Source organism: Kitasatospora sp. NPDC096204, assembly GCF_044763205.1.
Taxonomy (GTDB): domain Bacteria; phylum Actinomycetota; class Actinomycetes; order Streptomycetales; family Streptomycetaceae; genus Kitasatospora.
Map to the genome: position 1 here is coordinate 1 of NZ_JBIWFT010000058.1, position 45,395 is coordinate 45,395.

Genomic DNA, 45,395 nt, shown 5'->3' on the forward strand with positions numbered 1-45,395 from the left:
CCGCGACCGCCGGCACGCTGAGCACCTTCTCCCCGGCCGGAGCCGTGGTCGGCGATGCGGCCGCCGACGGCTCCTACGCCTTCACCGCGCGCCTGACGATCGGCGACAACCTGCGGGCCTGCACCGGCGCGCTGGTGGACCGCTTCTGGGTGCTCACCGCCGCCTCCTGCTTCGCCGACGACCCGGCGCAGCCGCAGGCGCTGGCGGCGGGCGCGCCGAAGTGGAAGACCACCGTGACCGTCGGCGGGAAGTCGGCGGAGGTCTCCGGGCTGGTTCCGCGCACCGACCGTGACCTGGTGATGGCCCGTCTGGCCACGCCCGTCGACGGTGTCGCCACGCTGCCGGTCGCCACCGCTGCGCCGGTCGCCGGGCAGACGCTGCGGGTGCCCGCGTACGGGCGGACCAAGGACGAGTGGGTGCCGAACAAGCTCCACACCGGCACCTTCTCCCTCGACACCGTGACCACCACCGGCGTCGGCACCACCGGCACCGGCGGTGCGGCGATCTGCAAGGGCGACACCGGCGCCCCGGCCGTCCGTGAGGTCAACGGCAAGGCCGAGCTGGTCGCCGTCGCCTCCCGCTCCTGGCAGGGCGGCTGCCTCGGCGTGCCCGCCAGCGAGACCCGCACCGGCGCCGTCAACTCCCGTACCGACGACGTCGCCGGCTGGGTGCAGCAGGTCCGCGCGACGGCCGTGGGCTGGAAGACCCAGGCCCTGGTGCGCAGTGACGCGAACCTGTTCTTCGCGTCCCGGCTGTACGACGGGTCGTGGACCCCGTACGAGGATGTCCAGGCCGTGGCCGGGAACATCGGCGGTGTGCGCGCCGTTTCCACGGCCGGCATCAACGCCGACACCCATGTCATCGCGCTCGGCGGTGATGGGCACCTGCACTACGCCGTGCACAACCTCGACGGCGGCTGGGGGCAGAAGTTCGTCGACATCAACACCACGGTCTCGGACCTCGGCAACATCACCCAGGTCAGCATCGCGCCTATGGGCGGCGACCTGCACGTCGTGGTGGTCGCGGACGGTATCCTGTTCCACGCCGTGCGTTTCGCGAACGGCCAGTGGACCAGGTTCAACGTGGTCACCGACGCCACCGGGCCGCTGAACGGCATCACCTCCATCTCCGCGGCCGGTGCCGCTGGCGGTGACCTGCACATCGCCGCCGTGTCGGGCGGGAAGATCTACCACACCCGTCGCCTTGCCACTGGGAGCTGGGGTGCCTGGGGGTCGGTCGCCGACGCCGCCGGTGCCACCGCGCCGGTGACCGCCGCCACTATCGTCCGCCAGGGCAACGACCTCAACCTCGCCCTCATCGCGAGCGACGGCCAGTACCACACCATGCGTTATGCCAGCGGGAGTTGGCAGCCCGTCGCCTCTCTCGGCGGGGTGGTCGGGAACGTCACCGGCACCAGCATCAGCTCCGCCCCGGTCGACACCGACGCCCAGTTCGCCATCGCCACCGACGACAACAAGGTCCTCCTCACCGCCCGCCACGCCGACGGCACCTGGACTGCCCCTGAGACCCTCAACCTCACCTCGATCCCCGGGAACCACACCGGAACCGTGATCACCAGCTCCCTCTGATCACCGCACCACCAGGGATCCGGCGGGGAGGCATCGCACCTCCCCGCCGGCACGCGGACGTCGCGTACAGCTGGGCGCCCACAGCCTCGGTCCGCAGGCGTCCGCCCTGATCCAGCCCCTGGTCACCGCCATGAGCCTCGGCATCAACGTCCCTACCCTGGCCCGGAGCCCGTACTGGATCCACCCCTCCCTGACCGAGGTCGTCGCCAACGCCCTGCTCAACCTCGACCGGGCGCGGACCTCGCCCTGAGCGCCGTACCGGCCAAAACGCTGCGCGTGCTCGCCGTCGTCGGTCTCGACCTTCACCATCCACGCGGACAGCACCGGCGGCAGCTGAGCGGGCCGCCACCAGGCCGGCCCGCTCAATGGGACGGCCCCACGCCCGGCGGGTGGAAACAGGCGGTGACCGTCTTGCCGTTCTTCTGCCGGCGGGTGTGCCAGTGGTCGGCGAGCGCGTTAACCAGCTTCAGGCCCCGCCCGCCGACGGCGTCGGGGGCAGCCGATCGCTGACGGGGGAGCTGAGGGCTGTGGTCGTGGAGGCTCAGGTGCAGACAGCGTCCGTCCCACGTCAGCACCAGCTCCGCGTCACTGCCGGCGTGGACGTGGGCGTTGGTGGTCAGTTCGGACACGGCCAGCACCACCGCGTCCGCGACCGCCGGCGCGTCCCTGTTCCAGCCCAGGGCCTCCAGATGCGTCCGCGCCCACTCCCGGCCGGCCCGTACGCCCGCGCCGAGCGGAAGGCGTCGGGCCCACCCCACTCCGTGGATCCTGGCCATGCAGACCTCCCTCCAACCTTCGGATGCCTTCGAGAACCTCCGGATACGTGCGTCCAGCGCCTGCCCGCGGCCGGTGACCGCATGCGACGTACCTCACGGGGCCGTTGGCCGGCGCCCGGTCAGGCACACGGGCGTTCCCGCCAATCGGCCGGGAGCGCCGCAGGGCCCCGACCACCAGGTCGGGGCCCTGCGGGGTGCGCCGGTGAGAGGCGATCAGAAGACCCCGCCGTAGTACCCGCCGATCGCCCGGTGGTAGTCCGGGTCCGCGGTGTGCCGGTCCTTGTGGAACTCGGGTGAGTTCTTCACCTCGTCCTTCGTCCGGTTCACCCACACCGTCCGCTCGGTGGTGTCCACGCGCCGGATGGTGCCGGCGGGCAGCAGCACTTCACGGCCGAAGATCCACGGGCCGGTGTCGACCACGATGTGCGCGGAGTCCACGTCCTCGGTGTGTCGGTCGACCTTGCCGATGTGACCGTCCTCGGCCTCGACCCGGTAACCCGTCAGGTCGGTGCCCGGGGCGTAACCCTCGGCGTTGCCGTAGTCCCACAGTCCACTGGCCACAACTGCCTCCTCGTCGAACGGAGTTCCCGTCTTCCTGGTGCGGCTGCCGGTTTCCCCCGCCCCGGCGGAACATTCCCTATAACCCGCACTTTCCGTCGGGGACGGGGCGGACGGCTCGGGGGAGGGGTGGTGGCCGTGTCCGCTCCGCCTGCGCGGAGGCGGCCGCACCAACCAGCGATCGACCCCATGTCCGTTGGAATGGCTCCCGGGGAAAACGGTTGCGGCTCATGCTGCTCCGGCCTGCGGTAGAGCTGGGCGAGTCGGGTGCAGCAGGGTGGCTCCGGCCTGGGTGGCGCGGGCGGCAGCGAGCGCGGCCTGGTGCCGTTCCCACTGCTGGCGGGCGTGCTCAGCAGCGTCGGTGGCCGGGGTGTCCTCGACCGGGCGGCGGCGGTGGGCCTCCTCGGGCTCGCACAGCCGGTTGTAGTGCTGGCGCAGGATCGCTTCCCGTTCGGCGGCGGCCTCGTCGACCGCGACAAGCCGAATGAGAACCGCAAGGTCGCGATAACCACGTGCCGCGGCATCCGGGGTGACTACGCGAACTCGGCGCTGCAGTGTGACGAGTACCCGTTCTCGTCCACGTACGAAGGCGCGAACCGGAAAGACAGCGCAGGCAAGCTCGTGAACCGGTACTCCGCCCGCCTGATAGACGGAAAGGACAACGGAGACGGGGGGAACTTGATCAAGCATGTCCTCACCGTGAACCGGATCTTGGACAGCGACCCGTTCTACGTCACGATCGTCCCGTAAGCCGTACTCACCCAGGCCGGAGGACACCAGTGCCGATCCTTTTCGAATTCCGCGCCGAAGCCAGGCCCGACCACGGTCTCATCGAGGTGTACGACTCCGACTCATACCTCACCGACTCGGAAGCCGCCAGGCAGACCCAGGACACGGTGGTGGCGGGTACCGGCACCCAGATCTATCTCCGCAGCCTCCAGGGCATCGCGCCTGCCGAGGTCCTGGTACGGGTCTGGGACGGCCCCGCGCCGGCCGACAGTAGCTGGATCGCCGAGGGGGAACGCCCGGCAGTACTCGACAGCGCCACGGGCGAAGTGGTCATCCGTGCCTTCGCCCCGGACATCGCCGGTCACTTCCAACTACCCCGCCCAGGAATCTACGAAGGCCGGGCGTCGTGGAAGGGTCGACACGAGGCCGCCGCGCAGGAGACGAGCCTCCACGCCGAACTCCGCACGACGCAACAGCATTCACAGGCTGACACCGACGCGGTCTGGGCAGCCCACCAGAAGGTCCTGGAGACCTATCGGATCGACCTGTGGTGGACCGCCGAGTCCGAGGACGACGACGAGGACGAGGACGAATAGACATGACCTGGTGTGGCACCTCCACCGCCCCGGCAAAGGTGCTACACCCTGTGGACGGATCGACTCACGAACAGCCCCAGGTCGTTCAGGAGCGCCCGTCACAGGCCTGCCTTACTGATCGTGATCGTTTCAGAATGAGCTGAGCCACGGCCTTTGCGCGCGGCGATCTTGGTAGGCAGGGTGTCCAGGTGAACGCTGATCTTGTTCCGGATGACCTGTGGGAGCGGGTCGCTCCACTCCTGCCGCCCACTCCCGAACGCCGCCGCCTCTACCCGGGTCGGCTGCGTGTTCCGGACCGGGCGGCCCTCGCGGGCATCGTGTACGTGCTGCGGACCGGTGTGGCCCGGCGCGATGTTCCGGCCGATACCGTGGGCTGCTCCGGGGTGACGGCCTGGCGTCGGCTGCGGGACTGGACCTACGCGAACGCGTGCTGCTGGCGTGACCGCACGGAGCGAGACGCACCCAGGGGCCGGGATCCAGCGGGGCCTACTCAGGACGCCGATCGCGCGCCACGCGTGCGGCTACCGCCTGCACCGCCTCTTACTCCTGCTGGTTCGGCCCGCAACGGGACCTCGGGCGCCCCGGCGGCGCCTGTTGAAGCGACCGGCCGAGTCTCCCACACCCGCTTTCGGCAGGACCAGACCGATCAGAACACTGCCATCGCATTCACTCCATCATGGTGACTTGCCGTCACCAAACCACGGAATCTCTTCCGTGGGACTTCACGATGAGTGACTGGTTGATGGGTCAGATCCGATTTCTCGGGTGCTGTGCATTCCAGGCGCGGATGATGGCTGCTCGCTGGTCGTCGAGAGTTACGGCGTCTTCGGGTGATGCCGGGGCGAAGATGTCGACGGTCTCAGGGGCCTCGCCCCGAGCGTCCGGGAAGCGGACGTACGCCTGCCGCCCATTGGTGAACTGGCGCAACTGTCCTGACGGGTGAACGTCGGGACGGGCTCCCTGGCAGCAGAGCAGGCGGCCGTCTTGTTCCAGCTGTCGTCGAGCCTGGGTGAGACAGTCGAGGTAGTCGGTCCCATTGATCTGGGTGAGCGACTCGCCGTCAAGGAGCGCGATCAGGGCGGTGGAGGGCTGGCCGACGTAGATGGTCACAGACTCAACCAGTCCATCGGAGTCCACGGTCTGAAGTCCGAACTCTTCCGTCCACTGCGGCCGGGGAACGTTGCTATCAGAGCTTCTGTCCTGCTCAAACCGGCTGTTCATGTCGACCATGATCGCCGCAGGAAGCAAGCTCGGAAAGTGCTTACACAGCCGACAGGACACGCGTGCGGAGGAACACCGTTGGAAGGCGACGGTCTCGCGGCGGGTGATCTCGTCCTCGCAGAGGACCTGGAGAAAGTCCGGGTGCCCGAACTCGCCGCCCGTGGGCCTGGGCCGGGCGGGTGTCGAGGGTCTCCAGCACGCCGGAGAGGCGAAGCGCCTTCAACGAGTCGCGCGGGGCGCTGTCCACCACACTCATCGCACGGCCTCCTCGGCGGCCTCGTGGCCCTGGCCATCGCGGAGTTCGTCCGCAGTCCGGCTGGGGATGGCGGGGGCGAACAGGCCCTCGGGGCCGTGGAGGAAGGCCGGCCCCTCCGTCGTCGGCCTCTTCGCACCATCGGTCCCTGATCGGCATGCGTCGTCGCCTAGCCTTGAGCGATGAAGCTGCCCCTCGCGTACCGGACCGCCGAGTCGCTGCTCGCGGGCGTCCCCCTGCGCTGGGCGCACTCCTGTCGGGTCCTGGAGCAGGCCCGGCTCCTCGCTCCGGTCCTCGGTGCCGACGGGGAGCTGGTGTGCGTCGCCGCGGTGCTTCACGACGTCGGGTACGCGACGTGTTCGGTCGACACAGGCCAGCACATGATCGACGGCGCCCGGTACCTGCGTCGGATCGGCGTCGGTGACGAGGTCTGTTCGCTGGTCGCCTACCACTCCTCGTCGGAGTGGGAGGCGACCGAGTTGGGCTTGTCGGCCGCGCTCGCGGAGTTCCGCCGGCCGCCGTCGGACCTGCTGGACGCGATCACGTACTGCGACCTCACCAGCGGCCCCGACGGCGCCGTGGTGGACCCGGTGTCCCGGCTCGACGAGGTGCTCCGCCGGTACGGCGCCGGCCACGTCGTCCACCGCGCCGTCTCCGCCGCCCGCCCGGCGCTGCTCGACATGGTCGACCGGGTCGCGAAGCGGCTGGCCGGCTCCGACGGCTCTTGAGCGCTCAACCGAGGTGCGGGGTCTGCTCGTTCCGGAAGCCGTGGTCGAGGCGGAGCCTGGTCGTCGGGGCGATGTCGAGCCCGTCCAGGTCCTCCCGCGGCACCCAGCGGACCTCGAAGGACTCGGAACTGGCGGCGAGCCAGCCGCCCACCGGCCTCGCGCGGAAGCACAGGGAGAACTCCTGGCGCACCTCCCCGTCGGAGAACTCGATCACGTGGCCGGGATCACTGTACGTGCCGACGAGGCCGGTGACCTCGACCTCGATGCCGGTCTCCTCCCGCACCTCCCGCACGACGGCCCCCGGAAGGTCCTCACCGATCTCCAGGACCCCGCCCGGCATGCCCCAGCGGCCGTTGTCGGAGCGCCGCTCCAGCAGGAGTTCGCCGCGCCCGTTCACCACGAACGCGGTGACGGCGGGCACGATCCGCTGCGCCCGCGGGGCGTTCGGGTCGTCGAAGTAGTCGGTACGGCTCATGGTGCCTGCCTCGGTAGCGGAAGCGGTACGGCACCGGACCAGACCTTCTCGAAGCTCTCCTGGTAGGTCGAGACCAGCCGGGCGCCATGGACGCGGCGCAGGTGGAGCACCGGGGTGAGCGGTGCGCTCACGCCGTAGATCTGGGTGTTGACCAGCATCTCGTCGTCGAACCGGTACAGGGAGTTGTGCAGCGTGGACCGGTGTACCCGGAACTCGATGCCGGGTGTGCCGTGGAGCGGACGGTAGAGCTTGATGACCTCGCGCACCTTGTACGCGACGCCTTCGCCGAGCTCCTCCTCCTCGCCCCGCCGCGCGATCTCCGGGCTCTCCGGGTCACCGAGCAGCATCCGGACCCTTACCCCCGCCCGTGCCTGTTCGGTCAGCGCCCGGTGCCACCGCGGGTTCTGGGCCAGGTGGACGCCGGCGTGGACCAGGATCCCGATGTCGCTCGCGGCCCGCTCGGCGAACTGCACCCACGACTCCGGTGGCACGGAGGAGCGATGGGGGTAGACGTGGACGATCTCGGCGTCGGCCTCGTCCAGCCGCCGGGTCTCGGACTTCGCGTCCGGCCAGAGGTAGTCCTCGTCGATCTGCAGCTTGGCCGCGGCTGCCTGGCGGTGTCGCCGGTACGGTTCGCGGTTCCTGAGGATCCAGCGTTCCACCGTCTTGGCGTCGACACCGCAGTGCTCCGCCAGCTCCTGCTCGGTCACCCCTCGGACGACCAGCGCCGACCGGAGGCGTTCGTTCGCCATGGTGCTCCCGATGAGGGACGTCTTGGGACGTGCTGAGGCCTCAGGACGATACCGAGGACGTCCCAGGACGTCCAGCTCGGCTCTGATCACGTCCCCTTCCTCGGAGGCATCCTGAGTCCCCGCCGGTTCGGATACCGCATCGGTCGGCTCGAACTCACCCGCTCATCTGCGGAGACCTGCCATGAACCCGAGTGTTCCCAGCACCATCGCCGGCACCCCGGTCGACACCGCCGGCGTCCCGGCCGCCGTCCACGTCAGCTCCGGGGGACTCGCCCTCGGGGTCTCCCCGGGTGCGGACCGCGGCGAAGCGGACCGCCGGGCGGCCGCGGCATGACCGCGGCCATGCCCGTGAAGGGCGCCGGGAGGCCCCTGCCGCTGCCCGGACTCCTGTCCGCCATCCACATCCCCGACCCCCACAGCCCCGGCATGGCCGGCCTGGCCTCCTACCTGGCCCGGCGCCACGCTCGGGTGACGGTCTCGTCGGCGCCCCTCGATGCCCGCCCCGACCTGCGCCGAAAGCTCGAACGGTGCGGTGTCCACCTGCAGGCGACCACCCCCGGGGGGATCCCGCTGATCTGGGGCGGGGACAACACCGCGATCCAGGACATCCTCGACCACGCCGTCGGCCGGGGCCTTCCCGTACTGGGCTACGACCGGGCCGTCGAGCTGCTGGCCGGGACGGCTCCGGTCACGGTCGCCGTCGCGGGCAGCCATTCGACCACCATGGCGGCTGCCGCGCTCACCTGCGCGCTCGCCCGCCGTGACCCCGGGTGGATCCTCGCCGAGGCCCCGAAAGGGGACTCCGTCGGCTACGACGGCGACGGGGAGGTCCTGGTCGCGGACCTCTGTCCGGACAGCTCCGGTCATGAGACGTCGCCGCCCGGTTGGCGTTTCCGCACCCTCGGTGAAGGGCTGCGTCCGACCGTCACACTGATCACCGCCGCGGACGCGGCACCGCCGTGCTGGTGGAACCATCCGGAGGCGCTGGACCGGATGGAGGCCCTCGCCCGGCGGAGCGAGACGGTGGTGGTGTGGGCCGCCCAGCCGGGCTGCCAGGAACTGGCGGACCGACTGCGCAGGCACCGCCCGGGTCCCAGGGTGGTGACCGTCGGCCGCGGCACCGACACGGACGTGCAGGTCCTCCGGACGTTCTGGACCGGAGAGGACCACCGCGTCACCGTCCAGGCCGACGGCGAGCGTCACACGTTCACCGTGCCGGTCCCCGGGACGAACAACGCCATGGCCGTGGCAGCCGCGTGGGCCGCGGGCTGGGCCCTCGGTGTTCCCGGCACCGAACTCGCCGACGGGCTCGGCGCGTTCGCGGGCGTCGAACGGTCGCTGACCCGGCTCGGCTCGGCCGGCGGCATCGACGTCGTGGAGTCCAGGGCCGTGCACCCGGGGGAGATCGCCGCCGACCTCCAGGGCGCCCGGATGCTCACCGAAGGCGCGGTGGTGGCCGTGTACGAGCCCTCCGGGCACCTGCGGTCGAACGCCCTCGCCGGTCCGATCGCCGACGCCCTGAGCGCCGCAGACCGGACCGTACTGCTGCCCGTCCACTCGACGTTCCCCCGGCACCGGAACCGGGCCGACGGCGGCGAAGCCATCCTCAACGCCGGTTCCACCGACACGGTGATCCGGCACGAGCCCGGCCTGCACCAAGCGGGCGCCGACGCCCTCGTCGCCTCCCTCGTCCAGCGGGGCGACCTGATCCTGACCATCGGTTCCCACCTGGCCCGGCAGATCGGGCCCTCGCTGCTGGCCGTGCTGGATCAGCCGTAGCCGCCGACCCGGCAGCGCTCCTTCCGCCCCGCTCCTCCTGGAGATCCGCCATGTCCGTGTCCCTTCCCGGCAAACCCGCCCTGTCCGAGGCCGACGTCGTCCCCCTGCAGCAGGTGGCCCGCGGTGCCCTGTACGGGGCGACCAGCCGCGCCACCGGAAGCGGGGAGGCCAAGGTCGGCGTGGCCGTCCACGCCCCGGCGGCCAGGGTCGGTGCGAAGCCGCGTTCCACGCTCCCGCACCGGGCGCGGGCTGGGAGCCGGTGAGCGACGTGCACGCGGTGAACGCCACCGGCAGGCCGCTGCCGGAGCGGCACGTCGCGGTGATGGACAGGGTCGGTCTCGGGCTGACGGACGCGGCGATCGGCGCCGCACTGAACCTGACGTTCGACACCGTCAAGAGCCACCTGCACCAGGCGTACGACCGCTTGGGACGGCGAACCGGGTCCAGGCCTTCGCCCGGGCATGGCAGTCCGGCCTGCTCACCCGTTCCGCCCCGGTGAGCGCTCCGCCACCCCTTACCGACGAACAGACGTTGATCCTCCGGATCTGGGCGGCGGGCGGGACCCGCCCCGACGTCGCCCGCGCACTCGAGGTCCGGGAACGTGCGGCGGAGCTCTACGAGGACGCCGTGCTGGACGCCTTCCGCACGCGCAAGCGCGTCGTCGCCGTCCGCCAAGCGCTGGAGCACCAGCTGATCGATCCGGCCCGGGACACCCTGGCCGACCTCACCACACCCATGGCGGCCGATTCGGGTCAGGGCCGCACCGGGCACCACCGGACGACGGGAGGCGGTGGTGCCTCCGGCCCCGTCGCCGCCGCGCCGACGGAGCCCGACCACCGCTCCGCCCCGCTGGAGCACGCCGTCGCGCTGCTGCGATCCGCGCGCGGTCTGGCCGTGCACCTCGGCGCGCTGGACTGCCTCCCGGACGTGCCCTCGCTGAAGCAGGTTCTGGCCGGAACCGCGCCCCGCGGTGCGACGCCGGCCGCCGTACGGCTGGTGCACCAGGTGCTGGCCCTCGGCGCCCCGTGCGCACTGGTCCTCCCGGCGGCCGCGGTCGATCCGGGACGTGCCGTCGAGACGGTCGGTCTGGGAGCGGCCTGGTCGTGCGCCGTGCGCCAGAGCGTGTACGACGGCACCGCCGCCTACGTGGAAGCCGCCCACCGCCTCGGAGTGCCGGCCGAGGACGTGCTGGCCGTCTGCACCGCCGACCAGGCGCCTGTGGCGGCGGCAGCCGGGGTCCGCAGGGTCCTGACGACCACGAGCATCGCGCTGAGGGCGGAGCAACGGCGTGCTCCCCGGCCCGAGTTGAACACGCTGGAGCGTCGGATCGCCGAGTTGGCCGCTAAGGGGCTGAGCATCCCCGAGATCGGCGTCCGGGTCCACACCGGTGAGCACCTGGTCCGGACCCGTCTGGCCGACCTCCGCCGACGCGCCGCTGCCGTCGACGACGCCCACCTGGTCGCGCGCCTGATCGCGGCCGAGCTGATCGACACCGGACGGCTGCGACGCGAACTGCCCGAGCACGTGCCCGAGCTGGACCAGGCGGGTCGGGCCGTGACCGTCCTCATCTGCACCGGCACGTCGAGCGAAGCCGGTGCCAACGGCATCGGGCTGACCCTGCCCACGGCCCGCGCGATCGAACAGCGGGTCGTCCGCGCACTCTCGTGGCGCGGCAGCCGCACCCACGCCGCAACCGTCGCCGTGCTCACCGGCATCGTCGCGCTGCCGCGGTGACCGTCTCCGGGCTCCTGCCCGACCCCGGCCGGACCGGTGGTGTCGACCAGGCGCGAGAACCGGCCGCATCGTCGCATCCGGACGGAGGTCGCGGACGGCGGGTTCGGCCCGATGGCGGGCTCGTCAGCGTGCGCGAGAGGAACCGGGTGCCGGGGCACCTGAGCGACTGGCCTTCCGCAAATACTCCCTGGTGTTCCCGCCCCGCTCAGAGCGGGGCGGGAACACCAGGACGCGTCAGCCGCCCGTCGTCAGCAGCCGGTTGGCCAGGGCGTCGGCGAGGCGGTAGGCCTCGTCGGCCGAGAGGGTGCGGCAGATGGCGTCTGCCAGTTCCTCGACGTTGTGCCAGTCGACGTCGCCGAGTTCCGGCCGCAGGACGGCCGACGGCTGCTCGTCCGACGGGGCCACGGCCCGCTGCTCCGGCATCGGGAGAGGCTCGGAATTTTCCGCGGAAAATCGGTCGGTGCTCTGAACAGGCTCAGCGCTCGCGACCGAGTTGCGGAGAGTGGGCTCCGGCCGGGGAGCGACGGGAACCGGCATCTCCACGGCTGTCGGCGCCACCTCCGCGGCCGGCTGAACCGCGGGCGCGACAGCGGGCTGCGGTGCGGGAGCCTCAGCCGGTGCCTTGGCGGCGGCCTTGGCCTCCAGCTTCGCTGCGCGCCTGGCGGCCACCGCGTCGGCGTCGGCCTGGAGCAGATGCTCCAGTTCCGCCGTCTGACCGGCCAGGGACATCGCCTCGATGCCCTTGACCGAACCGAGCCGGCGGGCGACGTTGATGGAGATGCCCTCCTCGCCGCGCGCCTTGGCCCGCACCTGGCGCTGCAGCTCGGGGTGGAGCTTCAGCAGGTTCTTGCGGTGCGAGATCCAGCTCTGGGACCAGCCCTCCGCCTCGGCCGCCTCCTTGGCGGTCGGGTACTGCGCCACGATGAGCAGGACCGCGTTGGCCTCCTCGATCGGGTCGAAGTCCTTGCGCGCCATGTTCTCGTCGAGCGCGGCCCGCAGCAGGGTCGCCTTGGACTCCGCCACCGAGTCGTCCACGACGACGAGCAGCTGCTCGCGCCCGTACAGCTCCGCGGCCGCCCGTCGGCGGTTGCCGTTGACGACGATGACGTCCTGCGGGCCCGCGCCCAGCGTCTGCCGGTCCTCCGGCCACAGCCGCAGGTAGGCGGCCGGGGTGACGGCGAGGCAGCTCTGCAGCTGGCGGTCCTTGATGCTCGCCAGGTCGGAGAGGTCGCCCAGCTCGTCGCGGGGGTTGCGCGGGTTGGGCAGGCAGCTGGCGGTGGGGATCCACTTGGCCACCGGGGCACTGTTGTTGGCGCTGTCCACGCCGGGGGCGTCGACGACCGGGTCGCCGGCCATCGAGGCGAAGGAAACGCGACGGCCTGCCATCAGCGGCCCCCGTAACCGAGCTCGAGGGACAGGCGGAAGAAGTCCTCGCGGGCCCGGTAGGCGGTACCGCTCTCCTTGTACTGGGTGACGACCGTTCCCTCGGCCACCGCACGCGAGTGGATCTTGTACCGGCGCAGGACGGTCTTGGCGCGGGGCCAGCCCTTCGCCGTGATGTACGCCTCGGTGTCCTCCAGGTCGGCGCGACCGTCCCGGGGGTCCCAGTTGTTGACGACGATCCGGAAGGGGATGTCCATCGGCTCGATGACCTTCTGGATGGTCCGGGCCGTCGGGTCGAAGCAGAGCGGCTCGGTGATCATCGGGACCAGGACGTCGTCCGCGATCTCCAGGGCTCGGCGCAGGATCTCCTCGTCGGCCAGGGTGCCCGGCGTGTCGATGAAGATGTGCTGGTACTCGTCCTTCTCACCGAGGACGTCGAAGGTGCACGCCGCGAGGTTGACCGTGGTGGTGGTCTTGCCCACGCCGCCCTTCTGGTTGGCGATGACGTGGATCTTCGCGCCGGTCTTCTTCAGGTGGATCAGCTGCTCGGCGTGGTCGTGTGCCGCCATGAAGTCGAAGGGCAGGTTGTCTCCCACCCGCTCGGCCCAGACGACGGCGGACCCCTGGGGGTCTGTGGACACGACAAGCACGGATGGCTTCATGATGTTCCGTTCTCTCCGTGGGCTTCCCGGGCGGACTGCCCGGTACTGCGGATGCCCGCCGCTCAAAGCCGTGGACGGCGGACGGGGAACAGCATTCCAGATGATCAGCCCGGAGCCTGACACGACCCGCGTGTCATGGAGCACAGAATGCGGGGCGATGGGGGCTTTTTCCCGGCAGGCTCCCAATTTTCAGCCTTCCCACCTGTGGTGATGTCCAGGTTCCGGAGGGGGGAACTAATGCACAGAGTCATTTACCTCGAGTTTGTGGCGCGGATGTTGAGCACTTTGTCAGGCCGCGTGGCCGTGGCAGGATGTCTGGCGTCGCTTTGCGAGCCACCCGTCGGGCCCCAGTGTGGCGTTGGCATCGCTCATCGCGCGGCTGGGCACCGCGTGTGGCCAGAGGAAGTCGCGCGTGGCCATCTCGAAGTTGGAGTGGGCGTGGCAGTTCGGGCACAGGCCCGGCTCGACCCGGTCGTACTTGTCGATCGTGAGCGTGGTCATCCGTCAGGGATAGCCGATCGCCCGTTCCCGACGCGAGCGGTTTATCGGACCGGCCGTCACCCACCCGGGCGGACCCCGGAAGAGGGAAGGATAATGATCAATCTCTTCCCTGCTGTTGCGGATGCTCGTGACTGCCTGGGGTCAGAGGAGTCGGGGGAGAAGGATCAGGATCCCGGCAGCGGCTGCTTCCTGTGCCTCGCCATCCTCCTCCACGGAGCCGAGGTACCGGTTGGCCGTGTCGTAGACGGCTCCACTCGACACGGAGCCGAGATACCGGTTGGCCGTGTCGTAGACGGCTCCGCCCGACACGGAGCCGAGATACCGGTTGGCCGTGTCGTAGACGGCTCCGCCCGACACGGAGCCGAGGTACCGGTTGGCCGTGTCGTAGACGGCTCCGCCCGACACGGAGCCGAGATACCGGCTCGCCGAGTCGTAGACAGCCCCCATGTGTGCCTCCTGCAGGGTTGGAAGTTGGTTGTTCGTCAGGCATAGCTGATTGCGGGTTCGGGGTGCGAGTGCTTGGGGTTCTGCCCGGCCTATGCTCAGGCGGCTCAAGAAAAAGGGAAGGATAATCCCCGTTATTCTTCCCTCCCCGCCGACATATCCGGCCGTCAGGTGTTCCGGCGCCGGAGAGCTCTGACGCCGAGGTCGTAGGCCATGGAGCCCAGGGCGAGGACGACGAGTGGCCACACCAGCGGGGAGCCAGCTGGCACGGTGCCGGTCAGCAGGGCGCCGGTGACCGAGCCGGTGCCGGCCATGGCGGTGCAGGTCGGCGCGGCGGGCACGCGCAGCACGAGGCCGCGCTCGGTCTGCGGGGCGGGTGGGCGGCGGCTCATCGGATCACCGCCTCGGCGGCGAGCGCGCGCTGGGTGTGACGGCCGCCGAGGCGCTTGAGCTTGCGGCGGACCCGGTCGCCGTAGGAGTCGGGCAGGCCGGCCTCCCGGGCGGCGTGGGCCCAGCTGTCCGAGCCGTCGGCCCAGTGATAGGCGGTGGCAGCCTCGTCGTCGGCAAGTAGGCGCAGCACCGCGGCCAGCCGGCTGTCCGTCAGCTCGTCCTTCAGCGCCTCCAGCTCGGGGGAGCGGTGGTCGGCGAGCAGGTCCGCCACAACCAGGCCGGTGCCGATCGGCTGGCTAAGCAGCGCAGTCCGTCGGCCGCGGGTCTTGCGCTCCCACAGCGGCTGCAGACGCCGGTGCTCGACGTGGGCGGCGTGGCGCAGCAGGTCCGCGATCTCGCCCCCACTGGTCCGGCCCCGGCCGAGGACCTCGACCCAGTCGCCGAGCAGGGCCATCTCCACTGCGTTCCGCCATCGCGCCGGGTCGGACAGGCCCAGCCACGCCCGGCTGAACTCATCGACCACAGCAGCGTCCCCGTCGATGGCCGCGCTTCGGGCTGCCAGCACGGCGCCGAGGACTTCCTCCATCAGCGGGGTGATCTCAAGCTCCCGGAGCAACCTCACTGCGGCCCGGAGGAACCTTACGAAAAATTCCACCTTGGACGTGCGCTCGGCGCTCGGCTTGTCCGGCTCGCTCAGGATCGCTCCGATCGCTGCTGCGCCGAACCGGTGCCTGGCAGCCCTGGCCCGGGTCGGATCCTCGCTATGGATGGGAATCAGCCACTCGCTGAAGTCCTTCGGAGCGGGGCGTCCCTTGACGAGCAGGTCCGCGAGCAGCGGCTCGCAGCGAGGGCACCACACACCGGGCTCGGGTTTGGGGATCGGGGTCATGCTCGGCTCCTTGTCGGTGTCCGGGTTCAGGGTCCTTCACTCCTGGGCCCGGGAGCGGACCGGTCCGGCAAAGAATCTTGGGCCGTTGGATGTGATGTACGTCACGCGTCAGGACCGTACTGTCGCCTCGTGTCCGCGGGTGTCTCCGGAACCTGCGGCGGGGGGCTGATGGTTTGTCTGTTATCACGGGTAAGCTTCGCCTTGCCCGCGATAATGCTCCTTATCGAGGGGAGAGAGTGACCCTGACGGACCCTCCGGCGCCGCGCTCCGCCGAGCTGGTCGTGCGCGAGCTCGACCACCAGGTGCTCGCCGACGTCTCCACGTGGACGGACGCCGACTACCGCCTGACCGACCGCACCCGGGCCAAGCTGCGCGCCGCGGTGCCGGCGAACACCCTGCGCGCGTACGAGCGGTGGTGGACCGCGGCGGCCGCCTGGTGCGTGGCCGAGGGCCGCATCGCGCTGCCGATGACCGCCGAGACGCTCACCGAGTGGGTGCGCACGCTGACCGACACCGTCTCCGCGCGCACCGGCCGGCCGCTGTCCGTCGCCTCGCTCGACCAGGCGGTGGCCGCGGTGCACGCCGAGGCCGTCTTCGACGGCATGCCCGGCGCCTGGTCCGCGACCACGGCGCCCAGCTCGCCGACGCCGGCCGCACCCGCCGCCAGTCCGCGATCGTGACGGCCGACCAGGCCCTGGACGCCGCCGGGCGGTGCGACCCGACGACCGCGGCCGCCTGCTGGTCGCGCTGTCCTTCGGGGCCTGGACCCGCCGCTCGGAGCTGGCCGCGCTGAACCTCGCCGACGTCCGGGTCTCCACCGACCCCGAGCGGCCGGGCCTCCACGTCCGCTTCCGGAAGTCCAAGACCGACCAGGCCGCCAAGGGCGCGGAGGTCTTCGGCGACTTCTTCTGCGAACGCTGCGGCCGCGAAGCCGCGCGTTACCAGGGCGGGGTCTGCGGGAACTGTGTCCTTGCCGAGCGCCTCGGAGAGTTCCTGAACGACGGCACTGGCAGCATCCGGGTCGAACTCGTCCCGTTCTACGACGAGGTGAGGAACGTTCCCCGGCCCAAGGGGATGCTCACCTGGGTCGGCAAGCCTCACGTTCAGCAGATCCTGCAAGCCCTCGCCCATGGACAAGTGCCGCTCAGCCATGAGGGATTGAGCACGCTATCGCCTTGGCGATCGGTCGCCCATGTCCGAGACCTGCTTATGCATTCGGGCGTGCTCCCATACAGGGACCGCCACCTGCTGCTGTTCGAACGCCGCCTGCCCGAATGGCTCGATGCCGTCGAGAACCCGGAACACCGCACTCTGCTGCACCGTTTCGCGACCTGGCACGTCCTGCACAAGCTCTGAACCACTGCGGACAAGCAGCCCCTCGGGGCTGGCGCGGTCACCTCTGCCCGAGCCCGGCGAGCGCTCCCAGCGCGTTCCGCCTCCATCGGCCTGATTGTGGAGGCTCAGGTGGTCGTTAAAAATTCTAACGATTCCGAGCCACTGGCAACCGGCCAGAGTCTTTCCTCTGTCGTCGCGACCCGCGTGACCAACGGTTGGCGGGCCCCGTCGGCCGCGTGAAGCAGCCCCTGGCCCGGCAACTTCCTACGCCTCCCCCGCCGCCCTGCCCTCAACGGCCTGCAGGCCCGCCATCGCCACCAGCGTCAGCCCGTCGAAGTCCACCGGCTTGCGTCGCTGCTCGCCCGCCGTCCGCAGTTCGAAACCCTGCTCGTTGGCCGCTGTATGGACCAGCACCGCCACACCGTCGCCGACGCAACCGCTGACGGCCTGCCAGAGTTCCTCGCGCACCTTGGCGGAGATGGTGCCAACGTACAGCTGGGGTGTGACCTCGATGAGCCAGCGGGTGAGGGCGCCGCGGACGTGGTCGGGAACGGCGGTGGCGGACAGGACGGTCATGGCTGCCACGAGTACTCCCCGACCGAGTGGACGGGCACGGACCGGTGTGGGCTCACAGCAGTTCCTCCCCCCCGTAGTTGACCCCGCCGGGGATGGGGCCGGAGACCGGGTCCCACAGGTCGGCGAGCTGTTTGTCCGGGTCGGGGAGGGTGATGTCCTGGTCCGGGGCGAGCAGGCGCTGGATGTCGGTAACGATGCGCGGCAGCAGGCGGAACAGGCGCAGTCCGTCGCGGAAGCCGCGGCGGGCGTCGGCTTCGGGCTGTGGGGAGGCGTGGAGGGAGAAGGCGAGCGGGATGGTGAGCTCGGCCTTGTACAGGTCGGCGATGTCGTAGACGAAGGCCTGCTGGTTGCCGCTGTGGACGAAGCCGAGGGCCGGCGAGCAGCCGAGGGCGAGGACGGCCGCGTGGACGATGCCGTAGAGGCAGGTGTTGGCGGCGGAGAGGGCCTGGTTGACCGGGTCCTGGGTGTCCCAGGAGTTCGGGTCGTAGTTGCGGCGGAAGCGGCCGATGCGGTGCTGCTGGGCGAGGAGCCGGTAGTGGGCCTTGACCCGTTGGCCTTCCAGCCCGCGTAGCTGCGTGAGGCCGCTGCCGGCCGGTACGGTGCCGCGGCCGAAGCGCTGCTCGTACATGGCGGTGGCGACGGCCAGGCGGGTGGTGTCGTCCGCCCAGGCGCGGGCCTGGCGTTCGAGCCAGGTGGTGCTGAGGGATTCGGGGACGGTGGCGGCGTAGCAGCGGACGCCGCCGGATCCGGCGATGACGACGGTGGTGCCGTGCCGGGCCAGGGTGCTCAGGGCCCGGGCGGTGATGGAGGTGCCGGGGCCGAGGAGGACGCAGCTGAGGGCGGCGGTGGGGAGGTAGACGGTCTCGGTGCCGCGGTGGGGGCTGGTGACCTCGGCGCAGACACCGGTGTCGTCCTGGACGATGCGGACGATGTCGAGGTAGAGGAAGGAGAGGGAGTCGGCGATGCGGGGCAGCATGGCGACGGTGGGGGCGGCGAGTTTGCGCCGCGCTGCGCCGGGGTCGGGGCGGCGGGCGGTCACCGGGGCCCCCGGTGGGGGGCGATGCTGAGCAGGCCGCAGCCGTAGGCCTTGCCCTTGCCGATGCCGTCGGTGAGGCGGGTGCGCAGGAGGTCGGCGTCGGTGATGGCGGCGGTTCCTTCGAACAGTATGCGGTCGTGTTTGATGGGCCGCTGGTCGCTGCGCCGGTGGCCCTTGGCGGCCTCGAGGGGGCTGGAGTGGAGGGTGGCGAGGTCGAGGCCGGAGGACTGGGCCTGGCGGGCCCACCAGTCGTCGGCGGCCGCGCCCTGGAGGGGGACGACGGCTTTGAGCCGGTAGAGCTCGCGGGTGGCTCGGCCGGGCCGGCGGATGGGGTTGGCGGCGATGCGGTAGCGGATGTGGAGACCGGGCCGCAGGGCCTCGAGGAGCGGGGTGAGGGTCTTGGTCGCCGCCTGTCCGTATCCGGCGGGGAGGCGGTCGAGGTCGGGCCGCTCGGCGCTCTGGAGGAGGATCTGGTCGCCGGCGGGGGTGGATTCGGTGCGGAAGAGCACGCCGAGGCGGCGGCGTTGTTCGTCGTCGGCGACGTGGTCCGGGAAGAGCGACATCATGCGGTGGTGCAGGTCGACGGCGCCGGCGGTGTCGCGGCGGGCGTCGCGGCTGCGCGGGTCGGGGATGATGCGGGTGAGCCACAGGGTCATGCGGGGATGCTTTCCGGGCGGGTGGTGTGCTGGTCGAGGTAGTCGCCGAGGGCGGTCAGGTAGCCGGCGGCGAGGCCCTTGCAGTGGTCGGCGGGCAGGGTGAGGGTGCGCTGGTAGCGGGGGCGGGCGCGGTAGGCCCGCCTGCGGGGATGGAAGGTGAGGGGGTCGTCGGTGACCTCTCCGGCCGGGGTGCTGCCGTCGTCGTCCCCGGGCTGGGGGTGGTCGCCGAGGCGGTCGAGCGGCTGGTCGCCGTGGAAGACCACGTCGACGGTCCTGGCGCCCGCGCGGGCGCGCCTGGCGATCGGCAGGTGGACAAGGTGGTGCAGGGGGTCGTCGACCAGGCCGATCAGCAGGGGGCCCTCGGGCGGGCAGGAGCGGCGGCCGAGGTAGGGGGGCCAGTGCGGGTTCCGCAGGGCCTGAGCCCACTCGTCGAGGCGGTCGGGGGCCGCGGTGACGACGGCGGTGAAGGCCGCGTCGGCGAGGTAGTAGCGGTGGGACAGCAGGGTGGCGGTGTCCCCGGTGCGCTTCTTGCCCTCGGCGGTGGTGACCGTGCGGGCGGCGGGCAGGCCGCCGCCCACGGTGTGCAGGTCGCGCAGGATGACGCCCGGCCGGTCGGTGCGGACGGTCAGCGAGAGGCCGGCGAGGTCGCCGATCTCCTCGTCCCGTTTCCGGCCGAGGGCCGCGGCGAGCAGGCCGATGACGCCGGAGCGGGTGGGGAAGGACGCGGTGTCGCGCTCGTTGAACTGGCCGGTCTCGCCCCAGGACTGCAGCGGCGCGGCCAGGCGCAGCAGCAGTCCCCGGGTGGGAGTGGGGGTGCTCATGCGCCGGCCCCGGCGGCATCGGTGGTGGTAGCGGTGTCAGCGCCGGTGCGGTCGGTGGTGAAGGCCGCGTCGATGGCGGTGTCGATGAGCTGGGGGAAGGAGTCGACGCGGGTGCCCAGGCCGTCGAGGTCCTTGTCCTCCAGGCTGGCCCACGCCGCGGTGACGCTGCCGCGCCCGCCGAGGAGCTTGTCGGCGGCCACGGCGTAGCGGGCCAGGGCCGTACGGGAGGCGGGGCCGTAGCCGCCGTTCTCGTGGGAGGCGACGGGCTGCTCGAAGGCGGCGGCGTAGGAGAGCGGCCGGTCGCTGCGCACGGCGATGTGGACGAGGTCGGGGATGGTGTGCGGGGCGGTGGCGGTCTTCTTGGCGCGCGGGAGGGAGAGGATGAAGGCCTCGGCGAACCCGGCGGCGAGTTCGCGGGCGGCGTCGCGGTCGCCGCCGAGGTTGGCCTCCAGGTCGGCGAGGTCGACGGTGGCGTAGCGGTAGAAGACGCCGGCGCTGAACTCGGCGTGGCCCATGTGGGCGCTGCCGGTGGTGTCGCCCCAGGCGGAGGTGACGTCGTCGACGGCGGAGAAGTAGTCCAGTTCGACGTCGGTGCCGTGGGTGGTCAGGGCGTGGGCGACCTGTACGGCGCCGTCGACACCCGCGTCGTCGACCTCGGCGAGCATGCGGCCGAAGAGGTTGATGACGCCGTTGCGGCTGCGCAGGACGGCGTCGATGGTCTCCTTGGGCAGGACGCTCTTGTCGCTGGTCTTCTTGATGTCCTTGGCGCTCTCGAGGTCGGCGCGGTGCTCCTGGGCGAGGGCAGCGAGTTCGGCGACGGCCGTCTCGGGCACGTAGACCATGGCGTTGGTGGTGATGACGGGCGAGTCCTTGGCCGTCTCGAACTTGATGCTGCTGCCGGCGGCGACGTGCTGGCCGGCGCGCTGGGCGAGATCGGCGGGCCAGCCGTGCTGCTCCTGGAGGAGGCGGGTGACGCGGGCGCCGATGCGGCGGGTGCGCAGGGCCTGCTCGCCGAAGCTGTGCTGGAAGTACTCGCGCACGGCGCGCTTCCAGGACTGGCTGCTGACGCGGGTGCGCTCGGTGTCGCCGTAGCGGACGGTCTTGACGGAGTTGTTGTCGTCGCGGTTGAGGTTGGCGAACGGGACGCTCTGGACGATGTGGATGTCGAGGAAGCGGGCGGTGGTGCGGTCGGGGCCGGGCATGCTCTGCTCCTGGGGGTCGGTGTGGATGGTGGTCCGTACGGGGTCTGGGATCAGGCCTCGGGGGCGGCGCCGTCGGTGGTTCCGGTGCCGGTGCCCGTCGCGTCGCCCTGCTCGTCGTCGTGCTCGCGGGCCCGGCGCTCGCCGTCCTTCTGCAGGGCCCGGTGGTAGTCCTGGAGCCAGGTCCGCTTGACAGCGCCGGAGCGGCGCCGCCACTGGCAGAGGTCGATGAGCAACTGGGCCCAGTCGACCTCCACATCGCTGCCGCGCAGTTGGCGGACGGCTCCGGGCAGGTGGCGGTGCAGGCCGTCGACGCTCTGCCGGCTCAGCAGGTTGAGGCGGGTCTCGGCCGAGGTCTCCCGCAGACCGCCGCTCTGGCCCCCCTTGATAACACCGTCGGCGAAGGCGTGGCCGAGGCTGCGCGGGGGGACCCGCTTGGCGGTGCCGGCCTCCGTGTCCTGCGGGGGGTCGGCCGGGTGGCCGGGTGCGTCCGGTGCCGCGTCGGCGGCCGTCGTCTCCTCGCCCGTCGGCTGCTCCTCCGACCCGCTCTTCTTCGGCGTCTCGGCCTTCGCGGCGGCGTACTGGTCGCGGCGCTGCGCGGCGATCAGGGAGGCGATGGTGTAGAAGGCGCGCTGGATGTCGCGGCTGCGCGCCTGGTCCTCGGTGAGCCAGGAGGCCACGTAGCGGTGCATGAAGGGCACGGCGTCCAGGTCCTTGCCGACGCCACGGCGCAGGGCCGCGCGGACGCCGGGGTCCTCGTGGCTGCGCTTGTCGATCCTGGCGGTGAAGGCGCGTGCCCGTCCCAGCGAGGGGATGAGGGAGGACTCTTTTGTCGTGCCGACCGCGTCGTCCGCCGGTTTGGCGGGCCCGGGGATGGTGCTGGTCGTGCTCATGCGTCCTCCGTACTGGTGTTGCGGCCGCCGGTGCCGCCGGTCTTGGCCGGATGCTTCACCGGCCCGCCGTACAGCTCGAGGCGGGCGGTGGTGCAGGCCTTGGCTCCGCGCATGGTCCCGAGTGCGCTGTAGGTGACGGTGTCGTAGGCCTGCTCGGCGAGGATGCGGAACGCCGCGGCGGCGCCGTCGAAGTCGCGCGCGTTCAGTCGCTTCCAGAACTCGGCTTCTGCGGCGGGCCAGTAGCGGGCCGCGGCGTCGACGACCCAGGTGCAGTCGCGGATCTTGGGGGCTGTGGTGAAGCCGGCCCAGGCCTTCTTGACGGCCCGGTCGAGCCGGTTGCCGTATCGCTCCCCCAGGACGCGCAGGTGGCCGATCTCGACGGCGACCGTGGGGTCCTTGTCCTCAGCGAGCCCGAGCACCGGTGGGGTGACCGCGTCGACGAACTGGATGTCCTTGGCCTGTCCGTCCTGTTCGAACCCCAGTGCGCGCACCCTCAGGTCTTCCGAGACCTCCAGCGCGGTGCGGAACACCGCCGGGCGCTGCGGCCGGGTACTTCCTGCGGGGTTGTTGAGCAGCAGGGCGTCCAGATCCCGCCACAGCGCGCGCTGGGAGTCGGCGGGACGGGGGTAGGGGTTGTTGTCCTTGCTGGTCTGCCAGATCAGGTACGGGTCGCCCTCGCGGGAGATCTTGAGCTGGTTCGCCCAGGTGATGAACGCGTCCCGGACGTGCCGGCCTGTGGCATCGGGCACGAGCAGCAGCGCGTGCTGGGAGCGGGCCGTGAGCGCGGAGCACGGTCCTTTCAGCGCTGGAGGGGCGGCCACGGGGTCGGGCAGTTCGTCCCGCTCCCATGGGCACAGGTCGCTGCTGCGGGAGACGCCCTCGGCCGGTTCGGGGAGTCCGGCCAGCAGCGTCTCGAACAGCGTCTCGCCCTCCGGGTGGTAGGAGAGCGTGCTGCGCAGGGGGCCGGCCTTGCTGCCGGCCGCCTTGGTGCCGCCGACGGTGCGGCTGGAGCATCGTCCGGAGGGGCCGTAGTAGTGCCAGACGAGCAGGTGCAGGACGGCCTGGTCGGGGGTGGGCAGCTCGGGGGCGGCGCTGTTGACGTGTTGAAACCAGGAGTGGTTGTTGCCCGAGGGGCGGGTGGTGATGAGCTTGTCGACGCCGGCGGTGTTCGCCGGGTCGCACTGCTCGGCCAGCCTCGGGTCCTGCAGGAAGGGCCGCGCGGGGTCGAAGAGGTCGAAACGGTCGTGGATCGGCGTGACGTACCGGGCAACCTGTTCTTCGCTGAGGCTTCCCTCGGTGACCAGTTCGTCGCGGCGGTCGGACCAGTCGCCGGGACCGGCTTCGTCGAGCTCCGCCACGCGGGCGGTGATCGCGTACAGGACGCGGTACAGCGCGGAGAGCGCGGGCGGGTCGGCGACCGCGATCTGCGCGATCTCGGGGGCGCGCAGCAGGAGTTCGCGCAGGCCGACCTGGGGCGGACGGAGCGCGGTGGGGTCCGCCGTGTCGTTCGTGTCCTGCCCGGGGAGCCAGCGGACGGGGATCCACGGTTCGTCGAGGAGGTTGTAGGCGGGTGGTGCGGATGGCATGCGGCCTCCGGCGAGGCGAGTGCGGGTGGTCACAGGGTGGGTAGGCTCTGCGCGGTCCCCGCATGCGAGCGGGGGTGAGCCGTGCGGTGCCTAGGAAGCGGCCGTGTCGGCAGACCTGTCCCCGCGCGAGCGGGGGTCACACCGGTCCCGGAGGGACGACAGTCCTGTCCGGGTCCGGCGCAGCCAACGTATCGTCAAGTGCGGTGCCTATGAGGCTAGTTCTCGGAAATTCCCACGTTCGAGTACATGAGCTGCCGCTCCCCCAGTCGGCCCGTCCACCGGTCGCCGTCAGGGCGCATGCGCAGCAGCGCCAGGTCGGTGAGCAGGGGCCGGTCCTTCCAGGCCTTCGGCACGGCGTTCTCCTCGGTGCGGCCGGCGAGCCAGCGGCCGGGCAGCGGCACGGTGTGCCGCATGATCAGCGCGATCTCATCCCGGTTCGCCGCGGCTGCGGGCAGTGGGACATCGCGGTCGGGGTCGAGGCTCCAGCCGCTCTCCCGTTGGAAGACGCACACGGCACGGCCGCTGTCCGCGCCGAGGCGGGTGGTCAGCAGGTCGTCCGAGACGGCGAAGCCGCGCTCGCTGAGCTGGGAGAGGTCGTCGGCCACGCCGTGAGGGGCCGGGATCACGGTGATCTCCGCCATCTGCTCCTCGGCGGCGGCCGAGGCGATGCGCTCCGCGTCCATCCGGTCGAGCTCCGCCGAGGCGGCCTTGTCCAGGTCCGCTCCGAAGTCGTCCGCGTAGACCTCGTCCACGAGCTCCTGGACGTCTCCGGGGACCTCGATCGCCCCGCCGGACTGCCTCTCGAGCAGCAGACTGGTGCGGCGCAGCAGGGACGCGTCGTAGACGGTGCCCCAGGAGCGGGGTGCGGCCACGCGGTCCTTGTCGTCGAGCGGCTCCAGCACGATCATGCGCGGCTCGGCGGCCAGGCCGATCCAGGCCGGGCGGTTGGGACGTTCGTGGCGCTTGCCGCGGCCGGCCCGCTGCAGGAGCTGCGCCAGCGGGGCGAGGTCCGAGACGATCAGGTCGAAGTCCAGGTCGAGTGACTGCTCGACGATCTGGGTGGCCACCAGGATCGAGCCCTCCCGCGGGACGGCCGCCGCCGCGTCGTCGGCCGGCTTCCCGTACGCGGCCTCGCACTCGGTGGTGATGCGCTGCCGCTCGTGGGCGGGGTAGCGGGAGTGGAGCAGCCGCAGGCCCCCGTCGCGCGCGGCGAGCCCGGGCAGGGCCGACTCCAGGTAGCGGTAGGTGCGCTGGGCTTCGTCCACGGTGGTGCAGCAGACGAGGACACAGCCTCCCTCGGCGGTCACCGGTGTGAGGATCTCGAGCAGGGCGTCGCGCCGCCCCTGCACTCCCGGCTTCGTCGCGACGTCCTGGTCCCGGACGTCCCAGTGCACCCGACGGGTCTCCACGCGCAGGGTCCGGGTGCGGCTGCTGCCGGCCTCGCGCGGCTCGGACACCTCTCCGCTGCCCGCGTCCACGAACAGCCACCCCGGGTAGCAGGGCTCCACCGTGGACGGCTCATGGAAGCCCGCGCCACGCCGGTAGGCGTCGACCAGCGACGAGGCCGCCCTGCCGGTCAAGGTCGCCGACAGCAGCACGACCGGGGCGCCGAACGCGCCAAGCCACTCCAGCAGCCGCACCAGCAGACTGTGCATCCAGGGGCCGTAGGCGTGCGCCTCGTCCACCACCAGCACCTTGTTCGAGAGGCCGAACAGTCGCAGGAAGCCGTAGCGAACCGGCAGTACGCCGGTCAGCGCCTGGTCGACGGTGCCGTTGGCGAGCGGCGCCAGCAGACCCCGACGCCCGGTGCGCAGCCACTGGCCGGCCTCGGTGTCCGCGAGAACGGCCGACCCGTCCGTCGCCCCCTCCCCCGGGGCGTAGTCCGGGCTCAGCCAGGCCATGCTGTGCAGCAGGGTGAGCGCGCGATCACCCTCGACGTTGTCCTCGGCGAACCTGCGGAACCTGGTGAACATCGCATCCGCCGTAGCCATCGTCGGCAGCGCGAAGTAGACCCCGGAAGTGCCCGAGGCCCTCGCCATCACGGAGGCCGCGTGCAGGGCGGTCTCGGTCTTGCCGTCCCCGGTCGGGGCCGTGACCAGCAGCAGTCCGGGCCCCTTCACCACCTTGGGCAAGTACTCCGCGACGTCGGCCTGGAGCTTGTTCGGGGAGAACGGGAACTGCTGGGTGAAGGGCCTGTCCGGAAACGCCGCCCGCCCGAGGCCTGCCGTACGGACCCACCGCGGTGCGGCCTCGGCTGCCGTCTCGAAGTGCTCGGCAAGCTCCGAGTCCCCGGTCTTCCAGTCCTCCCCGGGCATCCGCGGCTCGATGACGTCGACCTGGCTGGCCAGCCAGTCGGCCACCACGACCAGCCCGGTGACCACCACCGCCAGCTCACCGGGCAGCACCTGCTCCAGCGGCCTGTCGGCCCCGACCGTCCGACGGACCGCGTGCGCGTGAGCGAGCCGCTGGTCCCGCCAACCTCCGGCAGTGCCGAGAGCCGGCTGGTAGCCCGACGGGTTGTTGATCTCCTTCACCTGCAGCACGGGGGCGAAGCACCCATGGTGCCCGCCGAGCAGCTGGGCGATCTGGTGGGCTGGCGACCTCCTGACGGGCTTGTGGAGCGGATAGCCGCACTGCTTGAAGAACTCGACCAGCCCCCAGTGCGTGGCCGTCTCGTGCCTCAGGTACCCGCTGCGCTTGGCGGCCGAGTTGTCCTCCGCGTACGCCGGATCCCCCATCAGCTTCGCGAACTGCTCGGTGACCTGCTGCTGGAAGTGCAGCGAGATCTTCCCGATGTCATGGAGGCCGGCCCACAGCATCACCATCTCCCGGGCCTCAGCCTCGCCGACGCCCATGGCCCCGGCGATCCGCATCCGCACGCGCTCGCTCAGGACGGCGTCCCACAGCGCGCCGGCGACGGCAGCCGTGTCCAGGAGATGACAGATCACGGGGTAGGGGCCGGGCAGACCGGCATGCTTGCCCCACAGACGGGAGTCGGGATCGACTGTCCCGACTCTGCCAACTGGCTTGCTCTCATTCATGTCTGAGGATCTATCAGTTACCACTGACAATCCCCACGGCCCCTCACATCGGATCCGAGGACGAGCGAGGGGTTGACCGGCTGGGCCCTCGGCGCATCGCCCGAGGTCATGGACATCCGAAGGGCGTGCGCGGGTAGTTCGTGTAACGATTCAGACACCGCCGGTCAGGCCCAACCATCCCCTAGGTTGGAACTTTTGGCGACCTTCGAGGAGGCAGGCACAACAGTGGAAGACCTCCGCGATCGGGCCATCCCCCTACGTGCAGCAGCCCACCCGCACAACGGTCACGACCACCTGCCCGACCACCACACGGCAAAGGTCACCCTCTGTGGCCCGGTCACCGATCCGCCGCAGCCACCCCACCGCCCATGGCATCATGTGGACGCTCCTTGACACCTCGACACTGGGCATCAATCCCATCCCCCGCACAGTCAAGGAATTGCAAACCCGCCACAACGCCGCAGTTCACGAAGCCTCCTCCCCGCACCCGCGGGGGTCAGCCGTAGTGGTGCTCCTGGCCGCCGGCCTTCTGGTGCTCCTCCCCGCACCCGCGGGGGTCAGCCGTTCCTGCCGGTGCGGCCGGTGCGGCCGAGCGGCTCCTCCCCGCACCCGCGGGGGTCAGCCGGAGCTCCGGGTCCAGAAAAACACCCTCTACAACTCCTCCCCGCACCCGCGGGGGTCAGCCGGACACCTGCGACGACCTCGTCAAGAAGATCGTCTCCTCCCCGCACCCGCGGGGGTCAGCCAGCGCGGCGGATACGTCTGCCTGGGCCCGTGGCTCTCCTCCCCGCACCCGCGGGGGTCAGCCGGCTCAACGTAGGTGAGTGGCGGCCCACTTGGACTCCTCCCCGCACCCGCGGGGGTCAGCCGCGCCGCAGCACGACAGCGCGACGCGCGGATGGCTCCTCCCCGCACCCGCGGGGGTCAGCCACCTGCGGCGTCAGTGCGGCGGGGAAGGATAGACTCCTCCCCGCACCCGCGGGGGTCAGCCGGCCGCGCGCGCCACCACCCCACACCACTGACCCTCCTCCCCGCACCCGCGGGGGTCAGCCGTCCGTCTCCGTGCTGTGGGCGCTGGGCAGCGACTCCTCCCCGCACCCGCGGGGGTCAGCCGTTCGACCACGTCGGTGGTGTTGGCGAGCAGGCCTCCTCCCCGCACCCGCGGGGGTCAGCCGGGAATGACGCTCACCGTTGTTCGCGTCGTTGACTCCTCCCCGCACCCGCGGGGGTCAGCCGCGGCGGCCGAACTCGCCGTCGAGGACGAGCTGCTCCTCCCCGCACCCGCGGGGGTCAGCCGACGGGCCGGACGGAGTCGGAGGACGAGCGGCGCTCCTCCCCGCACCCGCGGGGGTCAGCCGAACTGGACGAACGGGCCGCCGTCCTCGAATGACTCCTCCCCGCACCCGCGGGGGTCAGCCGGCCAAGGCGAAGGCCGAGCACTCCACCCGCTGCTCCTCCCCGCACCCGCGGGGGTCAGCCGCGCGGCCCGTCGGTGTGCACCGCCGGGCCGAGCTCCTCCCCGCACCCGCGGGGGTCAGCCGTCCGACATGCCGGTCTCGGACGGCGCGGTGAACTCCTCCCCGCACCCGCGGGGGTCAGCCGCCCTCGGCGATGCTCTGCGTCTCGTCGTCGGTCTCCTCCCCGCACCCGCGGGGGTCAGCCGTCCTGGACGTTGAGGCGGTCGGCCTCCGACCACTCCTCCCCGCACCCGCGGGGGTCAGCCGGCCTCCAGCGCCTTTGCAGTGGCCGCGTCTTCCTCCTCCCCGCACCCGCGGGGGTCAGCCGTGAAACACGGCCATGAGCAATCCCCGCGAGCGCTCCTCCCCGCACCCGCGGGGGTCAGCCGAGGTCGCGGTCGGTCGTGAACTCGATCTTCTCCTCCTCCCCGCACCCGCGGGGGTCAGCCGGAGGCGGATTAGTCCGCGGTTAGTCACGGATCCTCCTCCCCGCACCCGCGGGGGTCAGCCGTACTTGAGCTGGGAGGGCAGAGCGCCGAAGGTCTCCTCCCCGCACCCGCGGGGGTCAGCCGGTGCCGGCGGACGTGTGGCGGTGGGCGGCGATCTCCTCCCCGCACCCGCGGGGGTCAGCCGTCGACAGAGGGCACGGTGATGGTGCGGGTGTTCTCCTCCCCGCACCCGCGGGGGTCAGCCGCCGTGCCCGTCCCGCGCCGCCTACCACCGGCACTCCTCCCCGCACCCGCGGGGGTCAGCCGGCGATGTCCGCGAGGACGAGCTGCGCGCGCTCCTCCTCCCCGCACCCGCGGGGGTCAGCCGCGGTCCCAGTCGCTGCCGAGGGCGAGGGCGAACTCCTCCCCGCACCCGCGGGGGTCAGCCGACGGCGCGCGTGCCGCTGGTGAGGTGGCGGATCTCCTCCCCGCACCCGCGGGGGTCAGCCGGTGCTCATCAGCTGCTCCTTGTGCTCTGTACGCTCCTCCCCGCACCCGCGGGGGTCAGCCGCTCGCCTGCGCATACCAGGGTTTCGTACCTGCCTCCTCCCCGCACCCGCGGGGGTCAGCCGCTGCTACGCCCTGTGACGTGGGAGAACCCTGGCTCCTCCCCGCACCCGCGGGGGTCAGCCGTACCCGCCCACCGGGCAGGCCCCGCGGCTGGTCTCCTCCCCGCACCCGCAGGGGTCAGCCGGTGGCTCCCGATCTCGCCGGAGACCTGGTCCCCTCCTCCCCGCACCCGCGGGGGTCAGCCGCCGTAGCGAGGGAACCCGGTCGAGGCGCCGTCCTCCTCCCCGCACCCGCGGGGGTCAGCCGGCGTACGAGCCGTGGACGGGTCGGCTGATCCGCTCCTCCCCGCACCCGCGGGGGTCAGCCGTCGGCCCACCCCTCGTCAGCGCCGACCCGCAGCTCCTCCCCGCACCCGCGGGGGTCAGCCGACATTTGCCGACGCCGGCCACACGCGGCACCCCTCCTCCCCGCACCCGCGGGGGTCAGCCGAGCGCCATGCCGCGCTGGTGCTCGGTCCAGGTCTCCTCCCCGCACCCGCGGGGGTCAGCCGACCGCGTTCGCCCTCGTCACCCGCACCCTGGACTCCTCCCCGCACCCGCGGGGGTCAGCCGCCGATCCCGGACATCAGGCTCTCGATCTTGCCCTCCTCCCCGCACCCGCGGGGGTCAGCCGGCGCGCGGCCGGTGGACCGAGTACCCCGTGCTCTCCTCCCCGCACCCGCGGGGGTCAGCCGCCGATCAGCCAGAGCTCGTCCTCCGCGGTGCGCTCCTCCCCGCACCCGCGGGGGTCAGCCGTCGCCGAGGCGCTGGGGCGGGATCACCGCGTTCTCCTCCCCGCACCCGCGGGGGTCAGCCGGTGCGCGGTTGTCGGCAACGGCTCAAAACGGGCCGGTTCCAGCGGTTCAGTTGTGGGCCATCCGTTGGTCTCGTTGGATGGTGTGCGTCAGTCGTTGTCGTCGGTGGGAACGCGTCCGAGTTCGCGGCCCCGCATGCGGTAGGACTCGCCCTTGAGGGAGTGGACCTCGGCGTGGTGGACGAGTCGGTCGATCATCGCGGCGGCGACGGTCTCGTCGCCGAAGACCTCTCCCCAGCGTCCGAACGGCTTGTTCGAGGTGACGATCACGCTCGCGCGTTCGTATCTGTTCGAGATCAGCTGGAAGAACAGGTTCGCGGCCTCGGATTCGAAAGGGATGTAGCCCACTTCGTCGATCACGATCAGCGGGTAGCGTCCGAGCTTGACCAGCTCGTCCTGGAGCCGTCCGGCCTGATGGGCGGCGGCCAGGCGGTCGACCCACTGGGCGGCGGTGTCGGGGTACGAGTTCATCTGCAGAGCGAAGTACGAGTTCACGTGCAGAGGTCTGGTTGATGATGCTTGACATCTGATGATCTTTTGTTCAGATCCTGCTTTCGAAGGTCACTCTTGATCACGGAACTGTTCCGGATCGGCGTTGCCCGCCAGAATGATCGACATGACGATCCGTGGAGTGCTGTTCGATGTCGATGGAACCCTGTACGACTATGAGGAGGCCGAGGAGGCCGGTCTTCACGAGCACTTGGTGGCCGAAGGCCTCTCCGACCGGTTCGAGTCGCCAGCGGAGGCGCTGCGTGTGTGGCGGGAAGTCAGGGAGGAGGAGTACCCGCGGTTCCTGAGCGGCGAGTTGACGTTCGCCGCCCAGAAGGCGGCACGGATACGGCGATTTCTCGCACAGGCCGGGGTGGTCGGCGCACTTGAGTTGACGGACGAGGCGGCTACGGCGTGGTGGGCGAGCTATGCGTTGCGGAGGGACGCGGTCCGGCGGGCGTTCGACGATGCTCAGCCGACGCTGGGTGCGTTGGAGGGTCGATTCCAACTCGGCGTCGTGTCGAATTCGGTGACCGCGCACCAGCGCACGAAGCTGGATGCGATCGGGCTGCTCGGTTACTTTGCGGAGCCGTTGATCTGTTCCCAGGAACACGGTGCCGCCAAGCCGGCGGCGAGCATCTTCCTGGCGGGCTGCGAGGCCCTGGGGTTGGCGCCCGCCGAGGTGGCCTACGTGGGTGACGACTACGAAAAGGACGCGGTCGGGGCACGGGACGCAGGGTTGCAGGCCATATGGCTGGACCGCTCGGCTTCCGGAGGTTCCGGTGCCGTGGACGCCGGTATCCGGGTGATCGCCTCGTTGACGGAGCTGATGAGTTTGTGATCAGGCAGGTGACGCAAATGCGACCGGAGGAACCTCGGAAACAGGTACTCAACGGCTTCTGGCGCGGCTCGGCCGAGGCGGTCCTGGTGGTCGGCCCCAAGCGCGGTGGGGTGGGTGCCGGGTGGTCAGATGCCGGCCAGGGCCCCGTCGAGGGTGGAGAGCTGGTTGCGCAGGCGGTAGCTCGGGCCGTTGATGGGGAGGGTGGTGCAGTGGTGCAGGAGCCGGTCGAGGATGGCGGTGGCCAGGACGTCGTCGCTGAAGACCTGGCCCCACTCGCTGTAGGTCTTGTTCGAGGTCAGCAGGATCGGGCCCTTTTCATACCTTTTCGAGACGACCTGGAACAGCAGGTTCGCGTCGTCGCGGGTCAGGGTCTGGTATCCGACCTCATCGATCACCAGAACGGTGGAGCGCAGGTAGGTCCGCATCTTGACGGTGAGACGCCCCGCGGTGTCGGCGGCCCGCAGGTTGCGGACCATGTCGTCCAGGGTGGTGAAGTAGACCGAGTAGCCGACCCGGCAGGCCGCGACCGCGAGGGCCACCGCCAGGTGTGTTTTGCCTACCCCCGGCGGGCCTAGAAAAGCGGCGTTGGAGCGGGCCTCGACGAACGCGAGGGTGGCCAGGTCCTTGACCTTGCGGGCGTCGAGGTCGGGCTGGAACGCGGAGTCGTAGTCGTCCAGCGTCTTGTGGCTCAAAGGCGACCAGGCAGTCCTTGCCGACGGGCCGCAGGTGCCGGTCGGCCACGATGTAGGGGCGGTCGGGCGGCGGCCGCAGCGCGGCGTGGTCACGGGCGGCGCGGACGCCGATCACCTCGCCGTGGGTGCGGTGGATACGGGATCTTCGCAGCGGCACCCAGGCGGCGAACGCGGCGTCCAGCTCCATCAGCGAGGCGAACGTCCGCCCGGCCAGGACGTGGTCGCGAACGATCGTCACCTGCCGCTCGACCCGGCCCTTGCCGGTCGGGCGGTAGGCGGCCAGCACGTCGACATCGAAGTTGTAGTGGCCGGCGAACGCGACCGCTTCCGGGTGGAGCGGGACGGCCTTGCCGGGGCGACGTGCCGCCGGACGACGGTCTTGGTGCGGTCGTAGACGATGGTCTTCGGGACGCCGCCGAAGTGGGCGAACGCCCGGCGGTGGCAGTCCCAGAAGGTGGCCAGGTCCATGCTGGTGGTGAAGCAGCAGAACGGGTCGCGCGAGTAGGACAGCACCATGTGGAAGGAGTAGACCTTCTGGGTGCCGCGGGTGAGGATCGCGCCCTCGGTTCCCCAGTCCACCTGGGCCTGGGCGCCGGGGAAGACCTCGAACCGGCGGTGCAGTCCGTCCATGTCGGCCGGTCCGAGGCCGAGTTCGGCAGCGATCCGGGGGCGGGCCTCCTGCAGGTGCAGTTTCACGCGCTGGTAGTGGCCGGTGAAGCCGTAGGTGTCGACCAGGCGCTCGTGGATCACCGTGCCCTTCAGGGTGATGTCGGCCCGCAGCCAGGCGTCGATCACCGGCACGTACGGCACGATCACCTGCGGGATGCAGCCCTTGCGCGGTGTTCCGCGTTCGGGCACCACGGTCCCGGGCTGGTCGAGGTACTTCTTGACGGTCCGCCAGTTCGTCCCGGTCTCCCGGGCGATCTCGGAGATGCTCATCCCGGCCTCACGCAGGGCCCGGAAACGACGTAGTTTCATCCACTGCTCCGTCTGCAGGATCATAGAGACGGGTCACCTTTCGCTCCTTTCACCACACACCTGAGCGAAGGGTGACCCACTTCATGAACCCGACATCACGACGCGCCGGGGCACCTCTGCATTTGAACCCGTACGCACCTCTGCACATGAGGTAGTACCCGGACAGGCGGTGGCGAACGCGACCCGGTGGCCGGCCTGGCAGGCCCGGATGGCGAGTCCGGTGGCCAGGTGTGTCTTGCCCGTGCCCGGAGGCCCAAGGAAAATCGCGTTCTCCCGGGCGGCTATGAAGTCCAGTGTGCCCAGATGGGCGAGCTGCTGGCGCGTCAGGCCACGCAGGTGAGCGAGGTCGAGTTCCTCGAGGGTCTTGATCGCGGGGAAACGCGCCTGCCGGATGCGGCCCTCGCCGCCGTGGCTGTCGCGGGCGGAGACCTCGCGCTGCAGGCAGGCGACGAGGTATTCCAAGTGAGTCCAGGACTCGGCCTGGGCGCGTTCGGCCAGGCGCTCGGCGGCGTCCAGCAGAGCGGGGGCCTTCATCGCGCGGGCGAGGAACGCCAGGTCGGCGGCGGTCTGCCGACCGGTGCGGGCGGCGCGTGCCTCGGGTGGACGGTCACTCTTGGCGGTGGTGGTGTTCTGGCTGGTGGGGGCGGTGGCTGGGGTCATCAGGGATTCTCCTTTCCGGCTCCGCCCTCGATGAGGGTGAAGATACGGTCGTAGGTGGCCAGCTCGCGCTGCTCGACCTCGACGCCGAGGCCGTCGGGCGCCAGGAGCGCGGCCTGGGCGGTCCGTGCGCGGTCGGCCCGTTGCCGCCAGACCTGATCGCGCAGATGCCGGGCCGCGGCAACGTGCTCGGGGTCGGTGATCGACTGGTGGCGGGCCCAGCAGCGGGCATGGCGGGCCACCACGTCCTCGCCGCAGGTCACGGTGATCTCCTCGGTGTCGGCACGGACGGTGACGAGGCGGCCGATCGCGCGGGGGTGGACGGAGTAGTCGTTGGTGTCCAGGCGGATGTAGTGGTCGCGGCCCAGGCGGGTGCGAAGCGGCCACCAGGTCGGCGGGTCGACGGGCGGGATGGCCAGCATGGCCGCTCTGTCCGTCTCCCAGCGGTCGAGGGGCCGGGCATCGATCGTGCGGTGCCTGCGGCGATTGGCGATCCGCAGCCAGGCGGCCAGCTGGGTGTTGAAGTCGCCAGGGCCGGCGAAGGTTCGACCGGGCAGGAAACTGGTCTCCAGGTAGCCGTTGGCCCGCTCGACCAGGCCCTTCGCCTCCGGATCCCGGGGCCGGCAGAAGTGGATCCTGGTGGCGAGCAGTCCCGCCAGGGCGGCGAACTCGCTGGTCGGCCTGCCCCTGCCGACGCCCGGCTCGTTGTCCCAGACCAGCGTCTTCGGGACGGCGCCCCAGCCGGTCAGCAGCCGCCAGTGCCCGTCGATCAGATCGTTGGTCTGCCGCGAGGGCAGCATCCTGGCGGTGATCATCCTGGAGTAACCGGCGACGATGACCAGCACCGGAGGACGCCCGCTCTGACCGTAGCCGAGCGGGATGTCCGCCTCCGGGAACCACAGATCGCACTGGGCCAGCTCGCCGGGCTCGTAGACCGTCCGCGATACCGGGTCGACGGGAAGGTAGGCAGGACGCAGCTCGCGCACCCGCTCCCGCAGGATCGTCAACCCCCGCTCCCAGCCGATCCGCTCGGCGATCACCGTGACCGGCATCGTCGGCGTCTGCTGCAACAGCTCGCGGACCACCGGCTCCACGGCGTCCACCGCCGAACCCTTCAACGGCCGCTGGTAGACCGGCGGCCGGTCCGAGCCCAGGGCCCGCGCCACCGTGCCCCGGGAGATTCCCAGCTGCCGGGCCACAGCCCGCGCCGACAAACCCTCGGCCCGATGCAGCCGACGGATCTCAGCCCAGTCCTCCACCCCGATCCCTCTCTCCTCCCTGACTCCCGCTACCCATGAAGTCAGGATGATCAAGAGATCACGAAGTGACCCGCTTTTGATCCGCTGTCCGTGGTCCTCGGGGAGGAAACCGACGGGAGGAGCCGGGGTGGGGCCTGGTCTGGGCAACGGCCGGCCCCGCGAACCGGCCGGATCGGCACGGGGAAAAGCGCTCGGTGTCAGTAGCGAATGCTAGGAGCGGCCGTCGACCCGTAGCGCGTTCCTCTTCGGACCCGTCGGTTGTCCGGCACCGCGTGGTGCCGGACAACCGACGTCAGGGGGCAGGAACTGCCTGGATGCGTTCCGGAACCCCGCCCAGGCTCACCCGCCGGAGCGTACCTGGAGGAAGAAGCTGACCGCCGTACCCACCGCCGCACCGGATCCGGTCAGCACGAGGGGCACGAGCCTGGGGCGGTGCTTGAGCACGACCGTCAGTCCGCCGACCTTGAGGGGGAAGTAGGGCGGCTCACGGCGGGCCTGCGGCTTGGGCTTCGTCTTTCCGGTGGCGCTCATGCGAACCGCACCTCCGTCCTGGTGGACGGGGCTGCCGCCGGGCTCGGGGATGAGGCTACGTTCTCCCGGTGCCAGGCGAAGTACTCCTCGCTGACGTCACTGTGCTCGGTGCACTGCCTGCCGGCGATGGCCTCGGCCGCGGCGAGGAGGTCCCCGGACATCCCGGCCTTCGGTGACGCCTCCACCCGGCCTTCGGCTGTCACGAGGACGAAGCAGTCCTCGAACAGGGCGTCGCAGCCAAGCACGCAGACCGCCATGACGTTGGCCAGGTGCGAGCGCTGCTCCAGGTACCAGGTACGTCGACACGTCCGTCCTTGAGTCGCTTGGGTCGCTGAGTCGCTGGTCGCCGGCCGAGTCGCCACCTGGTCGTGCTGCCCCTGCCTGCAGGCAGCGACCCAAGCGACTGACAGCCACGGTTCCTGGCCGGCACCAGCGCGCGGGATCTGCCCCGCTTCGGCAGCGCGTACGGTCCGCACCTCAAGAGACGGTCGCTGGAGCTACCGAAGCGACCCAAGCGACTCGGCTGGAGTCCTTCCGGCAGACCTGACACGCCCGACACGCCGGGGAAAAACGCCCCGAGAGACTCAGTCGCTTTCAGTCGCTGAGCTTCAGTCGCTCGACAAAACACCAGGTCAGAGCATGTTTACCCATCTCAACAGCGACTGAAGCGACTCAAGGTCGGGTATATAAAGACATTCCCGTGTGCGTGTGTGCGTTATAGACCCGGGCTTCAGTCGCTTCAGTCGCTGTTTCCTGTGGAAAATGCGCTTGACCTGCGGAAACGTCGGAGCGACCAAAACAGCGACCGAACGGGCTCAGTCGCTCTCCCAGGGCTTGGTCGCTGAGTTCGCCCGCAAGCAGTGGCAGTGACAGTCCCCACGTCCCCGCTCGGCTAGTCTGTGTGAGCTATCTTCTGAACTTCGGTCGCTTCAGTCGCTGACCCGGTGCCCGCCAGTGCCCTGACCTGGCTTTTTACCCTCAGCGACTGAGCCAGCGACTCAAGTCCGAGCAGCTACCGAACAAGGGGAAGGGACCAGCGTGACGGCGCCGATGGCCGTGGGGAGCGACCGAGCGGACCGCCAGCCGGATGCGCTGGCCGTTGCACGCTGGTGTGCGGCCCAGGGCTGGCCCGTCCACCCGCTCGCCCCCGGGCGCAAGACCCCGCCCGCGAACTGCCGCCCTTGCCAGGACTCCCCGCACTCCCCCGCCGACTGCCCCTGCCCCGCTGTCGGCCGCTGGTGCCACGGCTTCCACGCAGCGACTCTGGACCAGGACATCCTCACCGCCTGGTGGCGGGTCAACCCGGACTTCGGCACGGGTGTTGCCTGCGGCCCGGCCGGACTGGTCGTCATCGACGTCGACAACCACACCGACGTCGTCCCCGCCCGCGACCGCATCCTCCCCGGCATCCCGATCCACGAGGACGTCAACCTCGAAGGACTCGAGAACGGCTACCACACCCTCGCCCTGCTGGCCGCCCTGCGCCGGGCTCCCGATCCGACCACGGACGAGGGCACCCTGCGCGTCCGCACCCCCTCCGGTGGCCTGCACATCTGGTACCAGGACCACAGCGACCGCCGGTTCGCCTGCTCCACCGGTTCCTCCGCGGGCCGTGCCCTGGCTTGGCAGGTCGACGTCCGCGCCCACGGCGGCTACATCGTCGCCCCCGGCACCGTCACCGTGGCAGGTACCTACACCCCGCTTCCGGGTGCCAGGATCCCCGCGCCGCTGCCCGAGTGGCTCGGCGAGGAACTCGTCCGTACCGGCCACCTCCAGGACCGGCCCGGCCGGCCGAGCGTGCCGCAGCCGGCCGTCCCCGACCGCGCCCGCCAGGCCGTCGTCGCCGCAGGCGGGGGGAAGAAAGGCGCGGAGAAGGTAATCGACACCGTCCTCCAGGAAGTCACCGACTGCGCCGGGACTCCCGAGGGCGCGGGCTTCACCGGCAAGCTCAACCGCGCCGCCTACACCGTGGGTGGCCTGGTCTCGGCCGGCCACCTCACCCACGCTGCCGCCGAACAGCTCCTCCTCGAGGCGGCCCGCACCGCCCGTCCCGCCCAGGACAGGCACAACTCCGCCGTCATCCGCTCCGGCCTGGCAGCCGGCAGCCGCCAGCCCCTGCGCATCGGGAAGGCCCGCGGATGACCGACAGCACCCGCCGCAAGAGGACGGTCTTCGACCCCGTGGCCACGGCGCAACAGATCCTGGACTACCCGCCCGTCCCGGGCCCCTCGCAGCCCCCGTGGAACGGCACCGCCGTCCAGGAGAGCCTCCTCGACCCCGCGCCCGCGCCGGCCGCTCCCCCGGTTCCGAAGGCGGCCGCAGAGCCCGTACAGGCCTCCGCGACGGGCCCGCAGGCGACCCCGCACGGCCTGCTGCCCGACTCGCTCTCGGACCGCGGCAACGCCAAGCTCTTCGTCCACCTCTACGGAGGCGACTACCGCCACGTTCCCGGCCTCGGCTGGTACCGCTGGTCCGCCCACCACTGGCAGCTCGACGAGGACGACACCGTCCTGTGGGCCGCCGGCGAGATGGCCGAGAGCATCGCCACCCACGACGCGCGCGGCATCTACACCAACACCGACCTGCGTCGGCACCGCCGCCGGGCGCTGTCCACCTCCGGCATGAACGCCATGCTCGCCCAGGCCAAGTCCGCCCCCGGCATGGTCCTCAACGCCGCCCTCCTCGACGCCGACGCCTACGCCCTGTGCACCCCCGGCGGCGTCGTCGACCTGCGCACCGGTGCCATCGTCCCGCCCGACCCGAAGGTCCACCACCACTCGCGCTCCACCACCCTGGCCCCCGCCCGGATGCCCACCCCGCGCTGGGACCGCTTCCTGACCGATACCTTCGGCGACGACAGGGAAGGCCGCCAGACCCGCGACTTCCTCCACCTGCTGCTCGGATACTCCATCAGCGGCGACGTCGGCGCCCAGGTCATGCCGTTCCTCTACGGCCAGGGCAAGAACGGCAAGTCCGTCCTGCTCGACGTCATGATCCAGCTCCTCGGCGACTACGCCGACGCGGCCCCGCCCGGCTTTCTCATGGCCAAGACCTTCGACGGCCACCCCACAGACCTCGCCGAACTCCACGGCCGCCGCATCATCGTCTGCTCCGAGCTCAAGCCCGGCGACCGCTTCGACGAGGCCCGGGTCAAGCTGCTCACCGGCGGCGACAAGATCAAGGCCCGCCGGATGCGCCAGGACTTCTTCTCCTTCGAGCCCACCCACAAGCTCTGGCTGCTCGGCAACCACCGCCCCGAGGTCGGCACCGGCGGCTTCGCCTTCTGGCGGCGCATGCGCCTGATCCCGTTCGAGCGGGTCGTCCCCGAGGAACGCAAGATCGACAACCTGGCCCACGTCCTCGTCGCCGAGGAAGGCCCCGGCATCCTCGCCTGGCTCATCGAAGGCGCCTGCCGCTACTTCGCCGGCGAGAAGGACCTCGCCGGCCCCCAGGCCGTCCAGACCGCCACCACCGCCTACGCCGAGACCGAGGACCACGTCGGCCGCTTCCTGAAGGAGGCCTGCGTCACAGGCGAGGGCATGCGGGCCGAACAGTCCCAGCTCTTCGGCGCCTACACCCGTTGGTGCGGCTTCGAAGGGGCCAATCCCGTATCCGGGCGTGCCTTCGCCGCACGAGTTCGCGAGACACTGGGTATGACCTCTCCCAAGGAGATGGTCCTGTCCAACAGCCGCAAGTACTACCCGGGCATCGGCCTGATCACCGACGACACAGAGGAGCACAACGCGTGAGCGCGCTGATCGACCCGGCCGAGCTCGCCCACGAAACCGACCTCGTCTGGCTGGAGGACACCTCCGACCTCGACTACGTCCGTCAGTCGCTGGACCGGCTCACCACCCGCCGCGGCCGCCCGGCCTACCACCGCGACGGCCGCATGGTCGGCTACGCGATCCTCGGACCCGACGCCAAGTCCTCCCGGGCCTCCGGTACCTTCCGCCGCCGCGTCTTCTGGCTCCTGCCGCACGACCGCGACCAGGACCCCGAGGGCCTCTACTCCACCGGAGCCCCCTCCGAGGCCGTGGACCCGCGCACCGTCGCCCCGGGCGTCAAGGGCTACAAGACCGAGCGTTCCGAGGGCGGCCCGGCCTCGCCCGCCATGCTCGAACTGGGGATAACACTCCCGAAGGCCTGACAGCCCGAGGACGCGGCACAACGGTGAGGGGCGGTTCGGAAACGGGCCGCCCCTCACCGATTCGCCGGCCCGGGACTCGCCGGATGACGATCGGTGGTGATCCGGGAAGCCGTGGGGGCTCCGGCGCGAGAGCCCGGACAGAAGGGCGGGTCGCAGGGCCTCCAACGGGGCCGTGGAGGATCCCGGGGCCGCACTGTCCGTGGTGACGGATAGGGTCCGCTCGTCAGCCTCGCCCCGCTCCCGTAAAGGGTTCCGATGGCCCGCACCACCCCACCGCGCCCGGTCGACATAGCCGCCGTCTTCCCCGAACTGGCGCCCCTGGCCCGCCGGACGGTGCGCCTGCACCCGCGCCTGGGCACGCCGACCGTCCGAGACAGCTCCGTCGGCGGCCCCTTGCTGTGGCCGGCCGACGAGCCCTGGCCCACGTGCACCGAGCCGCATCCGGAGGACGAGCCGCCCGTGTCGCCCGCCGACGTTCGGCTGCGCCGCAGACTCATCGACATCGGCTGGACCGGCGGGACGCGCACCGCGCAGGAGGAAGCGGCCCTGCACGCGACGTACGCGGGGCATCCGTGGAGCGGGGAGCCCAACCTCCTCGTGCCGGTGGCCCAGCTCTACGCGCGCGACGTCCCGGGCCTGCCCTGCCCCGACGGGGCGGACCTGCTCCAGGTGCTGTGGTGTCCCCTGGAACACGAACCGGAGTGGATGCCGGCCACTCGACTGGTGTGGCGCTCTTCGGCAGAGGTCGGCGGGGTGTCGGCCGTGCAGCCGGAGCCTGCAGACGTGTCCAGCCACGGCCAGTACGTGCCCGAGCCGTGCGTCCTGCACCCGGAGGTGGTGACGGAGTACCCGTCGTCGCTGGAACTGGAGTCGGGTCTGGCGAGCCGGATCGCGAACTGGTGCGAGCAGGAGTTCACCGGCAAGGACCCCGGGTACCGGTCGGCCGACGAGTTCCGGGCCTACTACCAGTTCGAGCTGTCGGTCGCTCCGGGCTGGAAGGTCGGCGGCTGGGGGCCGTGGAGCTTCCGCGACGCGTGGGTCATGCGGTGCCGCGCCTGCGAGTCGGTCATGAACCCGCTGCTGACGATCAGCTCGGGCGCTCTGGACGGCAGCGGCTGGGACCCCGTCGAGGACCGGGACGCGGATGACGACATCGGCATCCAGATCGGCCGGAGCTACAACATGCAGCTCTACTACTGCCCGGTCTCCTTCGACCACCCGCACCTGGAGGTCATGCAGTAGCCCTCATGGTGCGGGCCCGTGCCACGGTGTGTTCCGCTCCCGGAACCACGGTGGCACCCGGCCGGGGAGCAGGGCTTCGACGACGGAGGCGACGTGACCGAGTCCGCGGGAAGCCGCCTACTGGCGGTGCGATTCGGGCAGGGCCCGGTTCCTGACCCCTTCGCCTTCACTCCGGAGGGGAAGCGGAGGAGGGCGACAGCCCGCTGAACCGATCACGTGATGCCTCTGCCGAAGTGCCGCGGCGGGCAGGTCCGGTCGCCACCGGTGTGTCGTGCGGCATCCGCCGCCTCGGGTGTGAACGTGATCTGTCGAGGCCGACGTGGAGGTGGCGATGAGAGTCGTGTTCGTGCACGGGGCGTGTGTTCGGGACGGGTCGTGGTGGTGGCACCGCACCGCCGAGCTGCTGCGGGAACGGGGGGTGCCCAGCGCGGCCCCGGCGCTGCCCAGCTGCGGCGAGACGGGCGTGCCCGGCGGCCTCGGCGGGCCGGGTCTCCGGGAGGACGTCGCCGCGGTGCGGGAGATGCTGAGGGCGAGTGACGAGCCGACCGTCGTGGTCGCCCACAGCTACGGCGGCATCGTCACCGCCGAAGCCGCCGCGGGAGTCGGGTCGGTGTGCCACCTGCTGCTGGTCTCCAGCTATCTGCCCGAGGTCGGGCAGAGCCTGTCGCAGTTCGGCGACGGCCACCCCGCTCCCTTCCTCGACGTCGACCCCGAAAGCGGCACATTCGGGGTCCGCCCGGAGTCGCTCGCGGACACCTTCCTGCAGGACTGCGACCCGGAGGTCCAGGCCCAGGCGGCCGACCACCTCGCCCGGCAGAGCCTCCAGGTGACCGGGCAGCCGGTCGGCGCGGCCGCATGGCGGCAACTACCTTCCACCTACCTGGTCTGCGCCCAGGACCGGGGCACCCCGCCGCGGCTGCAACGCGAGTTCGCCCGCCGCGCCGGCCGCGTCGTCGAGCTCGATGCCGGCCACCACCCGTTCCTGTCCCAGCCCGCGGCGGTCCGGGACCTGCTGCTGAGCCTGTGACGACAGTTGCGGAGGAGAACCGGGCCAGCGATCGGAGCAAGAACCGGAGGAAGCCTGCCGGGACGTCGTGGACTGGGAACCGGTGGGTCGCTACGAGCCGGGGCAGTTGGCGAACGCGTATTCGTCTACGATGTTGAACACGCTGGCACAGCGCGGGCATTCGGCGTCGCCGAAGAGGTAGGTGATTCCGCGGGCGAGTTCCTCCTGCCCGTCCCGGACGGCCGTCTCGTGCATCCATCGGCCTGGCCCGGTCAGCCCCTCGGGGGACGCCGGCCGCAGATCTCGTCGGTCGACGTCACCGAGGTTCCAGTCCCGGATCGCCGAATAGCGCCCGTAGTCGCCGATGGCGATCGTGACCTCTGCGTCGCAGTGGGGGCAGGCGAAGTCGTAGAAGTCGTCGGTGAAGTCCCCCAAGGCCGCGCTCCAGTGGTACTGCTTCCGGGCTGCCAGCGAAGCGAGGAACCCCGCGAGGTAGTCGTCCGGCCGCGACTTCAGGTGCAGGTCCAGCAGCACACGGAACTCGGCGACCGCCTCGGCGCAGTCAGCGAACAGGTCGTCGCAACCGTGGCGCCCGGCCGCGCGCTGCAGGATCGTCCCGGCCAGTGCGCGCGCCCGTGGGGTGTTCGACGCGAGTCGTACCAGGCGGGGAAGGGCAGCGAAGCTGGCGGGGAGGACGAGGTCGTTCTCCAGGCACAGCCGGAATCCGAGTTCCGTCCATGCCTCGGCATCGTCTTCGCGCTCGACGCGGTGCAGGAGTTCGGGAACGCGGTCGACTTCCCCGCAGCAGTCGTGCATCCGTGCCCAGTTCACCATCCGGGCGTCCAGTTGCCCGAGGCTTGCCAGGACGAATCCGCCCTGCTCTCGTGGCGGTCAGTCGATGGGGTCGGCCGGTGCCATTCGCTTTCCGGCGGCACTCCGTCCGGCCAGGCGAAGCACAGCTCGTCGTTCATCGCGGCCACCAACCACTGGGCCAGGGTGACGCCTTGCTGCCGACAATCGCCCTCTGCGTTGGACCACATCGCGCCGTCCACGTCGCGGAAGTCGACCATCGACCACATCGTGCAGCCCCAGTCGAAGAGCGGCACCACTCCGGCCGGCACTCCCCCGGTGGGATCCGGTCCGTGCTCATAGGCTTCCGCGATGTGCTCGTGTCCTTGCCCCACATCGACCGGCAGGACGCCGGCGACGGGCCCGAAGCCACCGTTGGAGACCTCGGTGTAGAGGCGCCGCAGAAGCGTGGGGAAGGCGAAGCCGATGACACGTTCCGCCTCGGCGAGGGCCTCCGGCGGGACAGGTGGGGGTGCCTGACGTTCCTGGGCAATTCCTCGGCAGGCCTCAATGATCTCGTCATCCGTCACGAGGCGACCGTAGGGGGTGGCTCGGACAGTAGGGACCACCGCTTTGGGACGGCAGGAGGTGGATCGCCTCGGAGCGATGTGAAGTCCGAAGCCCGACGTCCGGTACCGGTCGACTCTTCAGGGCACAGGGCGCAGGACGTCACGAAGTCACTGGCAGCGGGAGGAGGCGGTCGGCCCTGAGCCGATCTCGGCGGCACCCGGCCTGGCCAATGGGCCGTTGCTTTGAGTGTTCGGTCGGACGATTTTCCGCGGAAAATTTCATGACGCGGGGAGTCCCGGAAGGGTCAGTTGCCTGAGCCCTTCGCAGGCTGCCGCGTCATCGTCAGACAGCTGCCCTCGACGGCAGCTTCCGGTTGCCCGGATTTTCCGCGGAAAATTCTCCGTGCGGATCGCGGACGCACCCAGCCGCGCGCCCTCACCGACCAACCCCGTTGAGTGCTGTTCCCAAGCCGTGCCAGTGTCGACCACTTGTGCCCACGGTTGTGCTCGGCCTGTCACTCGGTGAGCTCGCCGCCTTTGGGGCGGCGGTGCGGGATGACCAGGCCGGTCCCCGGGTAGTCGCCGTCGGCGATTGTGGTGGTCCGGCCGACCGTCGCCTTGGAGAAGCCAAACAAGGGGCGCGAGCTGCCGCAGTGTCAGGTTGGTGCGCCAGTAGCTGCGATCAGCAGGACTTGGTCCTCCAGCGGCAGGTTCCACGGCCGGCCAGGACGGACCGTGCAGGCGCCCTCGCGGCGGAGCATCGTGATCAGCTGTTTGAACTCGCGTGGCCCCAGGCCGGTGAACGGGGCTATCCACGACGATTCCGCTGCCGTGATCACTCCAGTCACGGCAAGATCATGGCATCAAGCCTGCTCCCGTAGCGCCGGCCGGTCGGAGTGCCTCCCGGCTGTGGGTACCACCAACAGCGGGAGCATGGTTGAGGCAGCGACGGAGCTGGCCGGGGATCCGGATGAGGAGCAGGGCGTGGGAGGGCTGTTGAAGAGCGTCTCTGGGGTCCGCTGGGCAGAGCTGCGTGACGCAACGGGGGCTCCGGCCGGCGGGATTCCATCTCTGCTGTCCCGGATCGCCTACGGGGATGAGGACGCGGCCCGCATCGCTATCGATGAACTGGGCGATGCCATCTGTGCGCTGGGGTTCGTCGTCGGTGAGGCGACAGCTCCCACGGTCCCGTTCCTTGTCGAACTGGCCGGGGCCCCTCACGTGGCGTGCAAGGCCGAGCTGCTGGCTCTGCTGGGCAGCATTTGCCAGACCGACCAGTGGCACTCTGCCGCTACGGCAGCCAGGAACGGCAAGCGCGACACGGGCTACCACCAGCAACCCGGCTGGGAGGCGGCCGCGAGGACAGCCGTCTTTGTGGGTCGGTCAGTCATCGAAGGTGTGGCCTCCTCCGTACATCCAGAGGAGGCCACACCCGCAAGGCGGTTGTTGCAGATGATGGACCACATCCCGCCGTTTCCGGAGCTGTGAGCCGCCCTTGCGGGACAGCCTTTGGCCCATCGATTTTCTGCGGAAAATTCTCGGGACCCTGGCGGTGCTGCAAGCCGTTCGGGGCAGTCGTCGATCAAGCACTCAGGACGTGCCGAGCGATCGCCCGTCCCAACAACGTTCGCAGGTGCCGCGAATTTTCCGCGGAAAATTCCCGAGCCCGCCCCTACCGATCCTCCCGCGGAGTGGCGGGCCTGCGCCCGCTCCGGCCGGCTGCATCCCCGTGGGCTGCCGGGTGACGGAAAGGATCCGGCGGGCCCCCTTGAGGTGTCCCATGACTCGGATGTCGACCGCGCGAAGCTCGTTCCGGAGTCACATGGTGAACGGGCTGAAGCGGACGGTGTGTCGGCGCACCCCGGCGGAGGTAGCGAGCCGGGCTGCCAGGGAACCGCTGGTGCCCCATGAATCGGCTCGGGATCTACCTGTCCCGACCTACCGCTGTTCCTCAACCCCCGCGCGGCCGATCTCGTCGAGTCGCTTCGGCGTGCGGAGGACGTCGCGCCGCTGGACTACGTCACTGGCAACGGACGTCGCCGACCTTGCCGGAGTGCTCCCCCATACCGTGCTCATCCAGCTGACACGGGAGTCTGCTCGCTCAGTGATGACGATGCTGAGGCAGTCAGTACGACCACGGGGTGGGAGCGTGTGTAGTAGGGGTCGCGAATGTCGGCGGTCGCTGAACCTGGGTTCTGGATCACTTTCCGTGCCAGAGCCACAGAGCGTCACCACAACCGCGATCATGAACGGTCGTGGCTGACGACCTCCTCCAAGACCTCT

Annotated in this window: 45 protein-coding genes, 4 pseudogenes and 1 CRISPR repeat array; of the genes and pseudogenes, 20 read left to right on the forward strand and 29 right to left on the reverse strand. The window is 70.9% G+C overall.

What is annotated here, in order from left to right; translation table 11 throughout:
- On the forward strand, positions 1-1,589 hold a 1,589-nt coding region (locus ACIQ87_RS37585; protein WP_402416184.1), incomplete at its 5' end, for a trypsin-like serine protease.
- Between the two features lie 70 nt (positions 1,590-1,659).
- Complete coding sequence (locus tag ACIQ87_RS37590) at positions 1,660-1,839, forward strand: hypothetical protein (protein ID WP_402416298.1); 180 nt, start codon at positions 1,660-1,662, stop codon at positions 1,837-1,839.
- A 112-nt stretch (positions 1,840-1,951) separates the two neighbouring features.
- Here ACIQ87_RS37590 and ACIQ87_RS37595 read toward each other — a convergent pair whose 3' ends face one another.
- Both ACIQ87_RS37595 and ACIQ87_RS37600 read right to left on the reverse strand, forming a co-directional pair.
- Positions 1,952-2,365: an ATP-binding protein gene (locus ACIQ87_RS37595; protein WP_402416187.1), complete on the reverse strand. Its 414-nt coding sequence runs from the start codon at positions 2,363-2,365 to the stop codon at positions 1,952-1,954.
- Between the two features lie 213 nt (positions 2,366-2,578).
- Positions 2,579-2,926 (reverse strand): PRC-barrel domain containing protein, encoded by a 348-nt coding sequence (locus ACIQ87_RS37600; RefSeq protein WP_402416189.1) that lies wholly within the window; start codon positions 2,924-2,926, stop codon positions 2,579-2,581.
- A 264-nt stretch (positions 2,927-3,190) separates the two neighbouring features.
- Between ACIQ87_RS37600 and ACIQ87_RS37605 the strand changes: the two genes are divergently transcribed.
- From ACIQ87_RS37605 to ACIQ87_RS37615, 3 genes and pseudogenes are all read left to right on the forward strand, one after another.
- On the forward strand, positions 3,191-3,673 hold the full coding sequence (locus ACIQ87_RS37605; protein ID WP_402416192.1) for a hypothetical protein: 483 nt from the start codon (positions 3,191-3,193) through the stop codon (positions 3,671-3,673).
- A 29-nt stretch (positions 3,674-3,702) separates the two neighbouring features.
- Positions 3,703-4,248 carry a hypothetical protein gene (locus ACIQ87_RS37610; protein ID WP_402416195.1) on the forward strand — a complete coding sequence of 182 codons (546 nt, stop codon included), beginning with the start codon at positions 3,703-3,705 and terminating at the stop codon, positions 4,246-4,248.
- Between the two features lie 188 nt (positions 4,249-4,436).
- Positions 4,437-4,670 (forward strand): annotated as a pseudogene (locus tag ACIQ87_RS37615) (transposase); the annotation flags it as partial.
- 325 nt (positions 4,671-4,995) lie between these two features.
- Here the strand turns inward: ACIQ87_RS37615 and ACIQ87_RS37620 are convergent.
- Entirely contained in the window at positions 4,996-5,469 is a 474-nt protein-coding gene (locus tag ACIQ87_RS37620; protein ID WP_402416198.1) for a hypothetical protein, read from the reverse strand.
- A 435-nt stretch (positions 5,470-5,904) separates the two neighbouring features.
- On the opposite strand from ACIQ87_RS37620, the gene ACIQ87_RS37625 reads away from it, so the two are divergent.
- Positions 5,905-6,450 carry an HD domain-containing protein gene (locus tag ACIQ87_RS37625; RefSeq protein ID WP_402416201.1) on the forward strand — a complete coding sequence of 182 codons (546 nt, stop codon included), beginning with the start codon at positions 5,905-5,907 and terminating at the stop codon, positions 6,448-6,450.
- 4 nt (positions 6,451-6,454) lie between these two features.
- On the opposite strand, the gene ACIQ87_RS37630 is transcribed toward ACIQ87_RS37625, so the two are convergent.
- Together ACIQ87_RS37630 and ACIQ87_RS37635 are read right to left on the reverse strand one after the other, a co-directional pair.
- The gene (locus ACIQ87_RS37630; RefSeq protein WP_402416203.1) at positions 6,455-6,925 is read right to left on the reverse strand and encodes an NUDIX hydrolase; all 471 of its coding nucleotides are present in this window, start codon (positions 6,923-6,925) and stop codon (positions 6,455-6,457) included.
- On the reverse strand, positions 6,922-7,677 hold the full coding sequence (locus tag ACIQ87_RS37635) for a helix-turn-helix domain-containing protein (RefSeq protein ID WP_402416206.1): 756 nt from the start codon (positions 7,675-7,677) through the stop codon (positions 6,922-6,924). The genes ACIQ87_RS37630 and ACIQ87_RS37635 overlap by 4 nt, the downstream gene beginning before the upstream one ends.
- A 181-nt stretch (positions 7,678-7,858) precedes the next feature.
- Between ACIQ87_RS37635 and ACIQ87_RS37640 the strand changes: the two genes are divergently transcribed.
- The 5 genes from ACIQ87_RS37640 to ACIQ87_RS37660 are packed head-to-tail and all read left to right on the forward strand — an operon-like array spanning position 7,859 to position 11,190.
- Positions 7,859-8,011 (forward strand): hypothetical protein, encoded by a 153-nt coding sequence (locus ACIQ87_RS37640; protein ID WP_402416209.1) that lies wholly within the window; start codon positions 7,859-7,861, stop codon positions 8,009-8,011.
- An 8-nt stretch (positions 8,012-8,019) separates the two neighbouring features.
- Positions 8,020-9,456 carry a glutamate ligase domain-containing protein gene (locus tag ACIQ87_RS37645; protein ID WP_402416212.1) on the forward strand — a complete coding sequence of 479 codons (1,437 nt, stop codon included), beginning with the start codon at positions 8,020-8,022 and terminating at the stop codon, positions 9,454-9,456.
- Positions 9,457-9,506: 50 nt separating this feature from the next.
- Positions 9,507-9,719, forward strand: coding sequence for a hypothetical protein (locus tag ACIQ87_RS37650; RefSeq protein ID WP_402416215.1), 213 nt, complete (start codon positions 9,507-9,509; stop codon positions 9,717-9,719).
- Entirely contained in the window at positions 9,716-9,955 is a 240-nt protein-coding gene (locus ACIQ87_RS37655) for a hypothetical protein (protein WP_402416217.1), read from the forward strand. The genes ACIQ87_RS37650 and ACIQ87_RS37655 overlap by 4 nt, the downstream gene beginning before the upstream one ends.
- Before the next feature lie 32 nt (positions 9,956-9,987).
- Positions 9,988-11,190, forward strand: coding sequence for a hypothetical protein (locus ACIQ87_RS37660; RefSeq protein WP_402416220.1), 1,203 nt, complete (start codon positions 9,988-9,990; stop codon positions 11,188-11,190).
- A gap of 234 nt (positions 11,191-11,424) precedes the next feature.
- Here the strand turns inward: ACIQ87_RS37660 and ACIQ87_RS37665 are convergent, their stop codons facing one another.
- From ACIQ87_RS37665 to ACIQ87_RS37690, 6 genes are all read right to left on the reverse strand, one after another.
- A complete protein-coding gene (locus ACIQ87_RS37665; RefSeq protein ID WP_402416223.1) occupies positions 11,425-12,576 on the reverse strand; it encodes a ParB/RepB/Spo0J family partition protein in 1,152 nt (383 codons plus the stop codon).
- A complete protein-coding gene (locus tag ACIQ87_RS37670) occupies positions 12,576-13,214 on the reverse strand; it encodes a ParA family protein (RefSeq protein ID WP_359902473.1) in 639 nt (212 codons plus the stop codon). Before ACIQ87_RS37670 ends, ACIQ87_RS37665 begins: the two co-directional genes overlap by 1 nt.
- A gap of 309 nt (positions 13,215-13,523) precedes the next feature.
- On the reverse strand, positions 13,524-13,736 hold the full coding sequence (locus ACIQ87_RS37675) for a hypothetical protein (protein ID WP_402416226.1): 213 nt from the start codon (positions 13,734-13,736) through the stop codon (positions 13,524-13,526).
- A gap of 141 nt (positions 13,737-13,877) precedes the next feature.
- Complete coding sequence (locus tag ACIQ87_RS37680) at positions 13,878-14,183, reverse strand: 5-fold beta-flower protein (protein ID WP_402416229.1); 306 nt, start codon at positions 14,181-14,183, stop codon at positions 13,878-13,880.
- Positions 14,184-14,347: 164 nt separating this feature from the next.
- Entirely contained in the window at positions 14,348-14,572 is a 225-nt protein-coding gene (locus ACIQ87_RS37685) for a hypothetical protein (protein WP_402416232.1), read from the reverse strand.
- Entirely contained in the window at positions 14,569-15,459 is an 891-nt protein-coding gene (locus ACIQ87_RS37690) for a hypothetical protein (protein WP_402416235.1), read from the reverse strand. Before ACIQ87_RS37690 ends, ACIQ87_RS37685 begins: the two co-directional genes overlap by 4 nt.
- A 236-nt stretch (positions 15,460-15,695) precedes the next feature.
- Between ACIQ87_RS37690 and ACIQ87_RS37695 the strand changes: the two genes are divergently transcribed.
- Both ACIQ87_RS37695 and ACIQ87_RS37700 read left to right on the forward strand, forming a co-directional pair.
- Complete coding sequence (locus tag ACIQ87_RS37695; protein ID WP_402416238.1) at positions 15,696-16,139, forward strand: hypothetical protein; 444 nt, start codon at positions 15,696-15,698, stop codon at positions 16,137-16,139.
- A gap of 31 nt (positions 16,140-16,170) precedes the next feature.
- Positions 16,171-16,815, forward strand: a complete 645-nt coding sequence (locus ACIQ87_RS37700) for a hypothetical protein (protein WP_402416240.1) — start codon at positions 16,171-16,173, stop codon at positions 16,813-16,815.
- 243 nt (positions 16,816-17,058) lie between these two features.
- On the opposite strand, the gene cas2e is transcribed toward ACIQ87_RS37700, so the two are convergent.
- From cas2e to ACIQ87_RS37745, 9 genes are all read right to left on the reverse strand, one after another.
- A complete protein-coding gene (gene cas2e, locus ACIQ87_RS37705) occupies positions 17,059-17,379 on the reverse strand; it encodes a type I-E CRISPR-associated endoribonuclease Cas2e (protein ID WP_402416243.1) in 321 nt (106 codons plus the stop codon).
- A gap of 43 nt (positions 17,380-17,422) precedes the next feature.
- Entirely contained in the window at positions 17,423-18,346 is a 924-nt protein-coding gene (cas1e, locus tag ACIQ87_RS37710; protein WP_402416301.1) for a type I-E CRISPR-associated endonuclease Cas1e, read from the reverse strand.
- A 59-nt stretch (positions 18,347-18,405) separates the two neighbouring features.
- Positions 18,406-19,062 (reverse strand): type I-E CRISPR-associated protein Cas6/Cse3/CasE, encoded by a 657-nt coding sequence (gene cas6e / locus ACIQ87_RS37715; RefSeq protein WP_402416246.1) that lies wholly within the window; start codon positions 19,060-19,062, stop codon positions 18,406-18,408.
- Complete coding sequence (gene cas5e / locus ACIQ87_RS37720) at positions 19,059-19,883, reverse strand: type I-E CRISPR-associated protein Cas5/CasD (RefSeq protein ID WP_402416249.1); 825 nt, start codon at positions 19,881-19,883, stop codon at positions 19,059-19,061. The genes cas6e and cas5e overlap by 4 nt, the downstream gene beginning before the upstream one ends.
- A complete protein-coding gene (gene cas7e / locus ACIQ87_RS37725; protein WP_402416251.1) occupies positions 19,880-21,085 on the reverse strand; it encodes a type I-E CRISPR-associated protein Cas7/Cse4/CasC in 1,206 nt (401 codons plus the stop codon). The genes cas5e and cas7e overlap by 4 nt, the downstream gene beginning before the upstream one ends.
- A gap of 50 nt (positions 21,086-21,135) precedes the next feature.
- On the reverse strand, positions 21,136-21,975 hold the full coding sequence (casB, locus tag ACIQ87_RS37730) for a type I-E CRISPR-associated protein Cse2/CasB (RefSeq protein WP_402416254.1): 840 nt from the start codon (positions 21,973-21,975) through the stop codon (positions 21,136-21,138).
- On the reverse strand, positions 21,972-23,561 hold the full coding sequence (gene casA, locus ACIQ87_RS37735; protein WP_402416257.1) for a type I-E CRISPR-associated protein Cse1/CasA: 1,590 nt from the start codon (positions 23,559-23,561) through the stop codon (positions 21,972-21,974). Before casA ends, casB begins: the two co-directional genes overlap by 4 nt.
- Positions 23,562-23,776: 215 nt before the next feature.
- On the reverse strand, positions 23,777-26,602 hold the full coding sequence (gene cas3, locus ACIQ87_RS37740) for a CRISPR-associated helicase Cas3' (RefSeq protein ID WP_402416260.1): 2,826 nt from the start codon (positions 26,600-26,602) through the stop codon (positions 23,777-23,779).
- Positions 26,603-27,076: 474 nt separating this feature from the next.
- A CRISPR array of direct repeats spans positions 27,077-29,912; the repeat unit is 29 nt; unit sequence CTCCTCCCCGCACCCGCGGGGGTCAGCCG.
- An 87-nt stretch (positions 29,913-29,999) separates the two neighbouring features.
- Positions 30,000-30,380 (reverse strand): ATP-binding protein, encoded by a 381-nt coding sequence (locus ACIQ87_RS37745; RefSeq protein WP_402416262.1) that lies wholly within the window; start codon positions 30,378-30,380, stop codon positions 30,000-30,002.
- A gap of 145 nt (positions 30,381-30,525) precedes the next feature.
- Here ACIQ87_RS37745 and ACIQ87_RS37750 point away from each other — a divergent pair, with 145 nt between their 5' ends.
- Positions 30,526-31,239 (forward strand): HAD family hydrolase, encoded by a 714-nt coding sequence (locus ACIQ87_RS37750; RefSeq protein WP_402416264.1) that lies wholly within the window; start codon positions 30,526-30,528, stop codon positions 31,237-31,239.
- Positions 31,240-31,364: 125 nt separating this feature from the next.
- On the opposite strand, the pseudogene istB reads toward ACIQ87_RS37750, so the two are convergent.
- The 6 genes and pseudogenes from istB to ACIQ87_RS37780 form a co-directional block, all read right to left on the reverse strand.
- A pseudogene (gene istB / locus ACIQ87_RS37755) lies at positions 31,365-31,925 on the reverse strand (IS21-like element helper ATPase IstB); the annotation flags it as partial.
- A pseudogene (gene istA / locus ACIQ87_RS37760) lies at positions 31,870-32,933 on the reverse strand (IS21 family transposase); the annotation flags it as partial. The pseudogenes istB and istA (ACIQ87_RS37760), both read right to left, overlap by 56 nt.
- A gap of 57 nt (positions 32,934-32,990) precedes the next feature.
- Positions 32,991-33,569 carry an ATP-binding protein gene (locus ACIQ87_RS37765; protein WP_402416267.1) on the reverse strand — a complete coding sequence of 193 codons (579 nt, stop codon included), beginning with the start codon at positions 33,567-33,569 and terminating at the stop codon, positions 32,991-32,993.
- The gene (istA, locus tag ACIQ87_RS37770; RefSeq protein WP_402416270.1) at positions 33,569-34,825 is read right to left on the reverse strand and encodes an IS21 family transposase; all 1,257 of its coding nucleotides are present in this window, start codon (positions 34,823-34,825) and stop codon (positions 33,569-33,571) included. Before istA (ACIQ87_RS37770) ends, ACIQ87_RS37765 begins: the two co-directional genes overlap by 1 nt.
- Positions 34,826-35,164: 339 nt before the next feature.
- Positions 35,165-35,356 (reverse strand): hypothetical protein, encoded by a 192-nt coding sequence (locus ACIQ87_RS37775; protein WP_402416273.1) that lies wholly within the window; start codon positions 35,354-35,356, stop codon positions 35,165-35,167.
- Positions 35,353-35,601: a hypothetical protein gene (locus ACIQ87_RS37780; RefSeq protein WP_402416276.1), complete on the reverse strand. Its 249-nt coding sequence runs from the start codon at positions 35,599-35,601 to the stop codon at positions 35,353-35,355. Before ACIQ87_RS37780 ends, ACIQ87_RS37775 begins: the two co-directional genes overlap by 4 nt.
- A 793-nt stretch (positions 35,602-36,394) precedes the next feature.
- Between ACIQ87_RS37780 and ACIQ87_RS37785 the strand changes: the two genes are divergently transcribed.
- The 5 genes from ACIQ87_RS37785 to ACIQ87_RS37805 all read left to right on the forward strand — a co-directional run bounded on the left by ACIQ87_RS37785 (position 36,395) and on the right by ACIQ87_RS37805 (position 41,775).
- On the forward strand, positions 36,395-37,498 hold the full coding sequence (locus ACIQ87_RS37785; protein WP_402416279.1) for a bifunctional DNA primase/polymerase: 1,104 nt from the start codon (positions 36,395-36,397) through the stop codon (positions 37,496-37,498).
- Complete coding sequence (locus ACIQ87_RS37790; protein WP_402416282.1) at positions 37,495-39,105, forward strand: phage/plasmid primase, P4 family; 1,611 nt, start codon at positions 37,495-37,497, stop codon at positions 39,103-39,105. Before ACIQ87_RS37785 ends, ACIQ87_RS37790 begins: the two co-directional genes overlap by 4 nt.
- Entirely contained in the window at positions 39,102-39,506 is a 405-nt protein-coding gene (locus ACIQ87_RS37795; RefSeq protein WP_097240598.1) for a DUF6009 family protein, read from the forward strand. Before ACIQ87_RS37790 ends, ACIQ87_RS37795 begins: the two co-directional genes overlap by 4 nt.
- A 255-nt stretch (positions 39,507-39,761) precedes the next feature.
- On the forward strand, positions 39,762-40,748 hold the full coding sequence (locus ACIQ87_RS37800) for a hypothetical protein (protein ID WP_402416286.1): 987 nt from the start codon (positions 39,762-39,764) through the stop codon (positions 40,746-40,748).
- A 331-nt stretch (positions 40,749-41,079) separates the two neighbouring features.
- The gene (locus ACIQ87_RS37805; RefSeq protein WP_402416289.1) at positions 41,080-41,775 is read left to right on the forward strand and encodes an alpha/beta hydrolase; all 696 of its coding nucleotides are present in this window, start codon (positions 41,080-41,082) and stop codon (positions 41,773-41,775) included.
- 90 nt (positions 41,776-41,865) lie between these two features.
- Here the strand turns inward: ACIQ87_RS37805 and ACIQ87_RS37810 are convergent, their stop codons facing one another.
- The 3 genes and pseudogenes from ACIQ87_RS37810 to ACIQ87_RS37820 form a co-directional block, all read right to left on the reverse strand.
- Positions 41,866-42,588, reverse strand: a complete 723-nt coding sequence (locus tag ACIQ87_RS37810) for a hypothetical protein (protein WP_402416290.1) — start codon at positions 42,586-42,588, stop codon at positions 41,866-41,868.
- Positions 42,582-43,133 carry an SMI1/KNR4 family protein gene (locus ACIQ87_RS37815; RefSeq protein WP_402416292.1) on the reverse strand — a complete coding sequence of 184 codons (552 nt, stop codon included), beginning with the start codon at positions 43,131-43,133 and terminating at the stop codon, positions 42,582-42,584. The genes ACIQ87_RS37810 and ACIQ87_RS37815 overlap by 7 nt, the downstream gene beginning before the upstream one ends.
- Positions 43,134-43,630: 497 nt before the next feature.
- Positions 43,631-43,960, reverse strand: a pseudogene (locus ACIQ87_RS37820) (transposase family protein); the annotation flags it as partial.
- 61 nt (positions 43,961-44,021) lie between these two features.
- Here ACIQ87_RS37820 and ACIQ87_RS37825 point away from each other — a divergent pair.
- Entirely contained in the window at positions 44,022-44,600 is a 579-nt protein-coding gene (locus ACIQ87_RS37825) for a hypothetical protein (protein WP_402416295.1), read from the forward strand.
- Positions 44,601-45,395: the final 795 nt, after the last annotated feature.

Bases quoted from the DNA above. Each gene is read 5' to 3' on its own strand.
- ACIQ87_RS37595 (WP_402416187.1), bottom strand. From the start codon at position 2,365: ATGGCCAGGATCCACGGAGTGGGGTGGGCCCGACGCCTTCCGCTCGGC.
- ACIQ87_RS37620 (WP_402416198.1), bottom strand. From the start codon at position 5,469: ATGAACAGCCGGTTTGAGCAGGACAGAAGCTCTGATAGCAACGTTCCC.
- ACIQ87_RS37625 (WP_402416201.1), top strand. From the start codon at position 5,905: ATGAAGCTGCCCCTCGCGTACCGGACCGCCGAGTCGCTGCTCGCGGGC.
- ACIQ87_RS37630 (WP_402416203.1), bottom strand. From the start codon at position 6,925: ATGAGCCGTACCGACTACTTCGACGACCCGAACGCCCCGCGGGCGCAG.
- ACIQ87_RS37635 (WP_402416206.1), bottom strand. From the start codon at position 7,677: ATGGCGAACGAACGCCTCCGGTCGGCGCTGGTCGTCCGAGGGGTGACC.
- ACIQ87_RS37640 (WP_402416209.1), top strand. From the start codon at position 7,859: ATGAACCCGAGTGTTCCCAGCACCATCGCCGGCACCCCGGTCGACACC.
- ACIQ87_RS37645 (WP_402416212.1), top strand. From the start codon at position 8,020: ATGCCCGTGAAGGGCGCCGGGAGGCCCCTGCCGCTGCCCGGACTCCTG.
- ACIQ87_RS37650 (WP_402416215.1), top strand. From the start codon at position 9,507: ATGTCCGTGTCCCTTCCCGGCAAACCCGCCCTGTCCGAGGCCGACGTC.
- ACIQ87_RS37665 (WP_402416223.1), bottom strand. From the start codon at position 12,576: ATGGCAGGCCGTCGCGTTTCCTTCGCCTCGATGGCCGGCGACCCGGTC.
- ACIQ87_RS37675 (WP_402416226.1), bottom strand. From the start codon at position 13,736: ATGACCACGCTCACGATCGACAAGTACGACCGGGTCGAGCCGGGCCTG.
- ACIQ87_RS37680 (WP_402416229.1), bottom strand. From the start codon at position 14,183: ATGGGGGCTGTCTACGACTCGGCGAGCCGGTATCTCGGCTCCGTGTCG.
- ACIQ87_RS37685 (WP_402416232.1), bottom strand. From the start codon at position 14,572: ATGAGCCGCCGCCCACCCGCCCCGCAGACCGAGCGCGGCCTCGTGCTG.
- ACIQ87_RS37690 (WP_402416235.1), bottom strand. From the start codon at position 15,459: ATGACCCCGATCCCCAAACCCGAGCCCGGTGTGTGGTGCCCTCGCTGC.
- cas1e (WP_402416301.1), bottom strand. From the start codon at position 18,346: ATGCTGCCCCGCATCGCCGACTCCCTCTCCTTCCTCTACCTCGACATC.
- cas6e (WP_402416246.1), bottom strand. From the start codon at position 19,062: ATGACCCTGTGGCTCACCCGCATCATCCCCGACCCGCGCAGCCGCGAC.
- cas5e (WP_402416249.1), bottom strand. From the start codon at position 19,883: ATGAGCACCCCCACTCCCACCCGGGGACTGCTGCTGCGCCTGGCCGCG.
- cas7e (WP_402416251.1), bottom strand. From the start codon at position 21,085: ATGCCCGGCCCCGACCGCACCACCGCCCGCTTCCTCGACATCCACATC.
- casB (WP_402416254.1), bottom strand. From the start codon at position 21,975: ATGAGCACGACCAGCACCATCCCCGGGCCCGCCAAACCGGCGGACGAC.
- casA (WP_402416257.1), bottom strand. From the start codon at position 23,561: ATGCCATCCGCACCACCCGCCTACAACCTCCTCGACGAACCGTGGATC.
- cas3 (WP_402416260.1), bottom strand. From the start codon at position 26,602: ATGAATGAGAGCAAGCCAGTTGGCAGAGTCGGGACAGTCGATCCCGAC.
- ACIQ87_RS37745 (WP_402416262.1), bottom strand. From the start codon at position 30,380: ATGAACTCGTACCCCGACACCGCCGCCCAGTGGGTCGACCGCCTGGCC.
- ACIQ87_RS37750 (WP_402416264.1), top strand. From the start codon at position 30,526: ATGACGATCCGTGGAGTGCTGTTCGATGTCGATGGAACCCTGTACGAC.
- ACIQ87_RS37765 (WP_402416267.1), bottom strand. From the start codon at position 33,569: ATGACCCCAGCCACCGCCCCCACCAGCCAGAACACCACCACCGCCAAG.
- ACIQ87_RS37775 (WP_402416273.1), bottom strand. From the start codon at position 35,356: ATGAGCGCCACCGGAAAGACGAAGCCCAAGCCGCAGGCCCGCCGTGAG.
- ACIQ87_RS37790 (WP_402416282.1), top strand. From the start codon at position 37,495: ATGACCGACAGCACCCGCCGCAAGAGGACGGTCTTCGACCCCGTGGCC.
- ACIQ87_RS37800 (WP_402416286.1), top strand. From the start codon at position 39,762: ATGGCCCGCACCACCCCACCGCGCCCGGTCGACATAGCCGCCGTCTTC.
- ACIQ87_RS37805 (WP_402416289.1), top strand. From the start codon at position 41,080: ATGAGAGTCGTGTTCGTGCACGGGGCGTGTGTTCGGGACGGGTCGTGG.
- ACIQ87_RS37810 (WP_402416290.1), bottom strand. From the start codon at position 42,588: ATGGTGAACTGGGCACGGATGCACGACTGCTGCGGGGAAGTCGACCGC.